Below are 57,671 nucleotides of genomic sequence, written 5' to 3'. Positions count from 1 at the left end.
TTATCAGCAATTAAAAAAATCACTAAATAGCTATATTGAGCAAGGTAACACTGTTTTTACTGTGGCGCTTTCTGGTGGTGTTGATTCTGTGGTGTTGCTGCATTTAATGCGTGCTTTAAGAGCCGATAACCCTGCAATTGATGTATCGGCTATTTATGTTCACCATGGCTTGAGCCAGTATGCCGATGACTGGCAACGCTTTTGCAAAAACGTATGTATTGAGCTTGATGTGCCTTTTAAAGTCGCAAAAGTTGTAATTGAGCCGCAGTCGCGAACGAGCCTTGAAGCCCAAGCTCGCGATGCACGTTACAAAGCACTTGATGAGCTAAGCCCACAAGGCAGCATTGTTTTATTGGGCCAACATTTAAACGACCAAGTAGAAACGTTTTTACTGCGCTTAAAGCGTGGCTCGGGTTTAAAAGGGCTTGGCGCCATGCACCAAGCGCGTTTGCTGCAAAGTGGCCGTGTATGTTTTAGACCATTGTTAAACGTTAAGCGAAGCGATATAGAAGCGTTTGCGGCGCGCTTTAGTATTAACCACATAACTGATGACTCAAATACAGATGAAAGTTTTGACCGTAACTTTTTACGCTCAAAAATAGTACCTGTGTTAGCCGAGCGCTTTACTGGGTTTGAACAATGTACAGCACGAAGTATTGAGCTACTACAACAACAGCAAACACTACTTGATGAATATACTCAGCTTGATTTAAATAAGTGTATTAACGAGCACCAAGCACTGTGCATTAGCCAAATAAACGAATACAGCGCAGCGCGTATTGCAAATATAGTACGTGCGTGGCTTACATTATTTACACAAGTCATGCCATCGCAAAAGCAGCTTGAGCAAATTATTAATCAAGCAATGTGCGCAAAAAACGACGCACAAATGCGTATTGATTTGCTCGATGGGCAAATACGTCGTCATCAAGGTTATTTGTATTTTGTAACACCAAGTGAAGTATTAACAGATATTGAGCTGAATCATTCACAGCTAAAACTTGCAGACGGGCGCTTATTAATTAAAAGCATTGGTTTTGGAGTAAGACCTCCACACTCAAATGAGCAAGTAATAGTGCGCTTTAATTGCAATAGCGCACGTATTAAACCACTTAAAAAGCCTGGTAGTAATACAGTTAAGCATTGGTTTAAAGATGCAAAAATAGCGCCGTGGCTACGCGCCAGTGTGCCACTTATTTTTTATAATGATGAATTAGTTCAAGTGGTTGGCTATTTTATGAGCGCTAAGCATGTTGATGAAAATGGTATTTTTTGGGAGTGTAAATAAATGAGTAAACAGCCGCATGTTGGCTTATCGTTAGTAAAAAAAGCGCCAATGGGTATGCTAATAACAGCGCTTATTGCTGTTATCGCTAATGTTTTACTTGAGTTAAATATAGTTACGTTAGGTTATGCAGTCGCTGGTGGGATTGCATCTGCAGTACTTTTATTAGCTTATTGGTTAGGTAAAGGTGGATTGTTTTTTATTTCAGGCGTAAGCCTGCCACTGCTTTTAGTATTATTTACACCGCTTGCTACTATTACTGCATTACTTAATTTAATTAGCGGGTTCTTTTTTGGTTTTTGTGCTGCGTTGTTTATTTATAAATTGGTAAGTGCAAAGCCTAGCGGGGGAAGCTAGGCTTTTTTATTTAATGCAGTTAAGTAAAAACTAATATGCTTTTGCGCAGTTTCTACCTGATGCCTTTGCTTTGTATAAACCTTTATCTGCTCGAGCAAATATCTCAGTTTCGCAATCTTGGCTGTTAGCTAGAGTAAAACCAATACTAGTTGTTACTTTATACTTAGACATTAATGGCGATTTTCTTACTAAGCACATTATACGCTCAGCAATTACTTTATTAGTTGTAAACTCAGGGTCTTCAATAAGTAAAGCAAACTCATCACCACCAAATCTAAATACCGAATCAGTGCCGCGTATACTACTACACAGTACTTTTGAAAATTCTTTAAGTGTATCGTCACCAATTTTATGGCCGAAGTTGTCGTTAACTTGTTTAAAGTTATCTAAATCAAGCAACATTAAACTAAATGGACGTTGATAACGGCGACAGTTTTCAAGCTTTTGAAGTAAAAAATCATTAAATTGACTACGATTATTTAAACCGGTTAACGCATCCTTTGTGGCAAGCTTTAGTACGCGGCTATACATCATCGCATTACGAAGTGGATAAACCAGCGCAGTATGCAAAGTATGTAGCTTTTTCTCAATGGCGTGACCAAGCGGGAATTTACTAAAATAAATTAGCTGCCCTAAGTGGTCTTTATTAATCGCTAAATCAAAAATATAGGGTGTACTATTTGTATCACTTTGTGATGTTTGAGCAGTACCTAAAGTTGATTGAAACTGCAATCCAGAAAAATTGAGCAATTGTTTTGCAAATTTAGCGTAAATAGCCAGAACATCCTCGATCACTAAGCTTGTTTGTAGCTCTGCGACGAGTTCATGCGTTTCAGTTATTTCATTTGTAGGTGAGTGTTCAGCCGAAAACGGCAAAAAATCACCGCGACCAGACACACGCTGCGTCAAAATATGGACGTTTTCCATTAAATTCTCCCCCGAGGGTGTTACTTTGCAATAACTAAGCTATTTTTGTGCCATATTTTAAAATTGCATGAAAAACATATGGTTGTTATATTTACTTACAAGCTACTAGTTTAATTTAAACGCGAGGCTGCATTTGCAAAGTATTAATGCTCAAATTTTTGGCTTATTAGTCGCGGCAGTTCTTTTTGTGTGGTTTTTTAAGCGCATTGGCTTGCCGCCTATTTTAGCGTACCTAGCAACGGGGGTTTTAGCCGGTAGTCATGGTATTGGCTGGCTTGCACAATCTCACGAAATAGAGTTTGTAGCTGAATTGGGTATTGTGTTTTTGTTATTTAGTTTAGGGCTAGAATTTTCTATTTCTCGGTTAATGGCAATGCGAAACCTAGTATTTGGTTTGGGCTCATTACAAGTAGGTATAACCAGTTTACTCTTCATTATTATTCTATATTGCTTAAACTTTTCATTACTCACCAGTTTTACCATCGGCACAATTATGGCACTTTCTTCAACCGCTGTGGTTGTTAAGCTATTAAAGGAAACGGGTGAGCTTAATCAGCGCCGTGGGCAATTGGCCGTTGGTGTACTGCTTTTTCAAGATATTGCTGTCGTTCCTCTATTAATAATACTTCCTTTATTTGCATCAAGTGACTCTCAAAGTATTGGCTGGGCTTTAGCGTTTGCCCTAAGTAAAGGCGCATTTGTATGTGTGCTTCTTTGGGCAATTGGTAAATGGGTATTGCCCATTGTGTTTAAAGAAATAGCGCAAGTACGAACCGATGAGTTATTTGTACTTACCACCATATTAGTCGCGTTGTTTGCAGGCTTTTTAACGTATATGTTTGGCTTGTCTATGGCATTGGGCGCTTTTTTAGCGGGAATGATGTTAGGTGAGAGTCATTACAGGCATCAGTTAGAGGCCGATATACGCCCATTTCGTGATATTTTAATGGGGCTGTTTTTTGTTACTGTAGGTATGCAGCTAGATATTTTATTTGTACTGGGGCATATCGTAATAATTATTGGTGCCTTGCTGGGTTTACTGGTATTAAAAATTGCAGTGGTAGCCTTTAGCGCGCGGCTAATGCATGAGCGAAACCAAGATTCACTCGCCTGTGGCATTATGCTGTGGCAAATGGGGGAGTTTGGCTTTGTACTTATTGCACTTGCTGGCCAGCATCAATTATTAAATTCAGAGCAAGCTTCATTTTTAATTGCCCTTGGTGTGCTTTCAATGGCATTTACCCCATTTTTGATTGATAAAACGCCATTTATTTTAAAGCGTTTAGGCATACTCGATCGCCCAAGTTTGGCGCTCGAGAGTGAGCCACAAAGTAGTACGCTTTATAGCGACCATGTTGTTATTTGTGGTTTTTCGCGAGTTGGGCAAACTATAGCGCGTTTTTTAAAGCCCGAAGCAATTGACTATGTTGCGATTGAAAGTAACCCAATTTTAGTACAAGAAGGCAAAGCGGCGGGTGAGCCTGTCATATTTGGCTATGTTAAACAAAAAGATATTTTAAAGTGCGCAGGAGTAGAGCGAGCTCGCTTGGTTATTATTACTTTTACAGAGTTTGATCATGCACAAGTTGTGATTGATGCCATAAAGCAAATAGCACCCAATGTTAAAATACTCATTCGTACCCGTGACGATAGCCAGCTAGATTATTTAAAAGAGCTAGGTGTCACCGAAGTAGTACCTGAGTCGTTAGAGGCAAGCTTAATGCTCGTGTCGCATGTGTTGTCTATGTCGGGAGTACCGATGACGCGTATTGTGCGAAGAGTAAGTAAAGAGCGTCGTAATCGTTATCCGTTAATGCAAAGCTTTTATGCAGGCTATTTTAAAGATAACGAAGATACATCAAGTGACAGGTTAGAGTACTTACATGTGGTTGCTCTGCCTGATAAAGCTTATGCAGTTAATAAAACAATCGAAAATCTAAATTTAGAAAAGCGTCGAGTACTGGTAAAAGCACTGCGCAGAGAAGGGGCCGAAATAGACACGCCATCAGCACAAACAATCTTATTGGCTAATGACGTTTTAGTGTTACAAGGTAAACCAAGGCGTGTTGAGCGGGTAGAGCACTACCTGCTCGACGGAATAGAATAACGTTTCTGTTTGGGCTTAATCTAGTTCTAAAAACTTGCGTATCTCCGGTAATTTTTTCATACCGTCTTCATAACCAATTTGCATTAAATGCTGGGTGTAGCGTTTTTCAAACAATAGATAACTGGTTAAGCTCGATTGCGAATGTTTTTTAACACCTATGGTACGTAGCAATACTTTAATAGCCCAAGGCATATCGTCGTAATACTGCGCTGCAATAGCATTAAAGTTTTGCGAAGGGTTAATTACAAAGGTATCTATTTGTTTAAGTTCTTGATGTTTGTCACGCGCGGGTAATAGCCCTAATGTTCGGTTAACACGAGCCAAACGCTCTAAATCCGATTGCATAGTGTCGGTAAATACACTGTCTAGTAAATGCCCCGCAACAGCAGAGAGTCCAGGATAATGTGGCGAATAACCCGGCGGGTGTAATTCTTTAGGTTGGTCTACCCCAATAATAAATATTTTTTCAGCGCCTAAATGAATCGACGGACTCAACGGAGAAAGTTGATGTATAGAGCCATCCCCAAAGTAATGGTTATAAATATTTACACTTGGAAACACCATAGGAATGGCACTTGATGCCATTAAGTGCTCAACATTAATACGAGTTGCGCGGCCTTCGCGTTTAGCACGTTGCCAAGATGTTTGCGTATTAGATTGAAAAAATGCAACCGAGTCACCCGTTGTATAACTTGAGGCTGTAATAGACAGCGCATCTAAATAATTACGGTGTAAATTGCGCTCAATGCGGTGTAAATCTAAAATCTCGTTTAATAAACTACGCAGAGGGCGGTTATTTAGTAAGCTCGCTGGTGGGTGGTTAATATGCTCTGACTGAAAGCTCGTTAAGATATTGCGAGCAATATGACCAAACACGCTTAAAAAGTCACTTTTATAGACCATAGAGGTTGAAAAGTTTTTCCAAACTGATTCGAGCTTTCGTACAGCCAAATGCGCACAAGAAGCGTAACATGCCAATGCAGCTGAGTTAATAGCGCCAGCGGAGGTGCCATTTATTACTCTAAATGGCAATGGAGCAGTACGAGGCATACTATGAGCTAGCGCTTTTAGCACACCCACTTGATAAGCAGCTCGTGCGCCACCACCTGTAAGTAATAAGGCAGTTTTAGGTTTTTGTGGATCAACTTGCTTGATTTTCATATTGGTGGTTAGACTGTTCTACGTCTTTGCTTTATTTATTAACTGTAAGTCTTTAAGCTAGAAGAATCAAAGGATAACTGCCCTAATGCTTATTACATTATTTAATCACCCAATTTAGTAGGTAACTTACTTTGCTATAATTGCCGTATTATAAAATGTCATAGTATTTGTGTAAGAATGAATTTAATCCACTTAGCGTACTCTAAGTGATATCGCATTTTAATTTTTATGGAGTTCGTATGTCAGATAAACCAGAAGCATCAGATGTTCAAAAACGTCCACCTAATAACAATATTCTTTTCGCCGTTATTATTTTAATAGTCGTAGCATGTGCGGCCGCCTTCGTATTGCTCACACCAAGTGACGAGCAAGAAACACGCACTGAGGTAGAGCCCACAGTTAAAGAGCAACCTATGATGGAGCTCAAACCCGAGAACGACCCAGTGGTAGACGCGCCATCTGTAATGCCAGAAAAACCAGCCGAGCTTGAAGTACCAGCACAAAGCCCGAGTGAGCCGGAGCCTGAAGTAGAGCCACTACCAACGCTTAACGAAAGTGATGCAGTTGTGGTTGCTAAAATGGATGAGTACCTAAGCGACTCAGTAATGAGCCTAATGGTAACCGATGATGTAATTCGCCGTGGTGTTGTATTTGTAGATAACCTAGCTAAAGGTAAGGTAGCTAAAAAGCACACGCCTGTTGTACAGCCAGAAGAGAAATTTAGCGTTAATGAAGGGGATATCCTCACAATTAACCCTAACAGCTACGAGCGTTATACCCCGTATGTGAAAATATTTACCAGTATGAGTGCAGCGCAAGCTGTTCGCATGTACGAAGAGTACAAGCCACTTATAAATAATGCATACAGTGAAATTGGTTATGGCGATGATGAGTTTAATCAAACGCTAACCGATGCAATCGATTTATTACTTGATACGCCAGAGCCTGAAGGTGACTTGCCGTTACTTCGCGACTCAGTGACGTATCAGTATGCGTTTTCGGAGTGGGAGCAATTACCTGCTGCGCAAAAACAGCTTTTACGTATGGGTCCAGAAAATATGAAAAAAGTAAAAGCAGCACTTCGTAATATAAAAGCGCAGTTAGAGAACAATTAATACGCACTAAAACAGCTAAATACGTCGCGATTGTATATGAAGTATGCAATCGCACTTTCTTTTTAGATTATCCCTTGAATAACAGAGCAAAAGTAGAGATAATCCTTCCCGCGCCAACCAAGGCCCTCAATGGTAGTCTTATTGGTCCTCTCGCAACACTAGCAGGCGAACCTGGTCAGGCCCGGAAGGGAGCAGCCACAGTTTGTGACGTGTGTGCCGAGATGTGGCTGGTAAGACTGCCACCCAAATTCCTCATTTGGGTGTTTAAACTAATAAATTTATCTCCTCAAAAATAATTTCTCTTATTTAATAATACGATTTATTTATAGATTATTGTGTTGTTTTTGTAAAATATATTACTAATAACTACATGATAATATTAATTAAAAGTAAATTAACCTCCCTTTTAAACATGTTGCTCATCCTCGATTCGTAAATACGACTTAAGTCTAGATTGTGTAGTACGAAGTTAGGATTAGAATAATGACAAATTTAGAGAGGAGCTCAGTATGCACTTGGAACGTATTCGCAATAGTAACCTGCACGACAAGGTAATGCCGGCAGAGCAAGCAAGCCAATTTATTAAAGATGGAATGACTGTAGGGATGAGTGGTTTCACTCGTGCCGGAGAAGCTAAAGCAGTACCCAGAGCATTAATTGAGCAAGTCAAAAAAAATCCAATCAAAATAAACTTAATGACGGGTGCGTCATTAGGTAATGATCTCGATAAGCTATTAACAGAGGCGGGCATTTTAGCGCGTCGTATGCCTTTTCAAGTAGATAGCACTTTACGTAAAGCGATTAATAACGGCGAAGTTATGTTTATTGATCAGCATTTATCTGAAACGGTTGAGCATCTACGCAATCATCAATTAACCATGCCTGATGTGGCTGTTATTGAAGCCGTCGCTATTACCGAAGAAGGGCATATTGTGCCAACGACATCGGTAGGTAACTCAGCCAGTTTTGCTATTTTTGCCAAACAAGTCATTGTTGAAATTAATATGCTGCATAACCCGAATCTTGAAGGTTTGCACGATATATACATTCCATCTTATCGTCCTACTCGCCAACCAATGCCGTTAGTTAAAGTAGACGACCGTATTGGTAGCACTGCTATTCCTATCGACCCTGCAAAAATTGTTGGTATTGTTTTTACTAACCAAAGCGACTCGTTTTCTACCGTTACCGACCCTGATGAAGACACAGCATCAATTGCGCGCCATTTAGTTAACTTTTTTAAAGATGAGGTGGCTCAAAATAAATTGCCAGCTAATTTAGGTCCACTACAAGCAGGCATTGGTAACATTGCTAATGCAGTGATGATGGGGCTACTCGACTCTGACTTTAAAGACCTAACAATGTACTCTGAAGTACTGCAAGATTCGACATTTGACCTAATTGACGCAGGTAAGATGAGCTTTGCATCAGGCAGCTCAATTGTTTTATCGGAGCGTTGTAACGCGCAAGTATTCAATAATTTAGAAAAATACAAAGACAAGCTAGTGCTACGCCCTCAAGAAATTTCGAACCATCCTGAAATAGTGCGCCGTTTAGGTATTATTGCCATTAATACTGCACTTGAGTTTGATATGTATGGCAACGTAAATTCAACACATGTTTGTGGCACACGAATGATGAATGGTATTGGCGGCTCGGGCGATTTTGCACGTAATGCTCATTTAGCAATATTTGTGACTAAATCGATTGCTAAAAATGGGGCTATTTCAAGCGTAGTGCCTATGGCGAGTCACGTTGATCATAACGAACACGATGTTGATATTTTAGTAACCGAGCAAGGCTTAGCTGATTTACGCGGTTTAGCGCCGCGAGAGCGTGCTGTACAAGTTATTAAGCACTGCGTGCACCCAGATTACCGCGACGATATGTTAGATTACTACAATCGTGCTTGTGAGCGTGGTGGGCATACCCCTCATTTACTTGAAGAAGCATTTAGTTGGCATATTCGCCTTGAACAACAAGGCAGCATGAAAAAAGTATCTGTAGCAGATGCTCCAGTGCAACTTTCTGCATAAGCATTTTGGTTTATTAAAATTGAATTAGTTAGTTTTATACTTACTTTTGAACCGCACTAGTGCCAGCTCAATCAGCTTTGATTAGTGCGGTTTAATAAAAACTGTAAGTCCAAAATAATTTTATACCTACTCTTTGCATACCTTTCTTAATCACCTTCTTTACTGTTATTTTATTCACTTAGGTTTAAGTGCTACTACCATTATTAGGTGTGTGATGTGCTTATTAAAAATATAGGTACTAAATGGCGTTTGACAAAGGATTAGAAGAGCGACCTTACAGTAAAACCAGTTAAGGGCTTGGTTTATATTTTGCCTAAAGGTTTTGAGTCTGATTTAGCATATTGAATAAATACGTGCGTTAACTTTGTAGAACTTTTACTGCCCAAACCTTTTAAAAAACGACCCGCACTCAAGTAAATTAGCGAAGTATCACCTTAATTAAAATAAGCAATGCAATCAAATTACTGGCGCTATGAGTATGAATACCGCATAATTGAGCGACTGCTCACTTATGCGTTTTTTACTTAAGTATGATTCATACTGTTTCAAAAGACGCTTTAAATTTTTTAGTAAATAAAAGAGAGAATGTAATGATTAAAGTAAGCGTACTATACCCAAATAATGAAAGTGCTACTTTCGATATGGACTACTACTGTAAAACACATTTACCCCTAGTTGCAGAGTTAGTTGGTAAAGCGCTTATATCAAGTAGTGCCGATGCAGGTTTAGCAGGTGGCGCACCGGGCGAAGCGCCAACTTATATTGCTATGGGGCATTTAGTGTTTGAATCGGTAGAATCTTTTCAGCAAGCCTTTGCACCTCATCAAGAGGTAATAGCCGCTGATTTAGTTAACTTTACTAACGTGTCTCCAGTAATTCAAATTAGTAATATTGCGGGATAAATTACACGCTAAATACTAATTTAAGAACTACTTAATAACCCCTACCGCATTTAGTGCAGTAGGGGTTTTATTTTAACTGCAATAAAAGCGCTGGCACTCTGTTTTAGTAATATTAGTTCTAATATTTAGATGTATTAAACCCGCCCATGTGTTGATTATGAAAATGATAAGAGTTATCATTTAGCTTGTTGGCTATCTACACTTCTCCCAGGAATTATCATGTTTAACCCTAATTATTTGGCATTAAGTATTGCTGCGTCTTTTTCTGCTTTTTCTAATATGGCATTTGCAGAGCAAAATAACGATATTGAAAAAATAGAAGTAACTGGCCGTGCCCAGCAATTTTACCTAGAAACAGAAACTAAAATTGGTACCAAAACTAATTTAGATCTTATTAAGCTTCCGCAATCGGCTCAGGTATTAACCGAGCAACTTATTATTGACCAAGCCGCGCGCGACATTACCGATTTATACCGCTCAATTGCGGGAGTGAGTGAATACAGTTACTCAGGCGTTACTTTTCGTGGTTTTAGAGACGATGCCAATGTATTTTACGATGGCGTACGTGGCGACCCATATTCGGGCTTTGGTGTACCGCAGTTATTTAATGTTGAACGTGTTGAGGTTTTAAAAGGGCCTGCCTCTGCTTTGTATGGCGGTGGCGAACCTGGTGGGATGATTAATTACGTAACCAAAAAGCCAAGCTACACACAAAAACGCGAATTAAAGCTTACTTTGGGTAACTACAACACCCGAGGTGCATCACTCGATATGACCGGTGGTTTAAGCGATATAATGGCTTATAGATTGGGTGGTTATTATGAAGAGCAAGACAGCTTTCGTAACAATGCAGACTCAAAAAACACCGAGCTGACAGGCGGATTGTTATTTGATTTAACAGATTCAACAACCCTAACCACAAGTGTTGACTACATTAAACAAGACCTAGGCGGTAACCGCTTACGTGGCGTACCGGTAGATGACAACGGCAACTTTTTAGTTGACCCAAGTTATAACGCGAATGAGTCGTTTGATTATCAAAATATGGAAGCTTTGGTGCTTCAAGCAGAACTTAGCCATTATTTTAATGATGATTTTTCGTTAAGTACTACGTTTCGTTACATGGATAACGAGCGAGACCAAGCCTACCATGAGTCGCAAAGCTGGGTAGATGTAAACGGTGATGGCGTTGCCAATATTGACGATGAAACGATTAAGCGTGAATACCGTAAGCAATTTCGTGCCAATAAAGAGGCAAGTGTAACCACCGACTTTGTTTATAACTTTGGACAAGGACAATTAACACATCAGTTTTTATTTGGTGGTGATTACCACACCGTTGATACCGAATATGACTACTTTCGCGCCCGATATGAGGCCGATGGCGTCGCTAATTTAAATATTTTTAATTTAAACTACGGTGAAACCGATCCAAGTACTTATAACCTTACCGACATGAACCGCGATGGCGTAGATACCGACCGATTTGGTGTATACGCGCAAGACGTAATTAGCATAGGCGAGCAGTGGACAATAATTGCAGGTTTGCGCTATGACCATTTTAAAGAGTTTAATCAAGAAACTGGTTTTAGTTACTCAGATAACGACATAACGCCGCGCGTTGCTGTTACTTATCAACCTGTCGAAAATACATCGGTATATATTAATTACTCAGAGAGCTTTAACCCTACATCATCAGCCGACCAAGAAGATGTAGAAGGCGAAGGTAATTTAGAACCAGAAACCGGCAAGCAAACCGAGCTGGGTATGAAAAACCAATGGCTCGACGGCAAAATAATGAGCACCTTTGCAATTTACCAAATTAATAAAGAAAACGTGGTAATGAGCAACCCTGACGATTCGGGAGCGGGGGATGGCATTGCTGCTCTTTTAAATATAGGTGAAGTAGAAAGCCGAGGATTTGAAACAACTTTAGTTGGCGATTTGTCAGCGCACTGGACCGTAACGGCTAACTACGCTTACAACGATACACAAGTGGTAGACGGCGTAACGGGTGATACGCTTTCAAATACATTTGGAGATGGTTCGCGCTTTGCTAATGCACCACGCCATCAGGCAGGTTTATGGACTCGCTACGCTATTGATTCAATTGACTCATCAATTGCATTTGGTGCAAATTACGTAAGTGAGCAACTGAGTACCAGTGGCCAAAAAGTAAAACCATTTACCGTATTTGATATGAGCTGGACGAGTCGCTTTGACGACGTATTACTGAGTGTAAATATTAATAACCTGTTTGATAAAGAATACGCGGTTAGTGGATTTAGTGAGCGAAACGGCCACTTTCCTGGCAGCCCTCGTGAAATTATTGGGCAAATAACCTACAAGTTTTAATACTTATTAGCGCGAGAGTTGCTCGCGCTTTTTTTTAAGTGTCGCCTTGCACCTTTTTATCACTATTAAATTTAGCGGCTTCTTGAGTCGTGTTAATAGCCGTAATAGGGAAGGGGATTACAATACCTTCTTTTTTATAGCGTTTATGCAGGGCTTTGATAAAAGCAGATTTTACCCAAAAGCGATTAAAGTATTCTTTAGCTCTAAGCATCACCGTAAAGTTAATGCTTGATCTATCAAAGGTATGAAAAACCACAAAGGTATTGTAATCATCAACGCCCCATTCGTGTGAAATAAGTATTTCACGAGCCACTTCAAGTGTTACTTGTTCAACAAATTCTAAATCTGAATCGTAATGCACACTTATATCAACAGGCACGCTTAGCTCTTTTTCAGGGTAAAAGTAATTAATAATACGCGACTTAGATAATTGGCTATTAGGTATAATAATCATATTGTTAGGTAGCATTTTAACCCATGTAGATCGCCAACCTATATGATCAACAAAGCCTTGCTCCTTAGATTCAAGCTCAATAAAATCACCCACCCTTATAGGTTTATCTATTACTAGCTGCACGCCAGAAAAAAAGTTTTCGAGGGTAGGTTGCAAAGCAAGGGCAACAGCTAGTGATGTAATACCTAACGAGGCAATAATTGGCGTAATAGAAATACCTAACGTGCCCATTAATACCAGTAATCCCACTGACGATAATGTAACGCGTATCACGCCTTTAATTATGCTTTTTGAATTAAAAACCACGGCAGATTGTTTACCATAGTAATTAATAGTGCCAATAATAAAGCGGTCTAAAAACATAATAAGTGCAAGCAGAGCTAATACAATATTAATGCTATTAAAAGGGATCTGTTGAGAAATAGAAGTACTAATAATGAAAGTGTCGTGCTCTAAAATGGTGAGTAGCACAATAATTGTGCACAGTGTTAGCGGCTTAGATATTGACTCTATTAGTAAAGTATCGAATATAAATTTGGTTTTTGAAGTCCATTTTTTTAGCCAGTACATTACAAAAAAACGAATTAAAAACAGTAGTATAGCTATAAGTAATAGGGAGGACGCTGCGCCTAACCAAGGTGTGTTGTTAGAAAATTCCAGCGCTTTATTTAGTATAACTTAAACCTGTTCAATATAGTTTTATATATATTGCAGCAAGTTATGTACCTTTGTTTGGGTAAAAGTAGCTGCCGAGTTTAGTCGGCAGCAAATATTATACTTTTTTGGCTAACCACATACCGCCTAGCACGGCTGCAAAAAACAATAAAAATTCCATTTTAAGAGATACTAATTGAACCAAGCCCGGGCCTGGGCATATACCACTTAAACCCCAGCCTAAACCAAAAAGTACCGAGCCGATAATTAAGCGCGTATCAATTTTTTTTAAATCACTTAAATTAAACGTTCCTGAAAGAAGTGGCTTCTCTTTTTTTGCAACCCATAACCATGTAAGCATCATTATTAGCATGGCAACAGCCATCACTATAATTAAGCTTGCGTCCCATTGGTTTCCATACGTAAGAAAGTTAATCACTTTAGCAGGGTTTGTCATCCCGCTAATAATAAGTCCTAAGCCAAATATAAAGCCTATAACAACCATCATAATTGCTTTCATTATTTATCCTACAAGGTTTGCTGTAATGAAGGCGACAAGCATAAATGTGCATGTTGCAACCCAAGAGCGAGTAGAAAAGCGCGACATGCCGCACACACCATGGCCACTTGTGCACCCATTAGCTAACGTTGTACCAGCGCCAACTAAAAGCCCTGCAACAACAATAAGCCAAGACGGTAATTGCAATTCGCCTTCTAATAAAGATGGCGCAAATACCCTTACAGCGACTCCTGCCAACAATAGCCCTAAAATAAAGTATAACTGCCAACGAGAGTCTGAATTTGCTTTAGCGAATACAGACTTAACAATGCCTGATATGCCCGCAACTTTTCCGTATAAAACCAGTAATAACGTACACGCTATACCTATTAATGCCCCGCCTATTGCAGCCGATACTGGGGTGAATTCTGTTATCATTTTTAAATTTCCCAAACAATAGAAACGCCCAAACCGGTTTGTTTCATTTCGATTGATAATTGTTGATTAGGCGCTAAGTAGTTAGCACCCGTTACTTTTTTGCTGGCGATTAATAGCACCGCTTTTAAAAATTACATAGATTCGAGCGTTTTACCGCGTGTTTCTTTAATGTATTTAACAACAAAGAATATGCTTATAAGTGCCGATAACGCATAAAAGCCATAAGCACCGGCAAGGCCAATGTTGGCAAGCATAATAGGGAAGGTCATTGTGATTGCAAAGTTAGCAATCCATTGTGCGCTAGCTGCAACAGCGAGCGCAGCCCCACGAATACGGTTATTAAACATTTCGCCTAATAATACCCATACAACAGGGCCCCAACTTAAGCCAAAAAATACCACAAATAAGTTAGCCATAATCAGCGCAAACGTACCCATGTTATCGCTAAGTGCAAGTTTGCCTGCGTCATCAAGGCCTGCACTGCCAAATATATAAGTAAGCGCGCTTAAGCTAATAAACATACCAATACTGCCTACTAATAGCAGTGGTTTACGGCCAACTTTGTCAACTAGGGCAATGGCAACAAAGGTCGATACAATATTAGTAGTACCTGCGAGCACATTTATAAATAGCGATTGCGACTCGTCAAACCCAGCGGCTTGCCAAAGCTCAGAGCCGTAATAAAACACCACGTTAATACCCACAAATTGCTGAAATACACTCAGCGCAACACCCACCCAAACAATTGGGTGTACTTTTTTACTGTTATTAATAAATAAGTCACGAATACTTGGCTTTGTATCGCTATGCAATGAGCGTTTAACATCGCTTATTTGCGCATCAACGTTGTCGTTCGATATTTTACTAAATACCGATTTTGCATCGTCTACTTTACCTTGCGCCACTAAATAACGAGGCGACTCTGGAATAAACAACACACCGACTAAAAACAGTACAGCAGGCACAAGCTCAGCCCAAAACATCCAGCGCCAAGCGGCTATATCAAGCATTAAAATATTTTGCGCGCTGCCTGCTGCATCAGCAATTAAGTAGTTACTTAAAAAAGCAGCAAATAAACCCAGTACAATAGCGAGTTGTTGTAGTGTAGCTAAACGACCACGTAGTGCTGGTGGCGCCACTTCTGCAATGTAAGCTGGCGCTAATACCGATGCAGCACCAATACCTAAACCACCAAACAAGCGGTAAAAAATAAACTCCGCAGAGCTTTCGCTAATGCCCGAACCAAAGGCACTAATGGCAAAAATAATCGCAGTGATGATCATAATTGCACGCCGACCAAACTTATCAGCCAGCGGCCCCGCAGCAAGCGCACCTAGGGCGCACCCTAATAACACAGACGCTACATTAAAGCCCGTAGCTACACTGCTTGAATTAAATGCATTACCGAGTGCCGACACCGTGCCGTTAATAACGCCCGAGTCAAAACCAAATAAAAAGCCACCAATAGCAGCAACGGCCGATATAAATATTACGTAAAAAAGAGAAGTGTTTTCAGCTGTGTTGGCTGAGTGGGAAGGCGGTGTGTGCGTTGTCATTATATGCCCTGAAAGTTAAATTAAATTCAAAGGAGCATAATATCGTAAAGCGTTATGGTTGAATATGCTTGCGCGGGTATAAAGGGGTTGGTGAGTATAAATTGAGGCGTTTTTAAAGGTTTTAAATTAATGGCTTTAATTTAAAGGTATTAGCTTACCGGCGTTACTTTAAAATTAAGTTACTGCCTTTTTAGATAACACAGACTGAATTTTAATAAATAATATGCTTTGTATAGGAAGTGCCTGTTGGAACAATATTACTGATCTGTACCTTTAAGTGTGCTTTTGCAATTACATAAATTGATTGGAAGTTAGGTAATTGTTTACAAGTGATTATTTGGTGGTTAAGGTAAATGCATTGAATATAGGGACATTTGTCGGCTTATAAAGCAACAAATGTCGTCACCTAAATTGTTATAAGCCTGGACTCTCGAAGCTAAGGACGGAGTATGAAAAAAAGATTAAACCGCGCGTATTGGATGCTAGCAGATACAGAGCTGCCCATTTCAAAAGATTTGTCTTATAAAAACTCTTTTGAAGCTCACTTTAAACATGGCTTGTTGTTTAATGAAAAATTAATGATTTCGGACGCTCAAGCGGTTAATTGTGTTAACTTTCGAACTTTAATTAATGAAAGCACAGAGTTTAAGCAGCTTATGTCGAACGATCTCTTATCAATTGCTGTTAGAGATCCTCTAGGCACACACAACTGTGACAGACTTACACAAGTTAGAGATGCTTTCCAAACAGAAAATAAACGTAATATGGAGATGCAGCAGTTTCTTTCAGATATAGATTTAGACTTCGTGAATGAGAATTGTGAAATTATTCCCTACACTTACTCATCGTTAAGAGAAAATTATACAGAAAATATATTTGAAATATTTAAAGGTGAAAATGCCAATCAAGTATTTGGGAGTGATATTCAAAAATTACTCATAGAGCGATTATTAAACGAGTCTGAACGTGATCAAGGACTTGGTAGAGTTTTTTTACATAAAAACTTTGAATCTGATTTACGCAAAGTTGGCAAGCATGAAATATGGGCTAAACATAAGAGCGACATAATTAGACTTTCTGATGCACCGTATGTGACAGGTATTTCTAAAGTACTTAATACAAACCCAATATACTCTCCTCTTCACCAAAGCAGTTTCGAGTTAGCATATCCGAAAAAGCCACAAACAATTGAGAAAAAATCATCCATAGAAATAGCGACAAATTTAAATTTAAGTAGTTATGAGCAAGCACTATCGAAGTTAATGCCTGAAGATATTTTATACCTTAGGGATAGCTTTGAGTTTAAAGAATATCAGAAAAAAATTAATTATGGTGTATCGAATGAAAACTCACTAGAAAATACATTAGATGCATTAATTGCATATCAAAACCTTATTGATCAATACATAATAAGGCGCCATCTGGGTTTAAAGACATCTAAGCAGTTTAAAGCTAAAAGATTTTTAGAACCAATGAGAAAAATATCGCAAGAAAGCGGAGTCTTTGCGCTTGGTCTTGCGCTCACTGATGCAGTTTCCGGTGGGGCGCTTTCTATAGCTAACTTTTTTGTTAGTGAGGTTATCGATCGCCAATCGACAATGACAGAACAAAAAATCACCCGAGAGAAATATAAGTTACAAGCGGCGATAGAGAATTCCGCTGATAATGATAAAATCAAAGCACAACACTTTTCTAAGGGTGATGTAAATGAAACTATTTACACATCATTAGATAAATTCTGAGCAATAAAAAACATAGTCATAGGATCAATAATTTCTTTACTCAATAATAGTTCCTGCAATTCATGAGCTGCAAAGAAGCGAACATCAGAGATAGCTTCTTTGTTCTCTTGGTTCCTGATTGATGTTCGAGCATCAACTTCTACGTTGAATAGATAAGTATTTGATTGCTTCTCTGTGATCTTTTTATAAAGTGTCCAGTTACTCCCTATACAACCTGTTTCTTCGAAAAGCTCCTTTTTACTGCACTCTAAAGGAGTTAGCTCTTTTTCACCAAACCCTTTTGGTATTTCCCAAGACCAACATCTATTTTCATGCCTAAAATTCTTAACCAGTAGCAATCTCCCTGCTAAATCTTTAGCGAATATCATTACACCATATGGAGCGTTCCAAACAAATCGAAGATACTTGCCATGATTGCCAGAAGGAAAAATAACATCATCATTGTATAGAGTTGCGTATTCATTCTTGAACTCTATTATTTCTTGCGCTATTTCTATCTCGCCTTTTTTGTGATTACCCTTTTTCATTAAGCTTATTCCTTTAGTGAGTAAGTGATTGTATGATGGCATATCACAAGTTGTTTCTCACGGAAAATTATTCGCTGCGCCCGAAAACTAATTAGGATGACACCCATCCTAATTAATACGAAAAAAACGTGAAAAGTGCATCATCATAAATAATGAAACATGCAAAAAGCTGATCTACACCTATAAAATAAAGGAGGTGTAGTGGCATAGTTAATTTGGCCACCCATTAAGAAAGAAATGTTATGCTAATAAGCATACAAATTTGGGTGAAAAAATGACGAAATTAAAACGGGCAACGTATTCTGCTGCAATCAAATTAGAAACAGCTCAGCTTGTAGTTGATCAAGGCTACACGCAAGAAGATGCAGCTAAAGCTATGGGGGTTGGTAAATCAACTGTAAGTAAGTGGGTAACTCAATTAAAGCAAGAACGGAATGGCCAGTCCCCATTGGCTTCACCAATGACGCCTGAACAAATTGAAATCCGCGAACTTAAAAAGCAAATCCAACGCATTGAATTAGAAAAGGATATATTAAAAAAGGCTACCGCTCTCTTGATGTCCGACTCCCTGAGCAATTCTCGTTAATTGAGAAATTAAATCAACGAGAGCGTTACCCAATCAGCGTGTTGTGTAGCGTATTCAATGTGCATCGCAGCAGCTATAAATATTGGGCCATACGGGATACAACATCGACACCTGAGCAAGTAAGGTTAGAAGCGGAAGTTAAAGTTATACATGCAATGAGTGGCGGTTCGGCTGGGGCACGGACAATCGCAGCAATTGCAACGAATAACGGTTTTGAATTAAGCCGTTATCGCGCCGCTAAGCTGATGGTTAAACTAAAACTAGAGAGCTGCCAAGTACCACAACATCAATATAAACGCGGTGGTAATGAGCACCTTGAAATCCCGAATTTTCTAGATAGGCAGTTTGATGTTGTTGAGCCGGATACGGTGCGGTGATGTGACGTATATTTGGACAGGTAATCGCTGGGCTTATTTAGCGGTCGTTGTTGATTTATTTGCACGCAAAGTCGTTGGTTGGGCAATGTCATTGTCGCCAGATACTAACTTAACGCTAAAAGCGCTTGAACTCGCGTATGAAAGCAGAGGAAAACCGACAGGACTGATGTTTCACTCAGACCAAGGAAGCCATTATACAAGCTTGAAGTATCGGCAACGTTTATGGCGCTATAAAATCACACAAAGCATGAGTCGGCGCGGAAATTGTTGGGATAATGCGCCAATGGAACGATTTTTTAGAAGCTTTAAAACGGAGTGGATGCCAAAAGTTGGATATGAAAACTTTGAAGAAGCTAAATATAGTGTGAGTGATTATATCAACGGATATTACAACAATGTTAGACCACATCATTATAATGCAGGTTTAGCACCAAATGAATCTGAGGTTAGATACCAAGATTCTAAAATTGTGGCCAAAATTAGTTGACCACTACAAGGTAAAAAATAGACTTTACGAGGTAAAACCAACTTGCATACGCAATGGCAGCTGTATTGTCTTGTTCATAATATAGAAAAGCTGCAAAATACGATGCATTAAAAAGAGTAGGCCCTTTTAGCCTAAAATAAAGCCACTCAAATACCTGTAATCCTTCCAAAATGCCAATTAAAGCAATATCAAGCACTTCTTTATATGCTACATAAAAGTACAGTAATAGATTAAACCAAAATAGAAACTCAGCTATGGTTTGTTTACCAATAAAAACAAATAAAAAAGAGTAAATCTACAGGCTCGTTATGTTTCTCAAGGTGGTTATGCAAACTATTATCAAATCTCCAAGTGAGTGTACTGAAATAAAAATTAGTACTTTTGAAAAATTGACTGAAGATGGTGGGCAAGTTGTTAGCTACATACTTCGAGAAAAAATTGAACGCACACAAAAATTGGTATTCATCTGGAACGGTGATGTTTGCGTCGCAATTGGAACTCTAAAAAATCCAGCCTCGTCATACAAAAACAAGCTATTCAAAGCTGCTGGCGTAAGTGAAAAGTCATCGCTTTATAGTTTCGAAATAGGGTATATTTACGTAACAGTTAAAGGCGTTGGCAATAAATTAATGGAAACTGTCTTAGAAGCTAATTACGATGCTATTACTTTTGCAACTACAGGGGACTCTAATGGTGCAAAGCAGCATTCATTTCCAAAGTTTGGTTTTAAAAAGTTAGGTAATTCTTATAATAATGAATCAGGTGAATACCTTCTTGGCTTATTCGGCAACGAAAGCTAACAAGTGGCTAAACTCATCAACGCTAATCTATCGCCATCATAAAAGTACTTTTAGTGCTATTTATACAGCTAAACCCTACCTAATCACTGCCTCACTACTCAAAGTTATCAAAGTACTCTTTTTGCAATTCTATAGTAAGAGCTTTAGGGCGAATGCCTTGTACTAGGCTGTATACTTCTTCTTTTGTGTAACCTGCCGAATTTAAAATAAGCGCAGCGACCAACCCTGTGCGGCCTGTACCGCCTTTACAATGTATGGCAATGGTTTGTTTGTGTTGTATGGCCTGTAATATGTCGGTTTTGTGGGTGTTCCAGCTTGATGTAAAAGGCTGTTTGGGTGCTTCGTCGTCATTTATAGGTAAGTGAAACCAGGTTATATCGTGCTTATTGCACTCACTATTAATTGTTTCTACGTTGTTTTTTTCAAGCTCCTTTTGCGGCATAAGCGACAGCAGCATGTGAGTGCCAGCCGCCTTTAATGTGGCGATTGAGTCAGCTAGGTTTTGTGTTTTTGTGCCAGGGCAGGGCGTAAAAATAATATTTGCGCCGTTATTGAGTGATAAAACATCGTACGGATGCGCGCTCATGGTAAGTCCTTTATTTTTAATGAATTTGCTTTAATAAGCTCACTATAGCGTGTTTTAGTTACAAGTTTAAGATTGAATAATAAGCATAAATGCTAGATACTGTTTTTATATACAGTTGTGGCGATATTATGAAAAAAGAATTACCAGCAAAATACTATTTAGCGCATTTTAGAGAGCTTATTGAGTTTGTAACTAGTAAATGTATGCATTTACTTGAGCCCAAACACAGCGAATTTATTAGTAAAATTAACCAGCTAGATGAGCAAAGCCAGTGCATGTTGGCGCGTGTGTATTCGCGAAAGCCTTATTTAGTGCAGGCGCAATCGCTTAATTATGAAGAAATAACCTCGCCGCATCAGGCTATTTATACGCTAAAAAAAGCGGGTATTTTATTTGAGCCAAACGAGCAGCATTATTCGCAGCTTTTAGCGCACTTAACCAAACCTTCTTTGGTTGAGTTGCTAAGTAATTACAGTGAGCAAATAAGCTTTAAAAAAAGCGCCGCTAAAGGCGCGCTGGTGGATATTGCGCATGAGTTTTTTAAAGCATGCCCACAAGAGCTTGCGCCACTTTATAGCCAGTACGTAATTAATAACCGCAGTGATTACTACGAGTATTTTGAGTTTTTATTTGCAGGTAAACTAAGCAGTGGTGATGTAAATCATCAAAACCGTTTTGTAATGCGAGACTTAGGCTTAACCGCTACGCGCGAAGGACACAGCGAGAGCTTGTCGCGCTTTGAAACACTAGACGAAGCACAATCAAACTATTTATTAAACCGTTACCGGTTAGCATTTAAAAATATTACAGATGAGAGCGACTATGTTGCTTTAGCGTCGCAGGTTTTAGTGCAAGCTGCACATGGTGCAATTGCCGTTGTATTAAAAAACAAACTATTAGTTAGGCTTTATAGACAGCTAAAAACAGTTGATAGCGAACTTGCTTTTAGTTTACTTGAAGGGTGCGTGGATGATAGCGAAGCACAAGAAATTCAAATAAGAGAGCAATACAGGCTTGGTAATAAAGAGTGGGTAAAAGCTCGATTAGAAGCCATTATCGAAAACCCACTTACTGATGATTTACTTTATTTTGCTGACGATTTTTTAATGCGTAAGTTTAATAAAAAAACACGTTCGCGTTTAAGTGCCATGCTTGCCGACACTCAGTGCGTGCTAGAAATAGATGAACTGTACCGAGGTGAAGTAGAGCAGGGCGTAAACGATTATTATACTCGCCAAGGTATGGCTGTATTTAATACCGAAAACACGCTTTGGCAAAGTTTGTTTGGTTTAGTATTTTGGCATGAGTTATTTGTGGAGTCGCCTTATCCGCCGTGTAATGAGTTTGATATTTATCCGCAAGTATTAAGGCTTGGTAATTTTTATGAAGCGCAGCAAACACAGATAAACGAGCGCTTAGCTCAGTGCAAAACGTTGCAAGCATTACTTAATTTAGTATGCAAAAATGCAGCGCAATACTTTGAGCAACCTAACGGTTTGTTTAGATGGCGCAGCAATTTATTAGAGCCACTAGAAGCGCTTATTTTAAACAGCCCACTTGAGGCATTAATTACTCATTTAACGGCTATGAGTAAACATTATTTACAGCTAAAAGACGGCTACCCCGACTTAATGGTTATTAATAATGGCCAAGTACATTTTGAAGAAGTAAAAGCCCCAGGCGATAAGCTTAGGCGCAACCAACTTACAACTATTGATAATTTAAAAAATGTGGGCTTTACGGTACATATTGCTGCAGTTAAGTGGTTTGTAGACCCAAACCGTGTTTACAGCGTAGTTGATATAGAAACCACGGGCGGCTTAAAAGGCGGCAACCGAATTACCGAAATAGGCCTTGTAAAAGTGCAGCACGGTAAAGTAATTGATACTTGGACTAGCTTAGTTAACCCCGAGCGCCATATACCTGGCTTTATTACGTCATTAACCGGTATTAGCGATAGTATGGTTTACAACGCGCCTGTATTTGCCGATATAGCCAAGCCGCTATTAGATAAACTCGCAGGCAGTATTTTTGTAGCCCATAACGTGAACTTTGACTACGGCTTTATTAAAAAAGAGTGCGAGATGGCAGGGCACTTTTTTAAAATGCCAAAAATGTGCACCGTGGTTGAATCGCGCAAAGCGTTTAAAGGCTTAAAGTCTTATTCGCTTGGTAACCTAAGTGCGCATTTTAATTTAAATTTAACCAGCCATCACCGCGCATTGGCCGATGCAACCGCCACTGCCGAGCTGTTATTACTGATACAAAATAGTGAAACGTAAACGCAGTAGAGTATTAACTTTCTTTTAAGTAACTGAAATTTAAATAATAAGTAGTTTTATTTAAATTTTTTAATTTATTTTGGAATAAAGTGTTTTTGAAAATCGTCTTCTTTATGTCAATCCGACAAACTAGAGGACAAAACAATGACTAAATTAAATAAAATTGTAAGCGTAATGATGTTAAGCGGTGTGTGTACTTTTACAGGTGCAGTGCACGCCGCTGATATTGAACTATCTCAGTCAACGTCGGCGCAGCAACAAACATCTACATCTATTGCGCTTTCACAAAACGCTTTAACAGCCAGTGGTAGCAACGAGTCAAACGTATCTAGCGATACACAAGTAACGGCTGACGATTCGCAAAACACAGATTCAACGGCAAATAACACGCAAACTCCAGCGCAAGAAAGCAGCGAGGCCGAAGAGCCTGCAAATTCATTAGTTGCATCTGCCAGCTCATCTTTAAATAATGCATTGAACGCATCGGCCTCGTCTTTAAATGCCACAGGCAATACCACAGTCAACACAGCGCTTGATACAACCGCGCAATTAACCTCATCGGCGGGTAATTTAACGACTGCAGTGAGCCAATCGTCATTACTTTCTGTTACCTCTGATCAGGCCGTTCAGCCTGATACTACCGATACACCAACAGATGCCTCTTTACTTTCAAATGTTGGCAGCGCTACCGATTCAGTAACACAAGCTGATGCAGCGAGTGCGCTTAATGCGGGTGAGCTTACAAACCAATTAGCAATTACTAATACGGCTGCAAACTCAGTCAGTTCTGCACTACAGGTAGGTGATGTAATTAATACCAGTAATGAAGTAGTAAGCAGTGTTCAGCAATCTTTAATTGCCAATGTGCAAGACAGTACGGTTAGTAGTTTACAAAGCACGGTACAGCAAAGTGTTAGCGGGCAGGTGAGTGCAGCGGTCACTGATCAAATTAGTAACGATGTAGCACTTAGCACTGCAAGTGAAGTAGTAACCAATATTACTAACGACTTAGACCTAGGCCTTTAATACGCCGCGTGTTTGCACAAATGCCGAATAGGGAAACCTATTCGGCCTGTTGGAGAATAAATATGAAAGCAGTTATAACCGCCACATTGTGTGTTTTTAGTGCCCAAGCGGTGCTTGCACAAACCAACCACGTTAAAACACCTGAGCAAAATAAACCCTTTAAAAGTAGCCTTGAAGTAAATGCAGATGCAGAAGTTGGGGTATTAAGCAATTCAGCGCTCTCTGTTCAGGAGCTTGACGATATTTCGTCGCAAAGCGACAGCGGCATAAAAACCGCAGCAGGTGTTAATGCAAAATGGCAATTAACCAAAGGCGCTAAATTAACTTCAAGCTACCGGTTTGAACAGCAAGACTACGATGAATTTGATCAATACGATTTAGACCTTCATCAATATGGTTTAGATGGCAGCTACAGCTTTAATAGCCATGAGGTAGGAGTTCGTTACGATGGCGCAAAAGCAAATGTAGATGGCGAAACATTTTTACATTTTAATCAAGCTAGTGCTTACTATGGTCATTTTTTAAACCCACATACGTATTTGCGTATGAGCATAAAAACCAAAGCTAAACGTTTTGCTACTGCAAAAGCACGTAATGCCGATGGTGTAGGTGCCGATGTAGCGCTTTATCATTTTATAAATAATGGCCAAACCATGCTAATTGCAGCGCTAAGCGCTGATAAAGAAAACGCCGACGACAACCAATACGACTTTAACGGCTACGGTTTTACGACTAAAGTTACGCACAAATTTACGGCCTTTAATGTGGCTAACAAAGTGGGGGCTGGCTGGCGTTATCAAAATAAAGATTACGATGAGCAAACAACGGATGATTTTTTTGAGCAAATACCGTCGCGAGATGAGCACCGAAATGTAGTTAATGCGTTTTATAACCTAGCTGTGTTTGAGCACGTAACGCTAATAGCCGAGGCTGAATATGGCGATTATCAATCAAAGCTTAGTAGTAATACCTATACGCAATCGGTTTTATCGGCGTCAGTTAAAGTGCACTTTTAGGTGGGTAAATGGCGCCATAACCAAAGGTGGTGTCTTTGCCTTGCTCGCCTAAATCGACGGCCAGCGATGTAAGCTCGTTAAGTGCTTTGGTTTTATTATTCCCATGCTTTAACAATAAACAACTTAATGCCGCGCTTACATGCGGCGCCGCCATTGACGTACCCGACTCCCTCCCAAATTTCCCATTGCCTTGGCTTGTAACAACATTTACACCAAGGGCTGCAAAGTCTATGTAATCGCCTTTATTTGACCATCTATAAATGTGGTTTTTTGCATCAATAGCACTTACCGCTATCACGCTTTTATAAGCGCCTGGGTATAACGGCTGCGACGCCGGCCCTTGGTTACCTGCAGCAGCTACAATTAACACGTTTTGTTTTATTGCAGCAGTAATACTTGCTTCTAAAACTGCGTTATTTGGCCCTGTTAGGCTCATATTTATTACGGGTATTTTTTTACTAACTAACCAGTTGAGTGCCTCTACTATGGCAAATAATGTAGCCCCTTGTGCATATTCAGATTGCCTATAAAACACCTCGGCACTGTAAAGCTTGGCATTGCTTAAAAGCGGGCTAAGTTTTGCGCCTTTACCTGTAATTAAGCCTGCAATGGCGGTGCCGTGTAAATTTGGCGAGCTTAACCCTTGTGGTAAAAAGCTTTGTGTGGTGATATTGGCGCCTTTAAATGCACTGTGTTTGCTATTAATGGCGCTGTCGATCATGCCAATTTTTACACTTTGTGTGCAGTAGGGGGCAATAGAGTTATTTGGTGTTACTTTTGCGGTAGGCTCGCCTGTTTGCGCTTGGTATATGTGGTTTCGGTCAAGTATTGCAGACTCATCTAAGTTAAGCGCTTTTAATAACTCACTTTTAGAATTAACACTTTGGGGCACGTTAAAGCGCACTAAGCTCATATTAAGTGCGTTGTAATTTTTTACCGATACAATGGTTACATTTTGCTGCTTTAGGGTATTAAGTTGTTGGCTATTTGCCATTAATAACCATTGGCGCTCTATTGCTCTAAAGCCGTTTTCAAGCTCTACTTCAACAAATGCAGTGTTTTGGCTATTTATATTAATGTTAAGCACATTGGGTAAGCTGCTAATTGGCTCACTTATTTGCGCTTTTAGTTCATCAATCGATATTTGTGGAACAGGCACCGGAAGCGGCAGGCGCTGTGCTCGCTCTATAGTTTGTTCAATACGCTGCTCTATTGGGTTTAGCTGCCCAAACACCTGATCGACTCTTACTATATTGGCTGAACTCGTTGCGCTAAATATACAAAGCGAAGCGGCTATTATGTGTTTAACGCGTGTGTTTATAATATTCATAGTGGGTTACTTCTATTAAATTTATCATGCTGGTTAGTTAACGTTTAACACATAGAAATATTTCATTATTTAAATTATTTTGATTATTTGGGAATAAATGCTTTTTTGAATCGTCTTCTTTATAAAAGGGGTAAAAATCAATGAACGAAACTATAAAAACCTTATTGCCCATGCTTAGGCGTTTTGCCTATTCGCTAACGGGTAGTAAAGCAGATGCAGACGATGTAGTGCAAATAACAATTGAAAAACTATTAGTAAAAGGCATTCCGGATGACGTTGAGCCTGCTAAATGGGCATTTAAAATTTGCCGTAATGTGTGGATAGACGAATACCGCTCACGCAAGGTAAGGCAAAATACGGCTCAGGCCGATATTTTACCAGAGCCAATATCAAGTAATGAGCACCAAACACTCGAAAACAAACAAATGCTTAAAAATGTAAATACAGCACTTGGGCAATTACCCGAAGAGCAACGCGCCATAGTATCGCTGGTGGCAGTGCAGGGCATGGCCTATAAAGAGGTAGCACATACACTCGATATACCTATAGGCAGTGTAATGAGTAAATTATCGCGTGCACGCAGTACACTTTATAACTTAATAAAACCCGACTTTAAAAAGGAGCAAGTATGAACATTAACGACGAAACACTTAGCGCCTTTTTAGACTCAGAACTAAGCGAGCACGAAATGGAGCAAGTGCGCAAAGCCCTTGAAACCGATGATGAGCTAGTAATGCGACTTGCAGAATTTAGCGAAGTAGACATGCGAGTAAAAGAGCACGCAACAAGTATTGACGACGCACCACTTAGTGACTCATTAGCTAAAACGGTTGCAAAGCTTGATATGGCAACGACAAAAAACACGCAAAACAGTAATGTAGTAACGTTAACGCCTTGGCAAAAGGTTAAGCAGTCGGCTAATAAAAGCTTAGCAATAGCAGCAAGCGTTGCTGTGGTATTTGGTATTGCAATGACGAGCTATTTACAACCCAATGAGTCGCAAAATTTAGTAGCCAGTAACATAGCCACAGCACTTAATACGCAGCTAAGTAGTGGTGTGTTTGAGCAAAGTGATGGCTCAGTATTTAGCGCACAGCTTAGTTTTAAGAATCAGCAAGGTGAGCTTTGTAGGCAGTATGCACTAAGCTCAAATAATACAACGCAAACAAGCATTGCTTGTAAAACGCAAAGCGGTTGGCAAATTAAAGCGCAATCAGCCACGCAGCAAAGTAACAATGGCGCGCAATATCAAACGGCGTCTAATAACAGTGACTTAGATGCTGTTATAGATAGCATGATCAGCGGCGCACCACTAGATAGAGCGCAAGAGCAGCAAGCAATTAGCGCAAAGTGGCAGTTAAACAAATAATAATGTGTATAAAACGAGGTGAACTATGAAAACATCTATTTTAATTATCAGTATTTTACTTATGGCGGGCTGTGCATCTAAACCTGATTACCGCGCCGCAAATAATGGCTCACAAGGTTACAGCGAGCAAAAAATTAGCGACGATCAATACCGCGTCGAGTTTAAAAGTGTATCAAACAACGTCGCAGATGCCGGTGACTATGCATTATTACGCGCGGCTGAGCTTACACAAGCACAAGGCTACGACTGGTTTGTTGTAACTAATAAAGAAACCTTTGTTGAGTCTAAATCGCAAGCCCCCACGTCATCTATTAGTGCATCACAAAGCCAGCAATATGAGCGAAGCTGCGGTTTATTAACCTGCGAAACACGCGTACGTCCGACAAGCAGCGTAGGCGTACAAGTGAGCAACAATGATAAACGCAAAGAAGTGCACACCTTAATTGATATTAAAATGGGTAAAGGGATAAAACCAAGCGACAACAGCTTTAGCGCCCAAGACTTAATTGAAAATTTAAGCAAAAAGGCGCAAAAGTAAGCGTTTGGTAAAAGCGCTTGATATAAGCACTTAGCTTGTTTTAGCTAAGTGCTTTTTTCGTGGTAAAAAACCAGTAACCAACATAGTACCCACAATAACAAATAATGCGCCGAGTAACGTATTTGGCCCAATTTGCTCATCTAAAATTAAATGCCCCCAAAAAATGCCAAATAGTGGAATTAAAAACGTGACTGTTAACGCCGAGGTGGGGCCTATATCTTCGATTAATTTAAAAAATAAAATATAAGCAAGTGCGGTACACATTACTCCCAATACGAGTACACCTAACATAACGTTGGTGCTTGGTATTTCACGCATTGGCATAAATAAGATAAGCGGCAATACCATAAAGGTTGAAGCCCACATTGAGCCGTGGGCGTTATCGAATGGGGCCAGTTGAGGCGCGTTTTTAGTGTAATGCGATGCAATGGCATAGCAAAGTGATGCGCTTAATGCCGCTACTATGGCTAAAATTGATTGGCTATTTAACACAAAATGATTTTGCCCAACCAAAATAACTACGCCAATTAAACCCAGCAGTAAACCAATCACCATACTTTTATTGGGCTTTGTTTTTGTCCATAAAATTCCAACAACAACACCCCATATTGGTGTTGTAGAATTTAAAATTGAGAGTGTGGAAGCGCTAATAGTTTGGGCTGCGTAAGCAAAAAATAAAAACGGCAGAGCAGAATTAAACGCGCCTATAATAAAAAAGTGTTTTTTATGTTGGACAAACGCTAAGCGGCGCTTTAAGTAAAGCGCCACAATAAAGAGGGTGAGTGCGGCAAAGCCAACTCTAAATTCTATTAACACCGCTGGGCCTAAGCTGTTAGCTGCCATTCGCATAAATAAAAATGACGCGCCCCAAATTGCAGCCAGAAAAAATAACCGAAGTAAACTTGCTAAGCTCATGATAGTATTTTAATTATACAAACAGGATTACACAATAGCAGGCTTTGCAAAGAGTGTAAGCCAGATTCGGTACTCGCATATAAAAAATAATAAAGGACTAGTTATGGCTAAATGTATATCGGTTGCAGCAATTTTGGCTGTAGGTTTATTAGGTGGGTGTGGGTCGACCCCTGTTAGCCTATACAGCGACAATACAATGAAGAAAAAAGAATACAATGGTATTAAAGCGTATAAAAAGGGGCTGTACGAGCAAGCTTTTTATGATTTAAAAGAGCCGGCAGCACTTGGCTATAAAAGTGCACAATATACGTTGGCATTCATGTTTTTAAAAGGCCAATACTTGGAGCAATCTACTAAACTCGGAATGGGCTGGCTAGGTGTTGCAAAAGAAGCGGGGGTTGAGAACTGGTCTGCGCAATACGATGCATTTTACAGTGCGGCGACTACGCAGCAAAAACAACAAATAGACGAAACAGTTGAATTATATATAACGCAATTTGGCGTTAAAGCACAAAATATGACCTGTCGGCGTTCAGCTTCGCCTAGGCGTACATTTGGTGAAGTTAAAATTGATTGCACTAAGCACGAAGGTAGCGTTACCGAGCACGACATACAGATAATAGAATAGAGTTATGACTTTTCTAGCTTCTTTTCAAAGTCGCTTTTAACTATTTCAAGTGCTTTAAGTACTTCTTCTGGAGCAACATCGTGTTGCTCTAGTATCATAATTAAATCTACTGCAAGTTTCATATGTGTAGGGGCTTGATCAAGTGGACTTGTCATTTAACTCTTTCTTTTTTGATATTTGGCTAATGGCAACGTTTATTGCGGTTTGTACACGTTGTTCCATATGTATGCGTTCTGATTGCGGTAAATAAAACGCCATATCTACATCGTAGCGAATATATCGTGGCGGGAGCTGATTTAGTACCGTACAACAAAAGTCAGCCATTACATCTTCATCATATTTTTCATCAAGTTTAAGTTTGATAACTTCCTCGACTACAATCTTTTCGTAATAGTTGTGTATATCTTCGTGTAATCGCATATTCCCACCGCTTTAAAATAATCCGTTTAACTGAGTCTATACTATGGCTTGCTATAAATCGATAGCGGCTTTAAATAGTTGTTTATGAACATTAATTAGTGAACTCAAATTACGCTGATAACCTCCGCCTAGGCCGCACATTAGTGGGATTTGGTGTTGCTTACAAAAGTTGAGAGTAAAAAAGTCGCGTTTATATACGCCATCGAGCGATACATCAAACAAGCCCAACTCGTCTTTTGTGTAAATATCAGCCCCTGCATTATACAAAATAATATCGGGGTTATGAATACGCACGCAAAAATCGAGTGCTTGCTCTAATGTAGCAAGGTACTCAGCGTCGGTTGTTTTACCGGGTAATGCAAAATCGTAGGTGGACTCTTGCTTATTACGAGGAAAATTTTGTTCACAATGAATTGAGCAGGTAATAATTTGGTCATGGTTTTGAGTGATTTGTGCTGTGCCATCGCCTTGGTGTACGTCGCAATCAAAAATTAAAACAGTGTCGGCTTGCTCTGTATTTATTAAATGTGCTGCTGCAATAGCTAGATCGTTAAAAATACAAAAACCGCTACCGTAATCACTGTATGCATGATGATAGCCACCACTTAAATTAGCCGAAAAACCATGTTTTAGCGCGTGTTCACTACTTTGGATGCTTGCCCCAACTGATAGTAATGTGCGCTCTACCAATTCATTTGAATAAGGAAAGCCCATTTTTTTTATGGCTTTATTGCTAAGCGTGCCGTTTAAAAAGTTATTTATATAAGTTTGATTATGGCACAGCGAAAGCTGAGCAGGCGTTGTTTTCTTAGGCTCTTGAAAGTGAATAGCCGAAACACCTAGGTTTTCTATTTCGGTTTTAAGTAACTTGTACTTTTGAATAGGGAATCGATGACGTTCTGGGAGTATAAGGTCTGAATACAATGGATGATAATAAAGCTGCATAGTAAAGTGCGCCTTAACGCAGCTGCTGTTTTTCTACTTGTTGAATTTTATCTTCGGTGGCAGAAATTGCTTTTCTGCAGCGGCCTAATCGAGCGTGTGTGCTTAATATTTCAAGGTTAAGCTTTTGTGCTTTAGCAGGTGAGGCTTTATCCATTTGCATTTTTCGCTCTTCAATCATGAGCACTAAACGGCGTTCAAACTCATGGTTTTGTTTTAATTCGTCGTAAAGCTCATGGGATGATTGCATTATTTTTTGCACAGCTTGCTTATAAACGGTTTGCTTAGGGCGTGGTTTATAATGGCTTTTGTTTTCTTTAACCCAAATAGGGGTAGATTTAATAACATTGAATACAGCTTGTATTTGAGCTGCAATACGTTCAAGCGCGTAGGTATAAGCATGGCGATGCTCGCTTGGCGGTAACCTTGAAACTTCATCTTCTATTTCTATCACGTAATCGACTAGGTTCATGCTTTTGGTACTAAAAACTGCGCGGTCAAACAAGCTAGGTTGTGCTTGCATGTAACGATTTTTAGAAAAAAGTTTAGCTTTATCAAATTGCTCAGCTTGTTGTTTTAGCGTTGCAACTTGTTGACGTAGTTTATCTAAAGCCATTGAATGCATATTAAAAGTAAGCCTCGTAAATTAGTTTTAATGCTAAAAGTATAACCATAGTATTAAATACTGGGCGAATAAATTTGCTACCAAAACGTATTGCTGAATGCGCCCCAAACCATGCGCCTAGCATAATAAAAAAGCCCATTGTTATGCCAAGTAAAAAGTTTACATGGCCGAGTGCAACAAAGGTAATTAAAGATATAAAGTTAGACACAAAGTTCATTGAACGCGCTAAACCACAGTTGAGTAGCAGGTTCATTTTGTAAAGCATGCCATTAGAAGCAGTCCAAAATGTACCCGTACCTGGGCCTGCTAAACCATCAAAAAAGCCTAATGCTAAACCTTGTAGCCATTGTTTTATTTTCATCGCTTTGTTTAGTTTAGGAAGTTCATCGCCTTCGGTAGTACTTAAATTACCAAATAAGCTATAGCCAGCAACTAAAATAATAATAACGGGGAGTAGTTTGTTTAAAAAATCGATACTTAAATGATCAACAATAACAGTACCTATCAATGCACCTATTGCGGTAGCAATTATAGAGGCTGCCCAAAACTTAGGACTAAATAAGTTCTTTTTATAGTATGTATAGCTTGCCGTTAACGAGCCAAAACTTGCTGCTAGTTTATTGGTGCCTAATGTTAAATGTGGAGGTAAGCCAGCAGTTAATAAAGCGGGTACAGTTAACATGCCACCGCCACCGGCGATAGCGTCTATAAAACCTGCGGCAAGTGCAACAGCACATAAAACAGCCCAGGTTGTTGGATCGAGTGCGAGTTCAAACATTAATAATCTATTTGTCTTTTAAAAGGTGGTAGGGTGTCGAGCATGGCTTTACCGTATCGCTTAGTAACTAAGCGCCTATCGAGAATAGTAATACAGCCTTCATCACTCTCTTTTCGCAGCAGTCTACCACAGCTTTGTACCAATTTCTTTGCGGCGTCTGGCACGGTAATCGTTAAAAACGGGTTACCACCTTTGCTTTGTACAAATTCTGCTTGCGCTTCTTCTATCGGCGAAGTAGGTACAGCAAACGGAATTTTAGTAATTATTAAGTTCTCTAAATATTTACCAGGTAAATCAAGACCTTCCGAAAGGCTTTGTGTTCCAAATAAAATACTGCCTTTGCCTTCGTCTACATTTTTAGTGTGTAATTTAAGCAATGCTTCTCGCGACATCTCACCTTGTACTAATAAGTTAAAACCTTTTGTTCTAAGAAACTTTGTTACGTGGTCCATTTGCCAGTAAGAAGCGAATAGTACAAGGTTCGCTTTTTTATCATTTAGGTACTCCGGTAAAGTTTTAGCTAGGTGATCACTAAAGTCTTTATCGGTAGGTTCTACTTTAGATACCGGAATACGTAAAGTTGCTTGTTTTGGGTAATCAAAAGGAGAAGGTACTTTAATAAATTTAACGCCTTCTTCTTTAGCAAGTCCTGTTTCGTAAGCAAAGTGATCAAACGAGCCCAGTGCACTTAATGTAGCAGAGCATAAAACAGCGCCCGCGCATTCTCGCCATAATTTATCTTTTAGGTAGTAACCGACCTCGATAGGGCAGTCGCTTAATAAGTGATCGTGATGGCTTTTATATTCAAGACGTTTTATCCACCGTGCATGGGGAGCACCTTCGCCTTTTTTTGCGTAACTAAACCATAGTTTGTTTAGCTGCTCTAACCGGTTTATGTATTGACCACTTTCGCCTAGTATTGGGTCGGCAACGTAAGGTTTTATATCGCCGTCGCTTACATCTTGGGTAAGGGTGTCGTGCATTTTGTTTAAACAGCGCAGCGCATCTTGTGTGGCTTCGCTTATGTCTTTTGCTTTACTGTGCAGCGATTCTGGAATTTCACCGTGCTCAAAGCGATAAGTATCGTCTTTTGAGTATTCAAAGTCGGCATTATCAAGAATATCACGCACTACTTTTAAATCTTTATTCGCGTCATTAATACTGTCGCAAAGTTTAAAGTTTTGCCCAATGGCTCTTTGCCCTACTAAAACCTTCGCCATTTTCCCGCTAAACTTAGTGAGCTTATCAAGCCATTCTATTGTGCCTTTGATTGTGGCAGCAGCAGATGAAAAATCGCGTGTTATATGTGCTAAATGGTGCGCTTCATCAATTACATAAATGGTATTGTCGGGCTCTGGTAAAATTTTACCGCCGCCTAAATCTAAATCAGCAAGTAGTAATGAGTGATTAATTACCAGTACGTCCATTTGCATCAATTGATTACGAGCAAGCTGAAACGGACACGTTTGATGGGCCTTCATTTGGCGCTGACACGAATGTTTATCGCACGCTATTAAGTTCCACACTCTATCGGGTACGGTATCGGCCCAACTGTCTCTATCGCCTTGCCATTTTTTATTCACATAGGCGTTATATAGCTCATTTAAACACTTGGTTTCCATTGCGCTCAATGGTGAAGTAAGTGTAGGCATAAAGTCCATTTGTGTTTGGCTATCGCCATTTACAGCATTATGTAATTTGTGAGCGCAAATATAACGATGGCGACCTTTTACTAAATCAAATTTAAAGTCGAGGCCTGAATGCTTTTTAAAAAATGGGAGCTCTTTTGCTATTAATTGTTCTTGCAGTGCAACGGTTGCGGTAGAAATAACTAACTTCTTTTTTTGCGCTAAGGCAAGAGGCAACGCGCCTAAACAATAGGCAAGAGACTTACCGGTACCAGTGCCTGCTTCAATTACGCAAATGCGCTGCTTTTTATGGTATTCGCCAGCAAGTGTTTTTGCTATTTCGGCTACAAGATAATTTTGACTGCTACGAGGGCGATAATCTTTTAGGTTACTAGCCACATGCTGGTGTACTTGCCTAATTGTTTTTTTTAGTGAGTCAGAAAGCATGGGATGATTTACCTAAAGTATGTATATAATTACAGTGCTATGGATTTTAGAGTTATAAGAGTGTAACTACAAGAAGTGATGAGATTAATTTAGCAAATAAAGTATCTGAGTGTTTATTTAGGTTGAATGTATGGCTTTAAAGCATTTTGAATTAAGTAAAAACTTACATATATATGTATAAGGTTTAGTAATAGTGTACTTAACAGACGGTTTTATTGTTTCTTCTCATGCGTATGATACTGCAAGCGGCATATGCTACGAAGCATGGTTTTGCAGTGATAAAGGGCCTATAAAAACAGTATCAGCTAACGAGAATGCGCTGTTTTTTATTAAAAGCAAAGATGCTGAAATAGTGAATGAAATATTAGCCGCTGAATCACTTACCTTTAATGTTAAAAGTCTTGGACTAAAAAACTTTCAGCAAGAAGAAATGTCGGCTTGTTATTTCAACTCACTAAAACATTTTTATTCTGCTGCTAAAGCTTTAAAGCAACGCGGAGTTGTATTATTTGAAGAAGATATTCGACCAATAGAGCGTTATTTAATGGAGCGCTTTATAAAAGGAGGAGCTTGGATAACGGGTAATGTTTTTTATCAAAATGGTTATACATTAGTAACAGAGGCAAAATTAAAAGCAAATGACGAGTATTCCCCAACCCTTAATAAGCTCTCTTTAGACATTGAATGTAACGAAAGTGGCGTTTTGTTTTCTGTTGGACTTGTGGGCTGCAATCTAGACTGTGTTTTAATGATTGGCGAGCCAGATAGGGAAACTGAAAACCTTGAGTTTGATATTATTTGGTGTGTAGATGAGGCTGAGCTGTTAAGGGGGGTAGAGCATTTTATTAAGCTTAGCGATCCTGATGTCATAATTGGGTGGAATGTAATTGAGTTCGATTTTTCGGTTATTCATGAAAGAGCTGAAGCACTAGGCATTAAGTTATTACTGGGTAGGGGAGATCAACCTTTATATGTTCGCAAAGGACACTTTACTCGAGTATCGATCTCTGGGCGATGTGTGGTTGATGGGATAGACACTTTAAAAAGTGCTACATATAGCTTTGAGAGTTTTTCTTTAGCTAATGTTTCAAATCAAGTGTTGGGTGAGTCCAAATTAATCGACACGGCTAATAGTCTGCAGGAAATTATTAGGCAATTTAATGAAGATAAGCTTTCTTTAGCAAAATATAATCGACAAGATTGTATTTTGGTAAATAAAATTTTTGATAAATTAAAGCTACTCGATTTTTCTATTATAAGAACAAAACTCACAGGATTAGAGCTTGAAAAAAAGGGCGGCTCTGTCGCTGCTTTTATCAATATGTATTTACCAATGCTGCATCGCAGCGGTTATGTTGCTCCTAATATGGGCGATCATGGGCTTACATTCGAAAGTCCTGGCGGTTATGTAATGGAGTCTATTCCTGGGCTTTATAAAAATGTCATTGTTTTAGACTTTAAAAGCTTGTATCCCAGTATTATGCAAACTTTCTATATTGATCCACTCGGACTGATAGAAGGTTTAAAAAATCCGAACCAGAGTGTGCAGGGTTTTAATGAAGCCCTATTCTCGCGGGATAAACATCACTTACCTTTATTAATTAAAAGCTTAGCCTCACAAAGACAGCTCGCCAAAGACAATCAAGATCAAATGCTTTCTCAAGCAATTAAAATAATAATGAATAGCTTATATGGTGTTTTAGGCTCAAAAGGATGCAGGTTCTACGATCCCAGGTTATCTAGCTCTATTACATTAAGAGGGCACGAAATAATGCTACAAACTAAAAAATGGATAGAAGAGCTTGGTTATAGCGTTATTTATGGTGATACCGATTCTACATTTATTAAGTTGGATGATGATTTAACCCACGACGAGTGTAATGAAATTGGCGTGTTTTTAGCTAAAAAGATAACTACAGATTGGATTAACGAGATTAAACAAACGCACAATTTAACAAGTCATTTAGAAATAGAATTTGAATCTCTTTATAGCCCTTTCTTTTTGCCAACCATAAGGGGGAAGCTAGTTGGATCTAAAAAGCGCTATGTCGGTAAATTAATTAAACCAAACGAATCAAAACTAGTATTTAAAGGATTAGAAACAGTAAGAAGTGATTGGACTAAACTTGCTCAACAATTCCAGTTCGACCTATTTACTAGTCTTTTTGATGGAAACTTGAGCATAAATGACCTTGTTAAAGACTATACAACAAAGTTATACCAAGGTGATTTTGATCATTTACTCATTTTCAAAAAGAGATTAGGTCAAAACTTAATCGATTATAAGAAAAATATCCCCCCTCATGTTCAAGCAGTTAAAAAACACCAGAAAAAAAATAGCGAATTTACGGTCAATAGAGGTGAATTTGTTACATTTGTTTACACAACTGCTGGAGTTGAGCTGTATCAAGGCTTTCATAGCTATGACTATGGCATTTATATAGAGAAGCAGATTGTACCGTTAATTAAAATGGTGGAGCCTGTAATATATTCAGATGTAAAGAAATATAACTTAAATCAATTAAAATTATTTTAATTTCTGCTTTAATTAAGGTATTTCGCTTACCACGACTAGCTTTTAGCTCTTTAATTGTACAACCCTCCCTTTGAAATTAAAAACATAGCTAATAAATCTTTGTTTGGTTAATATTTACTTAACAAAGGTTGGCTTTTAAGTTTTTTTTGTTTATTATTTGTTTCAGTCACTGTTAAATCAATGTGACAATTAAAAATAATTAAATAATAGTTATGGCTATAAAGCTATAACACCAGGGAGAATCAAATGTTAAATAATAAAGTTTCAAAGGCAGTTCGCTTAGCGATTGCATTTGGTGCAGTATCTACTGCTGCATTTTCGGCAAACTCGTTTGCTGCAGAAGAAGATAGCGTAGAAAAAGTAGAACGAATTGAAGTTACTGGTTCACGTATTAAACGTGTTGATATGGCTGGTGACTTACCTGTTACTGTTATCGACCGTGCAGCAATTGAGCTTAGTGGCGAAACTTCAGTAGCTGATTTGCTTCGTAATACGACATTTAACAGTCTGGGTTCGTTCCGCCCTCAATCAGGTAGCTCTGCTCAAGGCGCTACAACTGTTAGTTTACGTGGTCTAGGCTCTGACCGCTCTTTAGTATTAGTTGATGGTCGCCGTTTACCTAAGTCTACGCTTACCGGTTCAAGCCAAGATCTAAACTTCATTCCAATGGCTGCTGTTGAACGTGTTGAAATATTAACAGATGGTGCATCAGCACTTTATGGTTCAGACGCAATTGGTGGTGTAATTAATGTTATTTTACGTAAAGATTTTAATGGTGCAGAGGTAACATTAGGTTCTGGACGCATTGAGCATGAAGGCGGGGATCGTGAAAACGGTTCAGTACTTTTCGGTGCATCTTCTGATAATGCTTCAGTACTTGCAGGTGCATCTTGGAGCGGTCGTGACATTGTTTACGCTCGTGACTTCCCTTGGTACAGCCCAGGTGGTTCAGTTTACTCTAACAATTTCACTACATTCACAACAGATGACGAAGGAAACAGAGCTAGTAATTTTGACTTCTTTTCTCCAGAATCAACATGTGAAGGTGTAGGCAATGAAAACTTTTACCGTATAGGTTCTCGTTGTGGTTTTAACTTCGCAGCTGTTTCTGCTGATGAAGCTTCTATTAAAAACCGCTCTGCTTTTGTTAAAGCCACTTATGAAGTGAACGAAGATTGGAGCATCTTTACAAACATTAATATTGCCCAAACTAAGTCGTTTGGTCGCTACGCACCAGGTCTAGATACAACAGCATATGATGCAGCATCTTCAACTGTTTATATTAGTGAAGATAGCCCTAATAACCCAACTAATCCAAACAGCCCGATATATGACGCATCTCTAGGTTTAGAGCAACAAGGTCTAGATTATTGGCATCGTTTTGCTGCACTAGGCAATCGTGATAATAACCTTTCATCAGAGCTTAAAGATATTAGCTTTGGTACGACAGGTATGATTGGTAACGTGTCTGTTGAAGCGGGTGTTCGTAAAACATTAAATGAAAGTAACAATATTGGTAGTGGTTACATACTAAGGAGTACTGCACGTCAATATATTGATGACGGTACTTACATGCTTAACGACCCATTTGGTGCTTCAGATGAAGTTAAAAGTGCAATGACAGTAACTACTTCTCGTGTAGGTAAATTTAACCAAGAAGAGTTCTATGCTAATGCTGCATTCGATATTATGGAAACAGACGCGGGTGCAATTCAAGCTTTCGTAGGTTTTGAATATCGCTCAGAAGATTACGCTGATAAATATGATTCACTTTCTGAAGCTGGTCAAGTAGGTGGCTCTTCTGGTAGTAGTGCTGGCGGTGATCGCTCTGTACGTGGCTTATTCTTTGAAGCATTAGTTCCTGTTTCTGAAGAGTTTGAACTTAACTTTGCTGGTCGTTACGATGATTATTCTGATTACGGCTCAGACTTCTCACCTAAAGTATCAGCTCGCTATAACCCAATTGATGATTTAGTACTTCGTGCGTCATGGGGTAAAGGTTTCCGTGCTCCGTCGTTACCTGATTTAACTCAGCAACCAGCTGAATCAGCTGACTCAGTTTCTGATGAAGCTACATGTTTAGCAATTGGTGAAGCTGCAGATTGTTCTTCACAAATTAATGCATTAGTTATTGCTAATCCAGGCCTTCAATCTGAGCAATCAGATCAGTATTCACTAGGTGCGGTTTATCAATTAACTGACGCGATTTCGTTTGAAGTAGATTATTACAACATTGAAATCACAAACAGAATCCGTGCATTTAGCTCGCAATCTATTATTGATGCTCGACTACGAGGTGATTCAGTTCCTGAAGCATTTACAGTATCTCGCTCACCAAATGGTGCTGTGACCCAAGTCGTGCGCGGTTTTGGTAATGATGGTAGCTTAGAAACATCTGGTATCGATTTCAAAGCTAATTCAATGTTTGAATTTGGTGACATGGGTTCTTTAAGAACTAACCTTAATGTTTCGCACATTGTTGATTACAGCACTGACGGCGGTCGTAACTTTGTTGATGATCCAGGTGTTCCACAAATGCGTGTTAGCCTATCAAATGTCTACTCATTCTCTGATTTTGATTTTACTTGGAATCTAAGCCTGATTGACAGCCAATGTGAAGATATTACAGCAGACGGTGAATGTGAAGGTCATATCCCTTCATGGGTAACGCATGATTTACAAGTTGCATACAGCACCCCTTGGAACGGTAAAGTTAGCTTCGGTGCACAAAATGCATTCGGTAAAGAGCCACCACTTTTTGCATATGATGGTCGTGACTACAACTTTAACTTGTACTCAGGTTTTGGACGTACAATGTACTTAAACTTTAAACAATCTTTTTAAGATAGAAGTTTAGTGATATTAAAGAGTGACTCTTAAGTCACTCTTTTTTTTGGAGAAAATAAATGCATTGGGATCATTACTGGGACATAACTAAGGCTTTATCTAGTTTTGGTGATTCAAACAGTCCATTAGGATACCCTGAAGAGGTATTAATATTTTGGGAAAGTGTAGTCAAAGATAAAAAAGAAAATAAGAGCTATCTTGACTTAGGGACAGGGAAAGGTGCTTTAGCATTGTGGATACAAAGCATTTTAACTCGCAATAATATTAAGGGAAAAGTCAGCGGATGTGATTTAGCAAATATTAAAAAAGCTAAAATTATTAGTAGTGCCGATGAAATAAATGAAGCAATAAATAAAGTTGAATTTAAATTTAATACTCCACTAGAGTTGCTGCCGTATCCAAGTAATTCATTTGATTTACTTGTTAGTCAATTTGGTTTTGAGTATTCAAAGTGGAGCGAATCTTTACCAGAGGCAATGCGAGTACTAAAGGATAATGGGGAAATCATTTTAATGATGCATCACCCTGATTCAGTTATTACTAATGACTGTCGAGGAGGTAAAAAGATTTTAAGTTGGTTTTTAACTGAGAAAATATTTGATGACTTAGCTACGATTATCAGTTTAAAACTTAGTGGAGAAGATTTATCTTTTAATAAACGTAATAAACAAATTATACAAAAAATACAGTCTCTTGAGGTACATAATGACGGGGAGCAAGTCTGGTTTATGGACATAATGTCACAAATTTCTAAACTAATGATTAGCTTAACGAAGGAGAGTGTAATTGCTCTGATTGAGTTAAAAAATGCAGTCAATAAACAAATTGATAGACTAGATGATCAGCTATCAGTTGCATTTGAAGAACAAGAGATAAAAAATAAAATACAAGCTACTCAAATCAAAAGTAAGGGTATTAAAACTGAGAGGTTTTATGTAGATAAGGCGTTATTTTCTTGGAAAGTAACAATAAATAAGTAATGGTTTATTTTCCCCACTTCTATACATCTTTTAAGGCAATGCATTGAACGATACCAACTTTGGTATCGTGACATTGTAATCAACCAATATCAACTTCTTTATTTGGTAAATTAAGTTGAATGTAACTTATACCATACCATACCGCAATCGTATTTAATCAATCTGAGCAGTTAAATACGCGCTAGCTGCGTTAAAGTTTTCAAAATAGACGACCTAATTGAGCAGATTGATACTACTTTATCTGGCACGTTATTAACATTTACCTATCTATGACTGTTGGTGTTTTATTTCGTTTTTGAGCACTACCCGCTAATTATCCCGATTTTAAAAATTATAGGTTAATGCAGAAATGGCAGCAATGCCTAATTTTGTTAACGCAACATGTTGTAAATAAAGATGTTTATTTGGTTAGCCAAGTGTTGACCTTTTGGTTGAGTTAGGACTACTATTCAAATCGAAATAGTTACTGCGATTAATTGCAGAACATTTTGAAATAAATAAAATAATTAGAAATAGTATTCTAGGGAGAATCATATGTTAAATAATAAAGTTTCAAAGGCAGTTCGCTTAGCGATTGCTTTCGGTGCAGTATCAACAGCTGCATTTTCGGCTAGTTCATTCGCAGCTGAAGAAAGCGCAGATAAAGTAGAACGTATTCAAGTAACTGGTTCTCGTATTAAACAGGTTGATCTTGAAAATAGCTCTCCAGTAACAGTTATTACTGCAGCAGATATTAACTTGTCAGGTGAGCCATCTGTAGGAGATGTACTTAACAACTTATCTTCAAACTCATTCGGTTCTTGGACTGGTGTTTCTGGCTACGGCGCAGGTTCTTCTGCAACTTCAAGCATTAACTTACGTGGTTTAGGTTCTGATGCGACTCTAGTACTATTAGATGGCCGTCGTATGCCTGGAACAAGTACTTCTTCTGGTGCATCTGCAGATACTTCTCTAATTCCAATGGCTATCGTTGAGCGTATCGAAATCTTACGTGATGGTGCTTCTGCAGTATATGGTTCTGCAGCGGTTGCTGGTGTAATTAACATCATCACTAAAAAAGATTTCGACGGTTTAAATCTTAAATATGAATTTAATCAACCAAGTGTTGACGGCGGTGATAGCAGTACTTTCTCTGTATCGTCAGGTTTTACTGCTGAAAAAGGTAATATTGTTTTCACTTTCGAACACTCTGAAAGCGATGCTATTTACGATAGAGATATATGGGCACTAGATGATGAAACTTACGGTGCATACAGCTCGTACAGCCCAGTATCTAACTATTTAGATAGCACAGGCTACCATGCAAATTCAGATCTATGTGATGCAGAACCTAATACTGTAAATACTATTGATGCTGATGGTAATGGCCGTTGTACATATAGCTACGGTGAAGTAACTAAGTTTTACCCTGATACAAACAAAAACTCATTTTTGTCTAACTTCACTTATGAACTAACAGACAATATTCGTTTCATTGGTCGTGCGATGGCTAGCTTCAATGAAACAGATGCACGTTATGCTGGTACACCAGTATCTACTACGCCTATTTACATGAGTGCAGATAACCAATATAGCCCATCAGATGAAGATGTACGCATTTTTACTCGAGCTGTGCCAATTGGTAACCGTGATACAACAACTGAAGTTACAACAACAGATATTTTAGTTGGCCTTGAAGGTTTTACCGATCTTGGTAATGGTCTTGATTGGGAAGTAAACTTCCAAAACAGTGTTTCAAAAACTAACTCATTTGGTAAAAACCTAGTTAATGACGTTGCCTTCCAAGCGGCAATTGATACTGGTGAGTACGATGTATTTAACGTATCAGGCATGAGTTACGATGACTGGAGCACAAGTATGGGTGAGCTTTATCAAGAAGCAAATCATACAGGTACTTATGAAGGTCGTTACGAAAGTAAACAAATCGATGGTCTAATTTCAACGACATTACTAGATGACGGTGAATTTATAGTTGCCGGTGTTGTTGGTGGTGAATTTGAGCAAATTGATTTTACCCAAATCAGTGATCCAGAATCAGCGAATGGATTTATTTCTGGTGGTTCAGGTGGTGATGATGTTTATGCAGATCGTGACCGTACAGCTGCTTACTTTGAAGTACAAGCTTCTTTCCCACATGATGTTGATTTGACAGTTGCTGGTCGATACGAAAAGTATGAGCAAAGTGGTACAACAAATCTTGGTAAAAAAAGTACTACGTTTGACAAATTTGTACCAAAAGTTGGTTTAACTTGGCGTCCAACAGATACTTTATTACTTCGTGGTTCTTGGGGGGAGTCATTCCGTGCTCCAAACATGGGTGAGATGTTCCAATCTTACGCATTAAGCTTCCCAACTGTTCGTGATACAGCTTGGTGTTCTGCTAACCCAGGACAAGAAACTGATGGTTATTGTGCTGATGCAGGTGAGCAAGTTGCAACGTGGTTTGGTGGTAATACTGAACTTCAAGCTGAAACAGGTGATTCTACAACGGTAGGTTTCGTTTGGGATGCAGTTGAAAACCTTTCGCTTGAATTAACATATTACTCAATCAATTACGATGATAAAATTGATAGTGTAGATAATTCTGAACTTCTTCGCCTTGAAATTGAACAAGGTGGTTTAAACTCTACTCCAAATGCAATTGAGCGTAGTGCTGATACAGGTAAAATTGATTACATGTACACTGGTTACGTGAACAAGAGCTCGCTATCTACTGACGGTATAGACTTTACAGCTAGATACCGTTTTGATACTGACTTTGGTAACTTTACGAGCACATTAAATGTATCTCGAGTTTTATCATTTGAAGAAGTAGCTGATTCAGAATCTGATGCATTTGATTACGCTGGCTTACAAGATTATCCAGAATGGAAATCAGATTTAGCGATTAACTACGCTTATGAAGACTTCTCAGCTACGTGGACTATGTTCTATGTTGGTACTCAAGATTCAGGTAATGAAGAGTACGGCGTTGATTACTATGCTGATATTCCTAGCTATTTCAAACATAACGTTCAAGTAAGCTATGTTGCACCTACAAATACCAAAATTGCTTTAGGTGTAAATAACTTATTTGATAAAGCTGCACCTAGCTTCTACGATGGCTTCCGTGATTACCGAGACTCTAACTGGTCTCTATATGATCAAACAGGTCGTTCATTGTACTTACGTTTAGAGCAGTCGTTCTAAGCATTATCTAATTTAGTTACAAAGAATAAAGCCCTGCTATTTAGTAGGGCTTTTTTATTTACTAATAAGTGAAGTCTCTCTCAGCAAGCTGTTGTTAGTAAGCACTTAATTTATTTGGAAGTATTATGTCAGCAATATTTAAGTTAATAGTAATTTCTTACTTGTGTATTATTTCTTTTGAAATCAATGCTCAGAAGGCACAACCAAAAATTGAAGATTTTTTTAAAAATCCTAAATTCTCTAATCTTCAGCTTTCCCCAAATGGTAAGTATTTAGCAGTACTATCTCCAATAAATGAGAGAAAAAATATTGTTATACTTGAAACTGACGGGTTAAAAAATGCAAAGGCGGTAACAAAGTTTGATGATCAAGATATTAATGATTTTTCATGGGCTAATGATGATGAAATTGTTTTTAAGCTTGATAGTGATGGAAATGAAGCTTTTAGCCTTTATAAAATCAATGTTAACGCTAAAAAAGCGAGAGTTATTGAGTTAGTTGGCTCTAAAGTAGGAGCCTCAGGTATCCGTTCTGCAAGCATTGTCCATATGCTACCTAATGATCCAGAGCATATTGTTATTCAATATAATGGAAGAAATATTAAAGCTCCGGATCTTTATAAATTACCTCTTAATAGTAAATGGGATAGAAAGCGAGAAAGAAATTTTAAAATGAAGATTCTGGCTAAGAATCCAGGTGATTTTCAGGGTTGGCTTTTAGATCATGATGGTGAAGTGAGAGGTGCTGTTGCTATCAATGGCTTAAAAGGTAAGTTTTATTATAAGAATAAAGGTGAAAAAGAGTTTCGTATATTACGTGACTATAACGTTGAAGAAGAAAATATTACACCTCTGGCTTTCGATTTTGATAATAAAACACTATTTGTAGCTTCAAATATTAATAGAGATACGTCAGCTATTTATTATTTTCATCCTGATAAAAACGAGTTAGGTGAATTAATCTTTGGAATGCCAGAAGTTGATGTCTCTAATTTAATGTTATCGACTAAACGTAAAAAGCTAATCGGAGTCAGGTATTTAGATGAATACCCTGAAGTAGCTTATTTTGATAAAGAAACCGCCGAGATGATGGCCTCATTGAAGAGCGCTTTTAAAGATAAAGTTGTTAATGTAGTTAGCAGCTCAAAAAATGAAGCACTGAACGTTGTATATGTTGGTAGTGATACAGATCCTGGTCATTATTATTTGTTCAATAAATCAAAAAATACGCTCAAATCATTAGTTTCACCTATGGACTGGATTGATAAAAGTCAGTTATCACCTATGAAACCAATTAAGTTTAATAGCCGTGATGGTTTAACTATTCGTGGCTATTTAACAATACCAAAAGATAGCAACGGTAAAAATTTACCTTTGATTGTTAATCCACATGGCGGCCCTTATGGTATCAGAGACGCATGGGGTTTTAATTCTGAGACGCAATTTTTTGCGAGTCGGGGCTATGCAACAGTTCAAGTCAACTTTCGTGGTTCAGGTGGTTATGGGAGAAAATTTCAACAAGCAGGCTATGGCGGTAAATGGGGCGCCGAGATGCAAAATGACTTAACCGACGCTATTGAGTACTTGGTAGGTGAGGGGGTTATAGATCCAAAAAGAGTATGTATTTATGGTTCTAGTTACGGCGGTTATGCAACTATGGCCGGTCTTACTTTTACTCCAGAGCTTTATAAATGTGGTATTAATTATGTAGGTATAACTGACGTTGAGTTACTTTTTGACTCGCTTCCTAAGCATTGGGAACCACAAAGAGAGCTTCTAGAAAAGCAAATTGGTAACCCTGATGATAAAGCTTTAATGAAAAAAATGTCTCCACTTCATCATGTAGATAAAATAGTAGCGCCATTAATGATTGTGCAAGGAGCCAAGGATCCTCGTGTTGTAAAAAAACATGCACTCGATTTAAGAGATTCTTTAGAAGAGCGCGGAATTATATTATCTGACGATGAGTGGATTATGAAAGATAACGAAGGACATGGATTCCAAAAAGAAGAGAATAAAATAGAGCTATATACTAAAATTGAAAAGTTTTTAGCTAAACATCTATAGTTATTTACCATTTTATTAATACATGTATATAAAGTTAAATAATTTTAATATTGTGATTTTTATATGCATGTACTATTTAATAAATAGGCTAAATATGAACTTAGTGTTTTTAGCCACGGTAAAAAAGGGTAATCTCTAGTTATTGAGTCTACTCGGTTAAAAGTATTGCATTGTCATTTTATAGCCTCTAGATTTGATAATTATACTATTGTAAAAGTATTTTTTTTATAAAGCTTAAAAGCAGCAGGTGTCTTTGAATGGTAAAAATAACTACTTGGCATTATACTAAAAAAGAATATTTAAATAATTCCAATCACACAATTTAGCGAGATATAGATGAAAGAAGTCCGATCTTTTATTAAAACAGCATCATTAACAGAGCTTGAAAAAGCTCAACAGCTTATCAATGATGCAATTTCAAAATATACCCAGCAGCAAAAAGCGAAACAGGAAGTTTTGGATCTTTTAAAAGAAAAAGGACTTACGCTAGAAGATTTACAAGATGGAGCATCAGACAAGCGCACTAAAGTTAAGCCTAAGTACCGTATGGAACTCAATGGTGAGACTATTGAATGGACTGGCCGTGGCCGTCGTCCTAAAGCGTTTGAAGGTGTTGAGCTTGAAAAGTTTTTAGCTTAAAGCTAAATATAAGAGAAGCTTCGGCTTCTCTTTTTTGTTTACCCCTCAATAAAATATAATTAAAGTCTAAATGTCATAGCAGTAATTTGCTAAAATCCCTTTATTAAAATCTATTTGTTTTCCCATGAGCTATAAACTAAGACCTTACCAGCAAGAAGCCGTAGAACGCACCGTTTTACACTTTAGAAAGAGTAATGATCCTGCCGTTATTGTACTACCAACTGGCGCAGGTAAGAGTTTGGTTATTGCTGAACTTGCGCGTATAGCTAAGCAAAAAATATTAGTGCTTGCTCATGTAAAAGAGCTGGTAGAGCAAAATTCGCAAAAATATAAAAGTTTTGGTTTAGAGGCGAGTATATTTTCAGCAGGCTTAAAAGAAAAATCATTAAACCATCAAGTAACCTTTGCAAGTGTGCAATCACTTTCTCGTAATTTAAATAAATTAAATGAGCATTATTCATTACTTATTATTGATGAATGCCACAGGGTAAATGGGGATAAAAAAAGTCAGTACGGTAAAGTAATAAACAGTTTAAAAGAGTATAACCCTCAGTTAAAAGTATTGGGTTTAACAGCAACACCTTATCGGTTAGGAATGGGGTGGATATACCACCACCATTATCATGGTTTTGTTAAGGGTACTCAAGAAAGTCCGTTTAAAAGTTGTATTTTTGAATTGCCGCTCAGGTATATGATCAAACATAATTATTTAACGCCCCCTAACGAAGTTGATGCAGCAATTAGCCATTATGATTTTTCGTCATTAGATAGCAATGCATTTGGGCAATATACGACTGATGACATGAATGCGCTTTTAAAAAACAGTGAGCGCGCAACGCAGGCTATATTACAGCAAGTAATTCAATACAGTGAAGAGCGCGAAGGTGTTATGGTTTTTGCAGCCACGGTAATGCATGCCCAGGAAATATTAAGCTACTTGCCAGCTCATCAAAGTGCACTAATCACAGGTGATACGCCAAACACTGAGCGCGATAAAATCATTAAGCAATTTAAAGCTAAGCAATTAAAGTATTTAGTTAATATATCGGTACTAACAACCGGCTTTGATGCGCCACATGTCGACTTTATAGCTATTTTAAGACCTACAGAATCGGTTAGTTTATATCAACAAATTGTGGGGCGAGGTTTAAGGTTATCTGAATCGAAAACGGATTGCTTAGTAATAGATTATGCTGGCAATGGTTTTAATTTATTTCACCCAGAGGTAGGTGATAAAAAAGGCGATAGTGATAATGAACCTGTGCAGGTACTTTGCCCAGTTTGTGGGTTTGCGAATATATTTTGGGGTAAAACAGACTCCACTGGCAAAGTAATAGAGCACTTTGGCAGGCGTTGCCAAGGGCTGTTAGAAGATGATGATGGGCATAAAGAGCAGTGCGATTATCGTTTTAGGTTTAAAGAATGTGAGCAGTGCGGTGCCCAAAATGATATTGCTGCACGTAAATGCCATGATTGCGGCGCGGTAATGGCCGACCCTGATGATAAGTTACGCAATGCATTAAACTTAAAAGACGCACTTGTGCTTCGATGCAGTGGGTTAACGGTAACTCTAATTAAAGATGAACTTATTAAAGTAACGTATTTTGATGAAGATGGCGCAAGTTGTGATGAGGTATATAACCTCGCAAATAAGGGCGGGCAATTTATATTTAATAAGCAATTTGGTCTACGAGTAGGACTTGGACAAACACCTATTAATTTTAAAACTGCAGCGCAAGTAGTAAGCGCACAATTTGAATTAGTACCACCAGATTTTGTTATTGCACGAAAAAGCAAAAAGTATGGTTGGAAAGTAGCTGATAAGCTATTTGACTATAAAGGCAATTTTAGGAAGGCAAATCAGTTAAGCCGTTAAGCTTAACTGATAGAGTGCATTGAACTAATACAATTAAAAGGCAACTAAGCCTCGTCACCGTCCATTAATCCCCAGCCGTCACCGTATCCATTAAAGCTATTAGCAATGCTTTCAATGTATTGCTCAGCTTGTCCTAAAAGAGTGTGCTCTGGCACCATTTGTACTTGAGTGATTACTTCCCAAACGCCAGTGTCTTTACATTTTTCAAGTTCAGCCTTTTGAACTAATGCATCAGAGACTATTTCTTTAGCAAATTTTTCAGCATCGGCTTCTTGTTCAAATAAAATAAAAAAATCGACTTGGTGCATTTTATTTAAATCAATGCCAGCAGCGGCTATTTCGGCTAAAAGTTGGCCGTTATCATCATCAGGGAATTGCATTAAAAACTCATTTTAAATTAATTTTTTATTCGTAGGCACTATTGTAACTAAAATATTGTCTTAACGCGTACTAATTTTAATTATGCTGATACTTATTCAAAGTTAAATTTACGCGTTAGATTGTCATTAAGTTAATGTGTTGCTCATTATGGCTATGCTAATATGCGCGTAATCAGCCAGTTTTATGTAAGATATTAAAAGTAAGGATATTTACTTGTTTATTAAGTTTTTACGTTGCATATGTGTTGTGAGCGCTTTAATTGCGACAAATAGCTATGCGGCAGAAAAAGTCATAGAAGATTACGAAATTAAAGGGTTAAGTGGTGATTTAGAAAATAACGTAGCCCTTTATCTCAAGCAATTAATTGGTGAAAAACCAACCCGTACACTTCGTCGTTATGCCCAAAAGCAAGTACAAAATAGCATTAAAGCACTTGGTTATTATAGCCCGACCGTCGAGGTTATTTATGATAAAGACGACAGCGAGCTAATTGTTAAAGTTGAGCGAGGTCCTGCAACTCGCATAGAAGCAATTAATATTACACTAAACGGCGATGGCCAAAATGATACTCAATTACAGGCATTAATTAAAAATACCAACTTAAAACAAGGTGATGTTTTAAATCATGGTAGATATGACTCTGCTCATAAAAAAATAGAATCTATGCTATTGGAGCTTGGCTATTTTGATGCAAAGTGGCCAGCGCGCAAATTAGAAGTGTCACTTAATAAAAATAGTGCTGTTATTACTTTTGTAATTGATACTGGGGTTAGATATCAGTTTGGTGATATAAAAATAGCTAGTAATACGCCTGCTGAAAAATACATACGCTCGCTTGCGCCTTTTACTCAGGGTCAACCTTATAAATCAACACATATTGCTGACTATAATTTGGATTTATCAAGCACCCCTTATTTTGCAAGCGTGCGCGTTTACGCCGATATTGCTGCGCGTAAAAATAGCCAAGTACCTATTAAGGTAGATGTGTTGCACAAGCCTGCAAATAGCTATGAAATTGGCGGCGGTTTTAGTACTGACTTAGGGCCCAAAGTGCGTTTTAAATGGAGTAAACCGTGGATCACAGAAGACGGCCATTATCTCGAAACTAATTTAAATGTGGCGCAAAAGCAGCAAGATATTTCCATGGCTTATACCATTCCAGTTGATGATCCGAATGATGATTTATGGCGTTTTTCTGCTGGATATAAATTAGAGGATGAACTAACAAACGATACCTACAGTGAAATACTCACGGGGCAAATTCAGCGCCAATGGTTAACCGAAAATAAGTGGGTGCGTACAGCATTTTTACGCCGCGACCAAGAAACCTACCGCATCGGTGATGAAGAGGAAGAAAGCACCGAAATGTTAATGCCGGGCATTAGCTACGCCCGCAAAAAATCAAAAGGCGGCACGACTCCATACTGGGGAGAGCAGTGGCTTATATCTGCTGAGTTTGGCTTAGATGATGTGCTTTCGAGTACTAATCTGATTAGGGTACAAATGCAACATGCGTGGTTACGTACTTACTTAGATAAGCATTTAGTGTTTTTAAAAGCAAATGTTGGTGCAATGCTTGTTGATGATATTGAAAACGTACCTTACTCACTGCGCTTTTATGCAGGTGGCGATCAAAGTGTTCGTGGTTTTGCGTACCAATCAATATCGCCGGAAAATGATGATGGCGATCTCATCGGTGGTAAATACTTACTAACCAGTACAATAGAGTACAACTATCAGTTTGCTCAAAACTGGCGCGCAGCTTTATTTGTTGACGGTGGTACTGCGACGAATGATTTTTCTGATGATTTTGAAGTAGGCGCTGGTTTTGGTTTTCGCTATTTAACACCCGTTGGCCCAGTGCGTATAGACCACGCTTGGGGATTAACAAAAGAAAGTAAAAGCACACGTTTAAGTATTACCATAGGGCCAGAAATTTAATGTCAGTATTAAAAAAGATAACAGCCGCCGTAAGTGCTATTTTTGTCACGTTAGTTGTCGCACTATTTTGTTTGTTATTTACCGCACCCGGTAATCAATTTATTGCTTATAGTGCAAACAAAGCGGTAGATGGACTACATATCGAAATTAAAGATGGCCGTTTTATTTATAATGATGCCTTTAATGTGCGCTTTACTAGCAACGGATTGGATTTTAATGCACAACAATTGAAAATTGATTTGTTTTGGTGGCAGTGCGATGGAATTTGTATAGATAACTTAAGTGCTAAATCTATAAATTTAACATTACCAAAAACTACAGAGTCACAAGAAGAAGCCGCTGCAGAGCCGCTTGAAAAAATCAGCTTACCTTTTAATATTGCTGTAAAAAACATTGCGATCAATAAATTTACTCTAGAGCACCCAAGTGCAAACGTAAGCGTTAATAACTTTAAACTCTCAGCAAAAGCAGAGGGTTCAAAGCTGACGGTTAAAAGCCTGAATATTCCCACCATACTTGTTGCTTTAAAAGAGCAAGAACAAGATGCGAAAACACTAACGGCGCAAAATACTCAAGCGCCTTTAACGCACCTACCCGCATTACCTAATATAGAATTTACTTCGCCACTTGATTTAGTTGTTGAAGACTTTGAAATTGCTAACATTACGATTGAGCAAAACGAAGCTCAGCATGTTATTGAAAACATCTCGCTGCAATTAAGTGTGGAAGATGCGGTTATTAATTTAGAGTCATTCTCAGCAAAGTATGAGCAGTGGCAGCTTAATACGCATCTTAACGCTGAGCTTGCAGGAAATTTGCCCGTAAAAGGGGATGTTGTTTTACAAAGTGATGAGCACCAAGCTAATTTGCAGTTGAATGGAGACTTATCAAAACTAAACCTAAATTTAGAAACGCAGGGACAATATCCGCTTAGTTTAACGGCAACGGCAAATTTAAAGCAAAAAAACTATCCGTTTGAGTTAAATGGCAAAATTAAACAGTGGCTTATTGATGCACAAAGTAATGAGCTTAAAGTGCGAAATGTAAGCCTCAATGCACAAGGTAATGCCGACGATTATCAGCTCAGCCTACAGGGGAATAGCCAATTAGGCGCGTACCCAGCTGTTGACTTAAATACCCAATTAAAAGGCAGTCTCACCAAAGCAACGTTACAAGCGCTAAGCATTAAAGCGAACGAAAGCAGTGCAACTATAAAAGCCAATGTTGATTGGCAAAAAGGCATACAGGCTAACTTTAATGGCACGCTTGCTAACTTAAAAGCGCAGTATTTCACTGATGCCGCCACCAGTGATATTTCGGGACAGTTTAAAGGCTCGTTTAGTGCAGCTGACGACAAGTGGCAGTTACAAATGAATAATACAAAGTTAAACGGATTACTTAACGACGTGCCACTAGAATTTGCCTCGAACTTTAAGCTCGACAATACGTTAAAAGCTAATATTGATAGCTTTTATTTAAGTAGCGGCACCAATAAATTAGCACTAAGCGGGCAAGTTGATGACACTTGGCAGGTTGATGGCAAAGTAACGCTAAAAAGTGATGAAAAAGCTAATATTCCATTTACTGCTGACGGCAACGCAAATTTAAAAGTAAGGGGGGAAAGGTTAACGCCCTCTGTTGATTTAGCACTAATACTCGATCGCTTTATTTTTGATGAAATAAACATTAATAAATTATCAGTAAAAGGGCAGTTAGATACCGCAGCCGATTGGCAAACTGATGTTTCGGTAAGTGTTGGTTCGGCGCTTGTGGCCGAACAGCAAATTAATAGCGTTAAAATTGATATTAGCGGCGACAAAACAGATCACCAACTTACGGCATCTGTAGATGCCGAGCAAGGCAGTGTAGAGCTTGAAGTTAATGGCAAAATTAGTAATACCACTTGGAATGGCGAGCTTAGTAATGTAACGCTTAGCGATAAAAAGCTTAGTTTTAGTAACACTAGAAATATTGCCATTATGGTTAATACGCAAAGTGGCGACTTTGATGTAAGTGCACATTGTTGGGCATCTGAGCAAAGTAAATTGTGCATAGACACCTTAGCGCAGTCAAAAAATCTCGGTCAGTTAAATGCTAAACTAAGCAACTTAGCACTTGAGGAGCTTAAGCATTTTTTACCTAATAGCATTCGTACTCGCGGTAATATAGCGGGCGATGTTGCACTTAATTGGCAAAGCGGTGCGCTTAAAACATTACGCGCAAATATCGATTCTAGCGACTTAGAAGCGGTGCTTACCTCGGAAGAAGATCGTTTTAAATTACCAATCGAAACTCTAACTGTTAGTGCATTTTCGGACTCTCAAGTTGGCAAGCTTGAAGCTAATTTAGAATCAAGTGTGCTTGGTAAAATAAACACACAAATTGATATTGACGACATACAAAATACGCAAGCGCTTAACGGCACTATTAATATTGATAAAATACTCCTTTCAGACTTACAACCATTTCTTGAAACCCTCGAGCAGTTAAAAGGTGATATTAGCGGAAAAGTCGCGTTAGCTGGTACGTTAAAAGATCCTTTATTAAATGGCGAGCTTAATGTGAGCGATATTAGTTTAGAGGGCGAGCAATTACCTATAGCGCTGCAAAAATCAAATATAAACGTATTGTTTGATAAAACAACAGCCACAATAAAAGGCAACTTAAACGACAATCAGGGCGGTAAAATAAATCTCACCGGTGACGTTGATTGGCAAGGTGCGCAACCTGCTGTAAATGTTGCGGTAGTTGGCGAGCAGTTTTATGTACGCGCGCAGCAAGGGGTTACTTTTAAAGTATCGCCGGATTTAAAAATAGGCTTGGCTAATAATGCACTCAAGCTTGTTGGTGAGGTAATTGTGCCTTACGGTCGTATAATGATTGAAGAGCTCCCAGAGGGCGCGGTGCAAGTTAGCGATGATGAAATTATTGTTGATCAAAAAACTGAGGCCACCGAGACAGTCCCGTTTGATTACGACATAGATTTAAAAGTGATTGTTAAAAACGATGTAAAAGTAGAGTCGTTTGGCTTGGAATCAAAAGTTGCGGGTGATTTAGCGATAAAAATGAGTCAAGGTGCACCAATTATAGCCACAGGTGAGCTTAACTTGATTGAAGGTACTTACTTAGCCTTTGGGCAAGATTTAATAATCAGCACCGGGCAAGTAGGTTTTAGCGGTTCAATTGAACAACCATTTTTAAATATTAAAGCAATACGTAACCCAGATACGACTGCAAACGGTGTGATTGCAGGGGTTACGCTCACGGGTAATGTTGAACAACCAACGCTTAAAATATTTTCTGAGCCTGCGATGGATCAAGCACAAGCACTCGCATATTTACTTAATGGCCAACCTTTAGGTGATGGAGAAAGTTCGTCAAGCGATGCTATGCTTACGCAGTTATTGCTCTCTCAAGGTGTTAGCCGCAGCGAAGGGGTTGTTTCTAAGGTAGGTGAAACCTTTGGGTTATCAGATGTAAGTTTAAGCTCATCAGGTAGTGGCGATAGCACCAAAGTAGAAATATCAGGTTACGTAGCACCCAGCTTACAAGTTAAATATAGCGTGGGTGTATTTGATTCGCTCAGTGAAGTGGCTGTGCGATATCAGTTACTTTCACAGTTATACATAGAAATAACGAGCGGGCTATACCAAAATGTTGATGTGCTATATAAGTTTGACTGGGAATAACCAAAACTATAATAATTATAAGGATATGAGTGATGAAAAAAATTATATTGCCAGCTCTGCTTAGTGTTTTATTAAGCGGTTGTGCCCAACAACTCGGTGATGATGTTGCTAATCAAGAGCTACCTTTATTGAGCGCGAGTGAGGTAATTGCTAGTGCAACAGACAATGACTGGCGAGTAGTGAACGCTCAAAATATTTTAAAGATAACGCTGCCAACGGGCGATGCGTACATTGAGCTTAATGAACAGCTTGCCCCAAAGCACGTTCAAAATATTAAAAAGTTAGCGCGAGAAGGGTTTTATAAAAACACCAGCGTTTATCGGTTTGTTGAGGGTTTTGTAGCGCAAGGTGGGGACAGCTCGGGTAAAAAGTTAATTAAAACGGCAGATAAAACAGTCCCTGCTGAGTTTTATTTAACAACAAACAAACCACTTTTAATTACTGAGCTAAATGGCGACGGATATGCACCAGTTACCGGTTTTTTAAACGGCTTTGCAGTAGCTCAAAACTCAGCACATACGCAAACATGGCAAGTGCATTGTAGTGGCGTGTTTGCCATGGCGCGCGACAACGATATAAATAGTGCGAGTACGGAGTTTTTTGTAACAATAGGGCAAGGCCCGCGCTACCTTGATAAAAACATTACGGTGTTTGGTCGAGTGCTAGAAGGTATAGAGCATTTTAACCGTTTAGCGCGCATACCAACTGAAGGAAAAGCATTTAACCCAATTACAAATATACAAGTACTTGGTGATGTACAAAGCGATAAAAGTATATTTAAAGTGATGAAAACAAACTCATCGGTGTTTAAAAACTTAATAAATGCTCGTAAAAACCGTGTTGAACCATGGTTTGTTAAAGCACATAACTACGTTGACGTGTGTGGTATGCCTATACCCACTAAGCGCGAAGTTACACCAATTTCAATAAATAGCTGATCTATTTTACTTGCTAAAACAACCCATTTCTTTGTTGTAAATTTCGCAAAGGGAACAACCATTTACATCAATTTACGCCTAGAACTGAATTATTTTTTCGGCGTAAAATTTAGATCACATACTTAATGGAATTGGTATTAATTAAAGAATGTAAAAAGGAGCCTAGGCTCCTTTTTTAATACTCATATCCCAGTTTAAAATAACCTACTGACGATTAATTTTAACCGCAAATGGCGTATCGTTATAATGTGTAGAGCGATACGGGTTTATATCAAGCCCACCGCGACGAGTATAACGCGCGTAAACCTCTAACTCTTTAATATTAAGTTGTGTTGTTAAATCGCTATAAATACGCTCAACACACTGCTCATGAAATTCGTTATGTGTTCTGAATGAAATTAAGTAACGCAATAACGACTCACGGCATATTTGCTCGCCTGTGTATCGTATAATTACACTTGCCCAGTCAGGCTGGGAGGTAATTAAACAGTTCGATTTAAGTAAATGGCTGTAGAGCGTTTCAGTAACTACTTCATCACTTTTTGCTTTAAGTGAATTAGCATCAATATCGTAATTATTAATTTCAATATCTAAATCATCAATACATTCACCTGGCAGCGCTGTACACGGTAAGCAATTGTAATCATCAGGATTATATAAAGTCACTTTGACAGGGCTGTTAACTGCGTTTGATAAATCATCAATTAAGTGCTGTTTTACTACATCAATGCTTTCAAATCGGGTTTGGTTAAAGCTATTTAAATAAAGTTTAAACGACTTTGACTCAATAATATGGCTGCTTTGGCATTCAAAGGTAAATAAGGCCACGGCAACTTGCGGCTTACCTTTATTGTTTAGCCATGAAAGCTCGTAACCTGTCCAAATGTCTTGGCCTTTAAATGGAAGCTCAGCTTCGTCAATATTTAAAGCATCACGATTTAGTTTGCGCGCAATAGGGAAAAGCAAGCTTGGCGTGTACACATCTACATACTCAGTAGATTGGCCTAATACGCTACCTTTAAGGTCTGGAGAATTGCTGTAATCTGTCATGTTTGCTCTTAAATAGTTACAATAGGGACATTATATCTAATTTAAATGAGTTTCACAGTATGTCTGTTGCATTGCTTATAGAACAACTTCATCAAACATTTAGCGAAAATACCCTTAAAAGCACTACAAAGTACCCACTTATTGCGCACGACGAGCAATGGCCAAGCCCATGTGAAGTTGGTGAGGTTGACGAGCAAGGAAACATTCAATGGCAGGGCACGCGTCAGCAACCTGCAGGTTCGCTTAATGATTTAGCCAGTGCACTAGAACTTGAGTTTCCAAAAGAGCTTAGCGAGCTATACGGACATATGTACGGTGGAAGTATTTTAGCAAGTATTGATGGGCATCAAGTTGAATTACTACAAGCATGGAACGAAGAAGACTTTAATTTGCTACAGCAAAATATAACGGGCCACGTTTTAATGAAACGCAAGCTCAAGCAGCCAGAAACAGTATTTATTGGTTTAACAGATCAAGATGATTTACTAGTAAGTGTATTGGTGCACACTGGTGAAGTATGTTTAGAGTTTGTCGGCAAAAAAACACATCATGTACTTGCACCTAACATTAATGCTTTTTTAAAGGCATTAGAGGTTTAAAACGTATTTAATAAATCAGCTTAGCGTCATCACTAAGCTGATTTT

Annotated in this window: 45 protein-coding genes, 1 other RNA gene and 1 pseudogene (1 of these 47 only partly in view); 29 read left to right on the top strand and 18 right to left on the bottom strand. The window is 38.6% G+C overall.

What is annotated here, in order from left to right; translation table 11 throughout:
• On the top strand, positions 1 to 1,288 hold the 3' portion of the coding sequence (gene tilS, locus I6E69_RS03945) for a tRNA lysidine(34) synthetase TilS (RefSeq protein ID WP_197120691.1). 17 nt of this gene lie to the left of the window's left edge; only the last 1,288 of its 1,305 coding nucleotides appear in the window; its start codon lies beyond the left edge, outside the window; it ends in the stop codon at positions 1,286 to 1,288.
• Complete coding sequence (locus tag I6E69_RS03940; protein WP_193226666.1) at positions 1,289 to 1,642, top strand: hypothetical protein; 354 nt, start codon at positions 1,289 to 1,291, stop codon at positions 1,640 to 1,642.
• Between the two features lie 30 nt (positions 1,643 to 1,672).
• Here the strand turns inward: I6E69_RS03940 and I6E69_RS03935 are convergent, their stop codons facing one another.
• A complete protein-coding gene (locus I6E69_RS03935; RefSeq protein WP_024596260.1) occupies positions 1,673 to 2,569 on the bottom strand; it encodes a GGDEF domain-containing protein in 897 nt (298 codons plus the stop codon).
• Positions 2,570 to 2,702: 133 nt separating this feature from the next.
• Between I6E69_RS03935 and I6E69_RS03930 the strand changes: the two genes are divergently transcribed.
• Positions 2,703 to 4,676 (top strand): monovalent cation:proton antiporter-2 (CPA2) family protein, encoded by a 1,974-nt coding sequence (locus I6E69_RS03930; RefSeq protein ID WP_002958293.1) that lies wholly within the window; start codon positions 2,703 to 2,705, stop codon positions 4,674 to 4,676.
• A gap of 15 nt (positions 4,677 to 4,691) precedes the next feature.
• Here the strand turns inward: I6E69_RS03930 and I6E69_RS03925 are convergent, their stop codons facing one another.
• Complete coding sequence (locus I6E69_RS03925) at positions 4,692 to 5,837, bottom strand: patatin-like phospholipase family protein (RefSeq protein ID WP_002958292.1); 1,146 nt, start codon at positions 5,835 to 5,837, stop codon at positions 4,692 to 4,694.
• 239 nt (positions 5,838 to 6,076) lie between these two features.
• Between I6E69_RS03925 and I6E69_RS03920 the strand changes: the two genes are divergently transcribed.
• From I6E69_RS03920 to I6E69_RS03900, 5 genes are all read left to right on the top strand, one after another.
• Positions 6,077 to 6,952 carry a DUF3014 domain-containing protein gene (locus I6E69_RS03920; RefSeq protein ID WP_197120690.1) on the top strand — a complete coding sequence of 292 codons (876 nt, stop codon included), beginning with the start codon at positions 6,077 to 6,079 and terminating at the stop codon, positions 6,950 to 6,952.
• A gap of 139 nt (positions 6,953 to 7,091) precedes the next feature.
• Positions 7,092 to 7,188: signal recognition particle sRNA small type (gene ffs, locus I6E69_RS03915), an RNA gene on the top strand.
• Positions 7,189 to 7,461: 273 nt separating this feature from the next.
• The gene (locus I6E69_RS03910; RefSeq protein ID WP_197120689.1) at positions 7,462 to 8,988 is read left to right on the top strand and encodes an acetyl-CoA hydrolase/transferase family protein; all 1,527 of its coding nucleotides are present in this window, start codon (positions 7,462 to 7,464) and stop codon (positions 8,986 to 8,988) included.
• A 590-nt stretch (positions 8,989 to 9,578) separates the two neighbouring features.
• Entirely contained in the window at positions 9,579 to 9,890 is a 312-nt protein-coding gene (locus I6E69_RS03905) for an EthD family reductase (RefSeq protein WP_002958288.1), read from the top strand.
• Between the two features lie 219 nt (positions 9,891 to 10,109).
• Entirely contained in the window at positions 10,110 to 12,245 is a 2,136-nt protein-coding gene (locus I6E69_RS03900) for a TonB-dependent siderophore receptor (RefSeq protein WP_197120688.1), read from the top strand.
• Between the two features lie 34 nt (positions 12,246 to 12,279).
• Here I6E69_RS03900 and I6E69_RS03895 read toward each other — a convergent pair whose 3' ends face one another.
• The 4 genes from I6E69_RS03895 to I6E69_RS03880 form a co-directional block, all read right to left on the bottom strand.
• Positions 12,280 to 13,374, bottom strand: a complete 1,095-nt coding sequence (locus tag I6E69_RS03895) for a mechanosensitive ion channel family protein (protein WP_002958286.1) — start codon at positions 13,372 to 13,374, stop codon at positions 12,280 to 12,282.
• Between the two features lie 97 nt (positions 13,375 to 13,471).
• Positions 13,472 to 13,873, bottom strand: a complete 402-nt coding sequence (locus I6E69_RS03890) for a DUF6691 family protein (protein ID WP_182737147.1) — start codon at positions 13,871 to 13,873, stop codon at positions 13,472 to 13,474.
• Positions 13,874 to 13,876: 3 nt separating this feature from the next.
• The gene (locus I6E69_RS03885) at positions 13,877 to 14,290 is read right to left on the bottom strand and encodes a YeeE/YedE family protein (RefSeq protein WP_197120687.1); all 414 of its coding nucleotides are present in this window, start codon (positions 14,288 to 14,290) and stop codon (positions 13,877 to 13,879) included.
• 131 nt (positions 14,291 to 14,421) lie between these two features.
• The gene (locus I6E69_RS03880; protein WP_197120686.1) at positions 14,422 to 15,846 is read right to left on the bottom strand and encodes a sugar porter family MFS transporter; all 1,425 of its coding nucleotides are present in this window, start codon (positions 15,844 to 15,846) and stop codon (positions 14,422 to 14,424) included.
• 449 nt (positions 15,847 to 16,295) lie between these two features.
• Here I6E69_RS03880 and I6E69_RS03875 point away from each other — a divergent pair, with 449 nt between their 5' ends.
• Positions 16,296 to 17,588 carry a hypothetical protein gene (locus I6E69_RS03875; protein WP_197120685.1) on the top strand — a complete coding sequence of 431 codons (1,293 nt, stop codon included), beginning with the start codon at positions 16,296 to 16,298 and terminating at the stop codon, positions 17,586 to 17,588.
• Here the strand turns inward: I6E69_RS03875 and I6E69_RS03870 are convergent.
• A complete protein-coding gene (locus I6E69_RS03870) occupies positions 17,564 to 18,115 on the bottom strand; it encodes an NUDIX hydrolase (RefSeq protein ID WP_197102682.1) in 552 nt (183 codons plus the stop codon). The two genes, I6E69_RS03875 and I6E69_RS03870, sit on opposite strands and share 25 nt — an antisense overlap.
• Before the next feature lie 274 nt (positions 18,116 to 18,389).
• Here I6E69_RS03870 and I6E69_RS03865 point away from each other — a divergent pair.
• Positions 18,390 to 19,565 (top strand): annotated as a pseudogene (locus I6E69_RS03865) (IS3 family transposase).
• A 326-nt stretch (positions 19,566 to 19,891) separates the two neighbouring features.
• Entirely contained in the window at positions 19,892 to 20,365 is a 474-nt protein-coding gene (locus tag I6E69_RS03860) for a hypothetical protein (RefSeq protein ID WP_197120684.1), read from the top strand.
• Positions 20,366 to 20,459: 94 nt separating this feature from the next.
• On the opposite strand, the gene I6E69_RS03855 is transcribed toward I6E69_RS03860, so the two are convergent.
• Entirely contained in the window at positions 20,460 to 20,951 is a 492-nt protein-coding gene (locus I6E69_RS03855; RefSeq protein WP_197120683.1) for a dual specificity protein phosphatase family protein, read from the bottom strand.
• Positions 20,952 to 21,040: 89 nt separating this feature from the next.
• On the opposite strand from I6E69_RS03855, the gene I6E69_RS03850 reads away from it, so the two are divergent.
• The 3 genes from I6E69_RS03850 (at position 21,041) to I6E69_RS03840 (ending at position 25,275) form a co-directional block, all read left to right on the top strand.
• Positions 21,041 to 23,233: an exonuclease domain-containing protein gene (locus I6E69_RS03850; RefSeq protein WP_197120682.1), complete on the top strand. Its 2,193-nt coding sequence runs from the start codon at positions 21,041 to 21,043 to the stop codon at positions 23,231 to 23,233.
• 144 nt (positions 23,234 to 23,377) lie between these two features.
• Positions 23,378 to 24,259, top strand: coding sequence for a hypothetical protein (locus I6E69_RS03845; protein WP_197120681.1), 882 nt, complete (start codon positions 23,378 to 23,380; stop codon positions 24,257 to 24,259).
• 62 nt (positions 24,260 to 24,321) lie between these two features.
• A complete protein-coding gene (locus I6E69_RS03840; RefSeq protein WP_197120680.1) occupies positions 24,322 to 25,275 on the top strand; it encodes a surface lipoprotein assembly modifier in 954 nt (317 codons plus the stop codon).
• On the opposite strand, the gene I6E69_RS03835 is transcribed toward I6E69_RS03840, so the two are convergent.
• Positions 25,259 to 26,605, bottom strand: coding sequence for a S8 family serine peptidase (locus I6E69_RS03835; RefSeq protein WP_197120679.1), 1,347 nt, complete (start codon positions 26,603 to 26,605; stop codon positions 25,259 to 25,261). The two genes, I6E69_RS03840 and I6E69_RS03835, sit on opposite strands and share 17 nt — an antisense overlap.
• Before the next feature lie 140 nt (positions 26,606 to 26,745).
• Between I6E69_RS03835 and I6E69_RS03830 the strand changes: the two genes are divergently transcribed.
• From I6E69_RS03830 to I6E69_RS03820, 3 genes are read left to right on the top strand one after another with little or no spacing between them, the layout of a single operon-like run.
• The gene (locus I6E69_RS03830) at positions 26,746 to 27,237 is read left to right on the top strand and encodes an RNA polymerase sigma factor (RefSeq protein ID WP_197120678.1); all 492 of its coding nucleotides are present in this window, start codon (positions 26,746 to 26,748) and stop codon (positions 27,235 to 27,237) included.
• Positions 27,234 to 27,974, top strand: a complete 741-nt coding sequence (locus tag I6E69_RS03825) for an anti-sigma factor (RefSeq protein WP_197120677.1) — start codon at positions 27,234 to 27,236, stop codon at positions 27,972 to 27,974. The genes I6E69_RS03830 and I6E69_RS03825 overlap by 4 nt, the downstream gene beginning before the upstream one ends.
• A gap of 25 nt (positions 27,975 to 27,999) precedes the next feature.
• On the top strand, positions 28,000 to 28,512 hold the full coding sequence (locus tag I6E69_RS03820) for a hypothetical protein (protein WP_197120676.1): 513 nt from the start codon (positions 28,000 to 28,002) through the stop codon (positions 28,510 to 28,512).
• A 30-nt stretch (positions 28,513 to 28,542) separates the two neighbouring features.
• On the opposite strand, the gene I6E69_RS03815 is transcribed toward I6E69_RS03820, so the two are convergent.
• Positions 28,543 to 29,427: a DMT family transporter gene (locus I6E69_RS03815; RefSeq protein ID WP_197120675.1), complete on the bottom strand. Its 885-nt coding sequence runs from the start codon at positions 29,425 to 29,427 to the stop codon at positions 28,543 to 28,545.
• Positions 29,428 to 29,530: 103 nt separating this feature from the next.
• Here I6E69_RS03815 and I6E69_RS03810 point away from each other — a divergent pair, with 103 nt between their 5' ends.
• On the top strand, positions 29,531 to 30,055 hold the full coding sequence (locus I6E69_RS03810; protein ID WP_182672041.1) for a sel1 repeat family protein: 525 nt from the start codon (positions 29,531 to 29,533) through the stop codon (positions 30,053 to 30,055).
• 2 nt (positions 30,056 to 30,057) lie between these two features.
• On the opposite strand, the gene I6E69_RS03805 is transcribed toward I6E69_RS03810, so the two are convergent.
• Genes I6E69_RS03805 through dinG form a run of 6 tightly spaced genes read right to left on the bottom strand, consistent with a single transcriptional unit; the run spans position 30,058 to position 34,895 of the window.
• Entirely contained in the window at positions 30,058 to 30,210 is a 153-nt protein-coding gene (locus tag I6E69_RS03805) for a DUF2496 domain-containing protein (RefSeq protein ID WP_076914928.1), read from the bottom strand.
• Entirely contained in the window at positions 30,194 to 30,475 is a 282-nt protein-coding gene (locus tag I6E69_RS03800) for a late competence development ComFB family protein (protein ID WP_002958257.1), read from the bottom strand. The genes I6E69_RS03805 and I6E69_RS03800 overlap by 17 nt, the downstream gene beginning before the upstream one ends.
• A 51-nt stretch (positions 30,476 to 30,526) precedes the next feature.
• The gene (locus I6E69_RS03795) at positions 30,527 to 31,420 is read right to left on the bottom strand and encodes a histone deacetylase (protein ID WP_197120674.1); all 894 of its coding nucleotides are present in this window, start codon (positions 31,418 to 31,420) and stop codon (positions 30,527 to 30,529) included.
• Positions 31,421 to 31,433: 13 nt separating this feature from the next.
• The gene (locus tag I6E69_RS03790; protein WP_002958255.1) at positions 31,434 to 32,042 is read right to left on the bottom strand and encodes a primosomal replication protein; all 609 of its coding nucleotides are present in this window, start codon (positions 32,040 to 32,042) and stop codon (positions 31,434 to 31,436) included.
• A gap of 1 nt (position 32,043) precedes the next feature.
• Positions 32,044 to 32,820, bottom strand: a complete 777-nt coding sequence (locus I6E69_RS03785) for a TSUP family transporter (RefSeq protein ID WP_149602359.1) — start codon at positions 32,818 to 32,820, stop codon at positions 32,044 to 32,046.
• Complete coding sequence (gene dinG, locus I6E69_RS03780; RefSeq protein ID WP_197120673.1) at positions 32,820 to 34,895, bottom strand: ATP-dependent DNA helicase DinG; 2,076 nt, start codon at positions 34,893 to 34,895, stop codon at positions 32,820 to 32,822. Before dinG ends, I6E69_RS03785 begins: the two co-directional genes overlap by 1 nt.
• 193 nt (positions 34,896 to 35,088) lie before the next feature.
• On the opposite strand from dinG, the gene I6E69_RS03775 reads away from it, so the two are divergent.
• The 7 genes from I6E69_RS03775 (at position 35,089) to I6E69_RS03745 (ending at position 49,028) form a co-directional block, all read left to right on the top strand.
• On the top strand, positions 35,089 to 37,431 hold the full coding sequence (locus I6E69_RS03775) for a DNA polymerase II (protein WP_197120672.1): 2,343 nt from the start codon (positions 35,089 to 35,091) through the stop codon (positions 37,429 to 37,431).
• A 246-nt stretch (positions 37,432 to 37,677) separates the two neighbouring features.
• Positions 37,678 to 40,275, top strand: coding sequence for a TonB-dependent receptor (locus I6E69_RS03770; protein WP_197120671.1), 2,598 nt, complete (start codon positions 37,678 to 37,680; stop codon positions 40,273 to 40,275).
• 62 nt (positions 40,276 to 40,337) lie between these two features.
• Positions 40,338 to 41,258: a class I SAM-dependent methyltransferase gene (locus I6E69_RS03765; protein WP_149602362.1), complete on the top strand. Its 921-nt coding sequence runs from the start codon at positions 40,338 to 40,340 to the stop codon at positions 41,256 to 41,258.
• A 534-nt stretch (positions 41,259 to 41,792) separates the two neighbouring features.
• Positions 41,793 to 44,447: a TonB-dependent receptor gene (locus I6E69_RS03760; RefSeq protein ID WP_149602363.1), complete on the top strand. Its 2,655-nt coding sequence runs from the start codon at positions 41,793 to 41,795 to the stop codon at positions 44,445 to 44,447.
• Positions 44,448 to 44,572: 125 nt separating this feature from the next.
• Positions 44,573 to 46,513: a S9 family peptidase gene (locus I6E69_RS03755; RefSeq protein WP_197120670.1), complete on the top strand. Its 1,941-nt coding sequence runs from the start codon at positions 44,573 to 44,575 to the stop codon at positions 46,511 to 46,513.
• Positions 46,514 to 46,849: 336 nt separating this feature from the next.
• The gene (locus I6E69_RS03750; protein ID WP_002958250.1) at positions 46,850 to 47,152 is read left to right on the top strand and encodes an H-NS family nucleoid-associated regulatory protein; all 303 of its coding nucleotides are present in this window, start codon (positions 46,850 to 46,852) and stop codon (positions 47,150 to 47,152) included.
• 124 nt (positions 47,153 to 47,276) lie between these two features.
• Complete coding sequence (locus tag I6E69_RS03745; RefSeq protein ID WP_197120669.1) at positions 47,277 to 49,028, top strand: DEAD/DEAH box helicase; 1,752 nt, start codon at positions 47,277 to 47,279, stop codon at positions 49,026 to 49,028.
• Positions 49,029 to 49,072: 44 nt separating this feature from the next.
• On the opposite strand, the gene I6E69_RS03740 is transcribed toward I6E69_RS03745, so the two are convergent.
• Entirely contained in the window at positions 49,073 to 49,408 is a 336-nt protein-coding gene (locus tag I6E69_RS03740) for a ribonuclease E inhibitor RraB (RefSeq protein WP_002958248.1), read from the bottom strand.
• Between the two features lie 214 nt (positions 49,409 to 49,622).
• Here I6E69_RS03740 and I6E69_RS03735 point away from each other — a divergent pair, with 214 nt between their 5' ends.
• From I6E69_RS03735 to I6E69_RS03725, 3 genes are read left to right on the top strand one after another with little or no spacing between them, the layout of a single operon-like run.
• A complete protein-coding gene (locus tag I6E69_RS03735) occupies positions 49,623 to 51,350 on the top strand; it encodes an autotransporter assembly complex family protein (protein ID WP_039484224.1) in 1,728 nt (575 codons plus the stop codon).
• A complete protein-coding gene (locus I6E69_RS03730) occupies positions 51,350 to 55,039 on the top strand; it encodes a translocation/assembly module TamB domain-containing protein (RefSeq protein ID WP_197120668.1) in 3,690 nt (1,229 codons plus the stop codon). The genes I6E69_RS03735 and I6E69_RS03730 overlap by 1 nt, the downstream gene beginning before the upstream one ends.
• A gap of 32 nt (positions 55,040 to 55,071) precedes the next feature.
• A complete protein-coding gene (locus I6E69_RS03725; protein WP_197120667.1) occupies positions 55,072 to 55,977 on the top strand; it encodes a peptidylprolyl isomerase in 906 nt (301 codons plus the stop codon).
• A gap of 204 nt (positions 55,978 to 56,181) precedes the next feature.
• Here I6E69_RS03725 and queF read toward each other — a convergent pair whose 3' ends face one another.
• Positions 56,182 to 57,027: an NADPH-dependent 7-cyano-7-deazaguanine reductase QueF gene (gene queF / locus I6E69_RS03720; RefSeq protein ID WP_039488544.1), complete on the bottom strand. Its 846-nt coding sequence runs from the start codon at positions 57,025 to 57,027 to the stop codon at positions 56,182 to 56,184.
• Between the two features lie 59 nt (positions 57,028 to 57,086).
• Between queF and syd the strand changes: the two genes are divergently transcribed.
• A complete protein-coding gene (gene syd / locus I6E69_RS03715) occupies positions 57,087 to 57,626 on the top strand; it encodes a SecY-interacting protein (protein ID WP_193226698.1) in 540 nt (179 codons plus the stop codon).
• Positions 57,627 to 57,671: the final 45 nt, after the last annotated feature.

The sequence above is a fragment of the Pseudoalteromonas sp. NZS100 genome (assembly GCF_015864815.1).
Taxonomy (GTDB): domain Bacteria; phylum Pseudomonadota; class Gammaproteobacteria; order Enterobacterales; family Alteromonadaceae; genus Pseudoalteromonas; species Pseudoalteromonas distincta.
Note: the sequence above shows the minus strand (reverse complement) of the source record. Positions and strands in the feature narration are given on the sequence as shown.

Bases quoted from the DNA above. Each gene is read 5' to 3' on its own strand.
- I6E69_RS03810 (WP_182672041.1), top strand. From the start codon at position 29,531: ATGGCTAAATGTATATCGGTTGCAGCAATTTTGGCTGTAGGTTTATTA.
- I6E69_RS03750 (WP_002958250.1), top strand. From the start codon at position 46,850: ATGAAAGAAGTCCGATCTTTTATTAAAACAGCATCATTAACAGAGCTT.
- I6E69_RS03770 (WP_197120671.1), top strand. From the start codon at position 37,678: ATGTTAAATAATAAAGTTTCAAAGGCAGTTCGCTTAGCGATTGCATTT.
- I6E69_RS03820 (WP_197120676.1), top strand. From the start codon at position 28,000: ATGAAAACATCTATTTTAATTATCAGTATTTTACTTATGGCGGGCTGT.
- I6E69_RS03755 (WP_197120670.1), top strand. From the start codon at position 44,573: ATGTCAGCAATATTTAAGTTAATAGTAATTTCTTACTTGTGTATTATT.
- I6E69_RS03845 (WP_197120681.1), top strand. From the start codon at position 23,378: ATGACTAAATTAAATAAAATTGTAAGCGTAATGATGTTAAGCGGTGTG.
- I6E69_RS03885 (WP_197120687.1), bottom strand. From the start codon at position 14,290: ATGATAACAGAATTCACCCCAGTATCGGCTGCAATAGGCGGGGCATTA.
- I6E69_RS03850 (WP_197120682.1), top strand. From the start codon at position 21,041: ATGCTAGATACTGTTTTTATATACAGTTGTGGCGATATTATGAAAAAA.
- I6E69_RS03940 (WP_193226666.1), top strand. From the start codon at position 1,289: ATGAGTAAACAGCCGCATGTTGGCTTATCGTTAGTAAAAAAAGCGCCA.
- I6E69_RS03875 (WP_197120685.1), top strand. From the start codon at position 16,296: ATGAAAAAAAGATTAAACCGCGCGTATTGGATGCTAGCAGATACAGAG.
- I6E69_RS03925 (WP_002958292.1), bottom strand. From the start codon at position 5,837: ATGAAAATCAAGCAAGTTGATCCACAAAAACCTAAAACTGCCTTATTA.
- I6E69_RS03745 (WP_197120669.1), top strand. From the start codon at position 47,277: ATGAGCTATAAACTAAGACCTTACCAGCAAGAAGCCGTAGAACGCACC.
- I6E69_RS03910 (WP_197120689.1), top strand. From the start codon at position 7,462: ATGCACTTGGAACGTATTCGCAATAGTAACCTGCACGACAAGGTAATG.
- I6E69_RS03855 (WP_197120683.1), bottom strand. From the start codon at position 20,951: ATGAGCGCGCATCCGTACGATGTTTTATCACTCAATAACGGCGCAAAT.
- I6E69_RS03920 (WP_197120690.1), top strand. From the start codon at position 6,077: ATGTCAGATAAACCAGAAGCATCAGATGTTCAAAAACGTCCACCTAAT.
- I6E69_RS03905 (WP_002958288.1), top strand. From the start codon at position 9,579: ATGATTAAAGTAAGCGTACTATACCCAAATAATGAAAGTGCTACTTTC.
- I6E69_RS03830 (WP_197120678.1), top strand. From the start codon at position 26,746: ATGAACGAAACTATAAAAACCTTATTGCCCATGCTTAGGCGTTTTGCC.
- I6E69_RS03835 (WP_197120679.1), bottom strand. From the start codon at position 26,605: ATGAATATTATAAACACACGCGTTAAACACATAATAGCCGCTTCGCTT.
- I6E69_RS03840 (WP_197120680.1), top strand. From the start codon at position 24,322: ATGAAAGCAGTTATAACCGCCACATTGTGTGTTTTTAGTGCCCAAGCG.
- I6E69_RS03860 (WP_197120684.1), top strand. From the start codon at position 19,892: ATGCAAACTATTATCAAATCTCCAAGTGAGTGTACTGAAATAAAAATT.
- I6E69_RS03790 (WP_002958255.1), bottom strand. From the start codon at position 32,042: ATGCATTCAATGGCTTTAGATAAACTACGTCAACAAGTTGCAACGCTA.
- I6E69_RS03825 (WP_197120677.1), top strand. From the start codon at position 27,234: ATGAACATTAACGACGAAACACTTAGCGCCTTTTTAGACTCAGAACTA.
- I6E69_RS03765 (WP_149602362.1), top strand. From the start codon at position 40,338: ATGCATTGGGATCATTACTGGGACATAACTAAGGCTTTATCTAGTTTT.
- I6E69_RS03760 (WP_149602363.1), top strand. From the start codon at position 41,793: ATGTTAAATAATAAAGTTTCAAAGGCAGTTCGCTTAGCGATTGCTTTC.
- syd (WP_193226698.1), top strand. From the start codon at position 57,087: ATGTCTGTTGCATTGCTTATAGAACAACTTCATCAAACATTTAGCGAA.
- I6E69_RS03815 (WP_197120675.1), bottom strand. From the start codon at position 29,427: ATGAGCTTAGCAAGTTTACTTCGGTTATTTTTTCTGGCTGCAATTTGG.
- dinG (WP_197120673.1), bottom strand. From the start codon at position 34,895: ATGCTTTCTGACTCACTAAAAAAAACAATTAGGCAAGTACACCAGCAT.
- queF (WP_039488544.1), bottom strand. From the start codon at position 57,027: ATGACAGATTACAGCAATTCTCCAGACCTTAAAGGTAGCGTATTAGGC.
- I6E69_RS03725 (WP_197120667.1), top strand. From the start codon at position 55,072: ATGAAAAAAATTATATTGCCAGCTCTGCTTAGTGTTTTATTAAGCGGT.
- I6E69_RS03935 (WP_024596260.1), bottom strand. From the start codon at position 2,569: ATGGAAAACGTCCATATTTTGACGCAGCGTGTGTCTGGTCGCGGTGAT.
- I6E69_RS03730 (WP_197120668.1), top strand. From the start codon at position 51,350: ATGTCAGTATTAAAAAAGATAACAGCCGCCGTAAGTGCTATTTTTGTC.
- I6E69_RS03785 (WP_149602359.1), bottom strand. From the start codon at position 32,820: ATGTTTGAACTCGCACTCGATCCAACAACCTGGGCTGTTTTATGTGCT.
- I6E69_RS03880 (WP_197120686.1), bottom strand. From the start codon at position 15,846: ATGACAACGCACACACCGCCTTCCCACTCAGCCAACACAGCTGAAAAC.
- I6E69_RS03800 (WP_002958257.1), bottom strand. From the start codon at position 30,475: ATGCGATTACACGAAGATATACACAACTATTACGAAAAGATTGTAGTC.
- I6E69_RS03795 (WP_197120674.1), bottom strand. From the start codon at position 31,420: ATGCAGCTTTATTATCATCCATTGTATTCAGACCTTATACTCCCAGAA.
- I6E69_RS03900 (WP_197120688.1), top strand. From the start codon at position 10,110: ATGTTTAACCCTAATTATTTGGCATTAAGTATTGCTGCGTCTTTTTCT.
- I6E69_RS03740 (WP_002958248.1), bottom strand. From the start codon at position 49,408: ATGCAATTCCCTGATGATGATAACGGCCAACTTTTAGCCGAAATAGCC.
- I6E69_RS03805 (WP_076914928.1), bottom strand. From the start codon at position 30,210: ATGACAAGTCCACTTGATCAAGCCCCTACACATATGAAACTTGCAGTA.
- I6E69_RS03870 (WP_197102682.1), bottom strand. From the start codon at position 18,115: ATGAAAAAGGGTAATCACAAAAAAGGCGAGATAGAAATAGCGCAAGAA.
- I6E69_RS03890 (WP_182737147.1), bottom strand. From the start codon at position 13,873: ATGAAAGCAATTATGATGGTTGTTATAGGCTTTATATTTGGCTTAGGA.